General features: G+C 68.9%; 83 protein-coding genes and 1 pseudogene (1 of these 84 running past the window's edge). 8 read left to right on the plus strand and 76 right to left on the minus strand.

Annotation, left to right across the window (positions count from 1 at the left end):
• Window positions 1–93: 93 nt before the first annotated feature.
• From Pph01_RS38735 to Pph01_RS38865, 27 genes and pseudogenes are all read right to left on the minus strand, one after another.
• Window positions 94–369 carry a hypothetical protein gene (locus Pph01_RS38735; RefSeq protein WP_204078238.1) on the minus strand — a complete coding sequence of 92 codons (276 nt, stop codon included), beginning with the start codon at window positions 367–369 and terminating at the stop codon, window positions 94–96.
• Complete coding sequence (locus Pph01_RS38740) at window positions 366–1,001, minus strand: hypothetical protein (protein ID WP_204078239.1); 636 nt, start codon at window positions 999–1,001, stop codon at window positions 366–368. The genes Pph01_RS38735 and Pph01_RS38740 overlap by 4 nt, the downstream gene beginning before the upstream one ends.
• Window positions 1,002–1,279: 278 nt before the next feature.
• A pseudogene (locus Pph01_RS43100) lies at window positions 1,280–1,459 on the minus strand (J domain-containing protein); the annotation flags it as partial.
• A 313-nt stretch (window positions 1,460–1,772) separates the two neighbouring features.
• Window positions 1,773–2,027, minus strand: coding sequence for a hypothetical protein (locus Pph01_RS38750; RefSeq protein WP_204078240.1), 255 nt, complete (start codon window positions 2,025–2,027; stop codon window positions 1,773–1,775).
• Complete coding sequence (locus tag Pph01_RS38755; protein ID WP_204078241.1) at window positions 2,024–3,109, minus strand: hypothetical protein; 1,086 nt, start codon at window positions 3,107–3,109, stop codon at window positions 2,024–2,026. Before Pph01_RS38755 ends, Pph01_RS38750 begins: the two co-directional genes overlap by 4 nt.
• The gene (locus Pph01_RS38760) at window positions 3,106–3,660 is read right to left on the minus strand and encodes a hypothetical protein (protein WP_204078242.1); all 555 of its coding nucleotides are present in this window, start codon (window positions 3,658–3,660) and stop codon (window positions 3,106–3,108) included. Before Pph01_RS38760 ends, Pph01_RS38755 begins: the two co-directional genes overlap by 4 nt.
• Window positions 3,660–3,998, minus strand: coding sequence for a hypothetical protein (locus tag Pph01_RS38765; protein ID WP_204078243.1), 339 nt, complete (start codon window positions 3,996–3,998; stop codon window positions 3,660–3,662). The genes Pph01_RS38760 and Pph01_RS38765 overlap by 1 nt, the downstream gene beginning before the upstream one ends.
• The gene (locus Pph01_RS38770) at window positions 3,991–4,275 is read right to left on the minus strand and encodes a hypothetical protein (RefSeq protein WP_204078244.1); all 285 of its coding nucleotides are present in this window, start codon (window positions 4,273–4,275) and stop codon (window positions 3,991–3,993) included. The genes Pph01_RS38765 and Pph01_RS38770 overlap by 8 nt, the downstream gene beginning before the upstream one ends.
• A complete protein-coding gene (locus tag Pph01_RS38775; protein WP_204078245.1) occupies window positions 4,268–4,999 on the minus strand; it encodes a hypothetical protein in 732 nt (243 codons plus the stop codon). Before Pph01_RS38775 ends, Pph01_RS38770 begins: the two co-directional genes overlap by 8 nt.
• Window positions 4,999–5,295, minus strand: coding sequence for a hypothetical protein (locus Pph01_RS38780; RefSeq protein ID WP_204078246.1), 297 nt, complete (start codon window positions 5,293–5,295; stop codon window positions 4,999–5,001). The genes Pph01_RS38775 and Pph01_RS38780 overlap by 1 nt, the downstream gene beginning before the upstream one ends.
• Window positions 5,292–5,687, minus strand: coding sequence for a hypothetical protein (locus Pph01_RS38785; RefSeq protein ID WP_204078247.1), 396 nt, complete (start codon window positions 5,685–5,687; stop codon window positions 5,292–5,294). Before Pph01_RS38785 ends, Pph01_RS38780 begins: the two co-directional genes overlap by 4 nt.
• Entirely contained in the window at window positions 5,680–6,075 is a 396-nt protein-coding gene (locus Pph01_RS38790) for a hypothetical protein (RefSeq protein WP_204078248.1), read from the minus strand. Before Pph01_RS38790 ends, Pph01_RS38785 begins: the two co-directional genes overlap by 8 nt.
• Entirely contained in the window at window positions 6,068–6,352 is a 285-nt protein-coding gene (locus Pph01_RS38795; protein WP_204078249.1) for a hypothetical protein, read from the minus strand. The genes Pph01_RS38790 and Pph01_RS38795 overlap by 8 nt, the downstream gene beginning before the upstream one ends.
• A complete protein-coding gene (locus tag Pph01_RS38800; RefSeq protein WP_204078250.1) occupies window positions 6,349–6,654 on the minus strand; it encodes a WhiB family transcriptional regulator in 306 nt (101 codons plus the stop codon). Before Pph01_RS38800 ends, Pph01_RS38795 begins: the two co-directional genes overlap by 4 nt.
• Before the next feature lies 1 nt (window position 6,655).
• On the minus strand, window positions 6,656–6,952 hold the full coding sequence (locus Pph01_RS38805; RefSeq protein WP_204078251.1) for a hypothetical protein: 297 nt from the start codon (window positions 6,950–6,952) through the stop codon (window positions 6,656–6,658).
• Window positions 6,945–7,154 carry a hypothetical protein gene (locus Pph01_RS38810; RefSeq protein WP_204078252.1) on the minus strand — a complete coding sequence of 70 codons (210 nt, stop codon included), beginning with the start codon at window positions 7,152–7,154 and terminating at the stop codon, window positions 6,945–6,947. The genes Pph01_RS38805 and Pph01_RS38810 overlap by 8 nt, the downstream gene beginning before the upstream one ends.
• 40 nt (window positions 7,155–7,194) lie before the next feature.
• Window positions 7,195–8,136 carry a hypothetical protein gene (locus tag Pph01_RS38815; RefSeq protein ID WP_204078253.1) on the minus strand — a complete coding sequence of 314 codons (942 nt, stop codon included), beginning with the start codon at window positions 8,134–8,136 and terminating at the stop codon, window positions 7,195–7,197.
• Window positions 8,133–8,693: a crossover junction endodeoxyribonuclease RuvC gene (locus Pph01_RS38820; RefSeq protein ID WP_204078254.1), complete on the minus strand. Its 561-nt coding sequence runs from the start codon at window positions 8,691–8,693 to the stop codon at window positions 8,133–8,135. The genes Pph01_RS38815 and Pph01_RS38820 overlap by 4 nt, the downstream gene beginning before the upstream one ends.
• Window positions 8,690–8,923, minus strand: coding sequence for a hypothetical protein (locus tag Pph01_RS38825; protein ID WP_204078255.1), 234 nt, complete (start codon window positions 8,921–8,923; stop codon window positions 8,690–8,692). Before Pph01_RS38825 ends, Pph01_RS38820 begins: the two co-directional genes overlap by 4 nt.
• The gene (locus tag Pph01_RS38830) at window positions 8,920–9,306 is read right to left on the minus strand and encodes a hypothetical protein (protein WP_204078256.1); all 387 of its coding nucleotides are present in this window, start codon (window positions 9,304–9,306) and stop codon (window positions 8,920–8,922) included. Before Pph01_RS38830 ends, Pph01_RS38825 begins: the two co-directional genes overlap by 4 nt.
• A gap of 82 nt (window positions 9,307–9,388) precedes the next feature.
• Complete coding sequence (locus tag Pph01_RS38835) at window positions 9,389–9,670, minus strand: hypothetical protein (protein WP_204078257.1); 282 nt, start codon at window positions 9,668–9,670, stop codon at window positions 9,389–9,391.
• A gap of 94 nt (window positions 9,671–9,764) precedes the next feature.
• Window positions 9,765–10,019, minus strand: a complete 255-nt coding sequence (locus Pph01_RS38840) for a hypothetical protein (protein WP_204078258.1) — start codon at window positions 10,017–10,019, stop codon at window positions 9,765–9,767.
• A 77-nt stretch (window positions 10,020–10,096) separates the two neighbouring features.
• Window positions 10,097–11,791, minus strand: a complete 1,695-nt coding sequence (locus Pph01_RS38845; protein WP_204078259.1) for a recombination directionality factor — start codon at window positions 11,789–11,791, stop codon at window positions 10,097–10,099.
• The gene (locus Pph01_RS38850; protein WP_204078260.1) at window positions 11,791–12,747 is read right to left on the minus strand and encodes a hypothetical protein; all 957 of its coding nucleotides are present in this window, start codon (window positions 12,745–12,747) and stop codon (window positions 11,791–11,793) included. The genes Pph01_RS38845 and Pph01_RS38850 overlap by 1 nt, the downstream gene beginning before the upstream one ends.
• Window positions 12,744–12,956 carry a hypothetical protein gene (locus Pph01_RS38855; RefSeq protein ID WP_204078261.1) on the minus strand — a complete coding sequence of 71 codons (213 nt, stop codon included), beginning with the start codon at window positions 12,954–12,956 and terminating at the stop codon, window positions 12,744–12,746. Before Pph01_RS38855 ends, Pph01_RS38850 begins: the two co-directional genes overlap by 4 nt.
• Complete coding sequence (locus Pph01_RS38860; RefSeq protein ID WP_204078262.1) at window positions 12,953–13,174, minus strand: hypothetical protein; 222 nt, start codon at window positions 13,172–13,174, stop codon at window positions 12,953–12,955. The genes Pph01_RS38855 and Pph01_RS38860 overlap by 4 nt, the downstream gene beginning before the upstream one ends.
• A 5-nt stretch (window positions 13,175–13,179) precedes the next feature.
• A complete protein-coding gene (locus Pph01_RS38865; protein ID WP_204078263.1) occupies window positions 13,180–13,503 on the minus strand; it encodes a hypothetical protein in 324 nt (107 codons plus the stop codon).
• A 279-nt stretch (window positions 13,504–13,782) separates the two neighbouring features.
• On the opposite strand from Pph01_RS38865, the gene Pph01_RS38870 reads away from it, so the two are divergent.
• Window positions 13,783–14,307 (plus strand): hypothetical protein, encoded by a 525-nt coding sequence (locus Pph01_RS38870; RefSeq protein ID WP_204078264.1) that lies wholly within the window; start codon window positions 13,783–13,785, stop codon window positions 14,305–14,307.
• Between the two features lie 7 nt (window positions 14,308–14,314).
• Here the strand turns inward: Pph01_RS38870 and Pph01_RS38875 are convergent, their stop codons facing one another.
• From Pph01_RS38875 to Pph01_RS38885, 3 genes are read right to left on the minus strand one after another with little or no spacing between them, the layout of a single operon-like run.
• Window positions 14,315–15,289, minus strand: coding sequence for a helix-turn-helix domain-containing protein (locus Pph01_RS38875; RefSeq protein ID WP_204078265.1), 975 nt, complete (start codon window positions 15,287–15,289; stop codon window positions 14,315–14,317).
• 33 nt (window positions 15,290–15,322) lie between these two features.
• On the minus strand, window positions 15,323–15,610 hold the full coding sequence (locus Pph01_RS38880) for a hypothetical protein (RefSeq protein ID WP_204078266.1): 288 nt from the start codon (window positions 15,608–15,610) through the stop codon (window positions 15,323–15,325).
• Window position 15,611: 1 nt separating this feature from the next.
• Window positions 15,612–16,046 (minus strand): hypothetical protein, encoded by a 435-nt coding sequence (locus Pph01_RS38885; protein WP_204078267.1) that lies wholly within the window; start codon window positions 16,044–16,046, stop codon window positions 15,612–15,614.
• Between the two features lie 314 nt (window positions 16,047–16,360).
• Here Pph01_RS38885 and Pph01_RS38890 point away from each other — a divergent pair, with 314 nt between their 5' ends.
• Complete coding sequence (locus Pph01_RS38890; protein ID WP_204078268.1) at window positions 16,361–16,591, plus strand: hypothetical protein; 231 nt, start codon at window positions 16,361–16,363, stop codon at window positions 16,589–16,591.
• Between the two features lie 49 nt (window positions 16,592–16,640).
• On the opposite strand, the gene Pph01_RS38895 is transcribed toward Pph01_RS38890, so the two are convergent.
• The 8 genes from Pph01_RS38895 to Pph01_RS38930 all read right to left on the minus strand — a co-directional run bounded on the left by Pph01_RS38895 (window position 16,641) and on the right by Pph01_RS38930 (window position 20,421).
• Window positions 16,641–17,126, minus strand: coding sequence for a GntR family transcriptional regulator (locus Pph01_RS38895; RefSeq protein WP_204078269.1), 486 nt, complete (start codon window positions 17,124–17,126; stop codon window positions 16,641–16,643).
• 155 nt (window positions 17,127–17,281) lie between these two features.
• Window positions 17,282–17,980 (minus strand): hypothetical protein, encoded by a 699-nt coding sequence (locus Pph01_RS38900; RefSeq protein WP_204078270.1) that lies wholly within the window; start codon window positions 17,978–17,980, stop codon window positions 17,282–17,284.
• The gene (locus Pph01_RS38905; RefSeq protein ID WP_204078271.1) at window positions 17,977–18,351 is read right to left on the minus strand and encodes a hypothetical protein; all 375 of its coding nucleotides are present in this window, start codon (window positions 18,349–18,351) and stop codon (window positions 17,977–17,979) included. Before Pph01_RS38905 ends, Pph01_RS38900 begins: the two co-directional genes overlap by 4 nt.
• Complete coding sequence (locus Pph01_RS38910; protein ID WP_204078272.1) at window positions 18,348–19,058, minus strand: 3'-5' exonuclease family protein; 711 nt, start codon at window positions 19,056–19,058, stop codon at window positions 18,348–18,350. The genes Pph01_RS38905 and Pph01_RS38910 overlap by 4 nt, the downstream gene beginning before the upstream one ends.
• A 74-nt stretch (window positions 19,059–19,132) precedes the next feature.
• Window positions 19,133–19,408 carry a hypothetical protein gene (locus Pph01_RS38915; protein ID WP_204078273.1) on the minus strand — a complete coding sequence of 92 codons (276 nt, stop codon included), beginning with the start codon at window positions 19,406–19,408 and terminating at the stop codon, window positions 19,133–19,135.
• A gap of 2 nt (window positions 19,409–19,410) precedes the next feature.
• The gene (locus tag Pph01_RS38920; RefSeq protein WP_204078274.1) at window positions 19,411–19,785 is read right to left on the minus strand and encodes a hypothetical protein; all 375 of its coding nucleotides are present in this window, start codon (window positions 19,783–19,785) and stop codon (window positions 19,411–19,413) included.
• Window positions 19,786–19,858: 73 nt separating this feature from the next.
• Window positions 19,859–20,218: a hypothetical protein gene (locus Pph01_RS38925; protein ID WP_204078275.1), complete on the minus strand. Its 360-nt coding sequence runs from the start codon at window positions 20,216–20,218 to the stop codon at window positions 19,859–19,861.
• Entirely contained in the window at window positions 20,215–20,421 is a 207-nt protein-coding gene (locus Pph01_RS38930) for a hypothetical protein (RefSeq protein ID WP_204078276.1), read from the minus strand. The genes Pph01_RS38925 and Pph01_RS38930 overlap by 4 nt, the downstream gene beginning before the upstream one ends.
• Window positions 20,422–20,710: 289 nt before the next feature.
• On the opposite strand from Pph01_RS38930, the gene Pph01_RS38935 reads away from it, so the two are divergent.
• From Pph01_RS38935 to Pph01_RS38945, 3 genes are all read left to right on the plus strand, one after another.
• Complete coding sequence (locus tag Pph01_RS38935) at window positions 20,711–21,169, plus strand: hypothetical protein (protein ID WP_204078277.1); 459 nt, start codon at window positions 20,711–20,713, stop codon at window positions 21,167–21,169.
• Window positions 21,170–21,307: 138 nt separating this feature from the next.
• Complete coding sequence (locus tag Pph01_RS38940) at window positions 21,308–22,183, plus strand: ParA family protein (protein ID WP_204078278.1); 876 nt, start codon at window positions 21,308–21,310, stop codon at window positions 22,181–22,183.
• Window positions 22,180–22,989, plus strand: a complete 810-nt coding sequence (locus Pph01_RS38945) for a hypothetical protein (protein ID WP_204078279.1) — start codon at window positions 22,180–22,182, stop codon at window positions 22,987–22,989. Before Pph01_RS38940 ends, Pph01_RS38945 begins: the two co-directional genes overlap by 4 nt.
• A gap of 91 nt (window positions 22,990–23,080) precedes the next feature.
• Here Pph01_RS38945 and Pph01_RS38950 read toward each other — a convergent pair whose 3' ends face one another.
• The 38 genes from Pph01_RS38950 to Pph01_RS39135 all read right to left on the minus strand — a co-directional run bounded on the left by Pph01_RS38950 (window position 23,081) and on the right by Pph01_RS39135 (window position 48,368).
• Window positions 23,081–23,455 (minus strand): hypothetical protein, encoded by a 375-nt coding sequence (locus Pph01_RS38950; protein ID WP_204078280.1) that lies wholly within the window; start codon window positions 23,453–23,455, stop codon window positions 23,081–23,083.
• Window positions 23,456–23,458: 3 nt separating this feature from the next.
• Window positions 23,459–23,671: a hypothetical protein gene (locus Pph01_RS38955; protein WP_204078281.1), complete on the minus strand. Its 213-nt coding sequence runs from the start codon at window positions 23,669–23,671 to the stop codon at window positions 23,459–23,461.
• 11 nt (window positions 23,672–23,682) lie between these two features.
• Window positions 23,683–24,105: a hypothetical protein gene (locus tag Pph01_RS38960; protein ID WP_204078282.1), complete on the minus strand. Its 423-nt coding sequence runs from the start codon at window positions 24,103–24,105 to the stop codon at window positions 23,683–23,685.
• Window positions 24,102–24,362 (minus strand): hypothetical protein, encoded by a 261-nt coding sequence (locus Pph01_RS38965; RefSeq protein WP_204078283.1) that lies wholly within the window; start codon window positions 24,360–24,362, stop codon window positions 24,102–24,104. The genes Pph01_RS38960 and Pph01_RS38965 overlap by 4 nt, the downstream gene beginning before the upstream one ends.
• Window positions 24,363–24,445: 83 nt before the next feature.
• Window positions 24,446–25,039, minus strand: a complete 594-nt coding sequence (locus Pph01_RS38970) for a hypothetical protein (RefSeq protein ID WP_204078284.1) — start codon at window positions 25,037–25,039, stop codon at window positions 24,446–24,448.
• 77 nt (window positions 25,040–25,116) lie between these two features.
• A complete protein-coding gene (locus tag Pph01_RS38975; RefSeq protein ID WP_204078285.1) occupies window positions 25,117–25,701 on the minus strand; it encodes a YkgJ family cysteine cluster protein in 585 nt (194 codons plus the stop codon).
• Window positions 25,702–25,770: 69 nt separating this feature from the next.
• Window positions 25,771–26,049 carry an HU family DNA-binding protein gene (locus Pph01_RS38980; RefSeq protein WP_204078286.1) on the minus strand — a complete coding sequence of 93 codons (279 nt, stop codon included), beginning with the start codon at window positions 26,047–26,049 and terminating at the stop codon, window positions 25,771–25,773.
• An 83-nt stretch (window positions 26,050–26,132) separates the two neighbouring features.
• Window positions 26,133–26,693: a DUF6349 family protein gene (locus tag Pph01_RS38985; RefSeq protein ID WP_204078287.1), complete on the minus strand. Its 561-nt coding sequence runs from the start codon at window positions 26,691–26,693 to the stop codon at window positions 26,133–26,135.
• Window positions 26,690–27,262 carry a hypothetical protein gene (locus Pph01_RS38990; RefSeq protein WP_204078288.1) on the minus strand — a complete coding sequence of 191 codons (573 nt, stop codon included), beginning with the start codon at window positions 27,260–27,262 and terminating at the stop codon, window positions 26,690–26,692. The genes Pph01_RS38985 and Pph01_RS38990 overlap by 4 nt, the downstream gene beginning before the upstream one ends.
• Entirely contained in the window at window positions 27,255–27,527 is a 273-nt protein-coding gene (locus Pph01_RS38995) for a hypothetical protein (RefSeq protein WP_204078289.1), read from the minus strand. The genes Pph01_RS38990 and Pph01_RS38995 overlap by 8 nt, the downstream gene beginning before the upstream one ends.
• 13 nt (window positions 27,528–27,540) lie before the next feature.
• Window positions 27,541–28,299 (minus strand): Rossmann-fold NAD(P)-binding domain-containing protein, encoded by a 759-nt coding sequence (locus Pph01_RS39000; protein ID WP_204078290.1) that lies wholly within the window; start codon window positions 28,297–28,299, stop codon window positions 27,541–27,543.
• Between the two features lie 16 nt (window positions 28,300–28,315).
• Window positions 28,316–30,196 carry a DNA cytosine methyltransferase gene (locus Pph01_RS39005; RefSeq protein ID WP_204078291.1) on the minus strand — a complete coding sequence of 627 codons (1,881 nt, stop codon included), beginning with the start codon at window positions 30,194–30,196 and terminating at the stop codon, window positions 28,316–28,318.
• A gap of 70 nt (window positions 30,197–30,266) precedes the next feature.
• Complete coding sequence (locus Pph01_RS39010) at window positions 30,267–31,895, minus strand: DUF3560 domain-containing protein (RefSeq protein WP_204078292.1); 1,629 nt, start codon at window positions 31,893–31,895, stop codon at window positions 30,267–30,269.
• A gap of 83 nt (window positions 31,896–31,978) precedes the next feature.
• Window positions 31,979–32,296 carry a hypothetical protein gene (locus Pph01_RS39015; RefSeq protein WP_204078293.1) on the minus strand — a complete coding sequence of 106 codons (318 nt, stop codon included), beginning with the start codon at window positions 32,294–32,296 and terminating at the stop codon, window positions 31,979–31,981.
• Entirely contained in the window at window positions 32,293–32,793 is a 501-nt protein-coding gene (locus tag Pph01_RS39020) for a hypothetical protein (RefSeq protein ID WP_204078294.1), read from the minus strand. The genes Pph01_RS39015 and Pph01_RS39020 overlap by 4 nt, the downstream gene beginning before the upstream one ends.
• Window positions 32,793–33,236, minus strand: a complete 444-nt coding sequence (locus Pph01_RS39025) for a hypothetical protein (protein ID WP_204078295.1) — start codon at window positions 33,234–33,236, stop codon at window positions 32,793–32,795. Before Pph01_RS39025 ends, Pph01_RS39020 begins: the two co-directional genes overlap by 1 nt.
• Entirely contained in the window at window positions 33,233–33,652 is a 420-nt protein-coding gene (locus Pph01_RS39030; RefSeq protein ID WP_204078296.1) for a hypothetical protein, read from the minus strand. Before Pph01_RS39030 ends, Pph01_RS39025 begins: the two co-directional genes overlap by 4 nt.
• A complete protein-coding gene (locus Pph01_RS39035; protein WP_204078297.1) occupies window positions 33,639–33,986 on the minus strand; it encodes a hypothetical protein in 348 nt (115 codons plus the stop codon). The genes Pph01_RS39030 and Pph01_RS39035 overlap by 14 nt, the downstream gene beginning before the upstream one ends.
• Window positions 33,983–34,261, minus strand: a complete 279-nt coding sequence (locus tag Pph01_RS39040; protein ID WP_204078298.1) for a hypothetical protein — start codon at window positions 34,259–34,261, stop codon at window positions 33,983–33,985. The genes Pph01_RS39035 and Pph01_RS39040 overlap by 4 nt, the downstream gene beginning before the upstream one ends.
• Window positions 34,262–34,272: 11 nt before the next feature.
• A complete protein-coding gene (locus tag Pph01_RS39045; RefSeq protein WP_204078299.1) occupies window positions 34,273–34,545 on the minus strand; it encodes a hypothetical protein in 273 nt (90 codons plus the stop codon).
• A gap of 61 nt (window positions 34,546–34,606) precedes the next feature.
• Window positions 34,607–35,344 (minus strand): hypothetical protein, encoded by a 738-nt coding sequence (locus Pph01_RS39050; protein ID WP_204078300.1) that lies wholly within the window; start codon window positions 35,342–35,344, stop codon window positions 34,607–34,609.
• 57 nt (window positions 35,345–35,401) lie between these two features.
• Window positions 35,402–35,725 (minus strand): DUF6011 domain-containing protein, encoded by a 324-nt coding sequence (locus tag Pph01_RS39055; RefSeq protein WP_204078301.1) that lies wholly within the window; start codon window positions 35,723–35,725, stop codon window positions 35,402–35,404.
• Between the two features lie 142 nt (window positions 35,726–35,867).
• Window positions 35,868–36,260 carry a hypothetical protein gene (locus Pph01_RS39060; protein ID WP_204078302.1) on the minus strand — a complete coding sequence of 131 codons (393 nt, stop codon included), beginning with the start codon at window positions 36,258–36,260 and terminating at the stop codon, window positions 35,868–35,870.
• 69 nt (window positions 36,261–36,329) lie between these two features.
• Window positions 36,330–36,629 carry a hypothetical protein gene (locus tag Pph01_RS39065; protein ID WP_204078303.1) on the minus strand — a complete coding sequence of 100 codons (300 nt, stop codon included), beginning with the start codon at window positions 36,627–36,629 and terminating at the stop codon, window positions 36,330–36,332.
• A gap of 27 nt (window positions 36,630–36,656) precedes the next feature.
• Complete coding sequence (locus tag Pph01_RS39070) at window positions 36,657–36,911, minus strand: hypothetical protein (protein WP_204078304.1); 255 nt, start codon at window positions 36,909–36,911, stop codon at window positions 36,657–36,659.
• A complete protein-coding gene (locus tag Pph01_RS39075) occupies window positions 36,908–37,477 on the minus strand; it encodes a hypothetical protein (protein WP_204078305.1) in 570 nt (189 codons plus the stop codon). The genes Pph01_RS39070 and Pph01_RS39075 overlap by 4 nt, the downstream gene beginning before the upstream one ends.
• Before the next feature lie 87 nt (window positions 37,478–37,564).
• Window positions 37,565–37,903 carry a hypothetical protein gene (locus tag Pph01_RS39080; protein WP_204078306.1) on the minus strand — a complete coding sequence of 113 codons (339 nt, stop codon included), beginning with the start codon at window positions 37,901–37,903 and terminating at the stop codon, window positions 37,565–37,567.
• 660 nt (window positions 37,904–38,563) lie between these two features.
• Entirely contained in the window at window positions 38,564–39,817 is a 1,254-nt protein-coding gene (locus Pph01_RS39085; protein WP_204078307.1) for a hypothetical protein, read from the minus strand.
• A gap of 594 nt (window positions 39,818–40,411) precedes the next feature.
• On the minus strand, window positions 40,412–40,786 hold the full coding sequence (locus Pph01_RS39090; protein ID WP_204078308.1) for a hypothetical protein: 375 nt from the start codon (window positions 40,784–40,786) through the stop codon (window positions 40,412–40,414).
• Window positions 40,787–40,802: 16 nt separating this feature from the next.
• Window positions 40,803–42,245 (minus strand): hypothetical protein, encoded by a 1,443-nt coding sequence (locus Pph01_RS39095; protein WP_204078309.1) that lies wholly within the window; start codon window positions 42,243–42,245, stop codon window positions 40,803–40,805.
• The gene (locus Pph01_RS39100; protein ID WP_204078310.1) at window positions 42,245–43,108 is read right to left on the minus strand and encodes a hypothetical protein; all 864 of its coding nucleotides are present in this window, start codon (window positions 43,106–43,108) and stop codon (window positions 42,245–42,247) included. The genes Pph01_RS39095 and Pph01_RS39100 overlap by 1 nt, the downstream gene beginning before the upstream one ends.
• Before the next feature lie 21 nt (window positions 43,109–43,129).
• A complete protein-coding gene (locus Pph01_RS39105; protein WP_204078311.1) occupies window positions 43,130–43,564 on the minus strand; it encodes a hypothetical protein in 435 nt (144 codons plus the stop codon).
• A 9-nt stretch (window positions 43,565–43,573) separates the two neighbouring features.
• On the minus strand, window positions 43,574–45,217 hold the full coding sequence (locus Pph01_RS39110; RefSeq protein WP_204078312.1) for a hypothetical protein: 1,644 nt from the start codon (window positions 45,215–45,217) through the stop codon (window positions 43,574–43,576).
• 140 nt (window positions 45,218–45,357) lie between these two features.
• On the minus strand, window positions 45,358–45,594 hold the full coding sequence (locus tag Pph01_RS39115; RefSeq protein ID WP_204078313.1) for a hypothetical protein: 237 nt from the start codon (window positions 45,592–45,594) through the stop codon (window positions 45,358–45,360).
• Window positions 45,591–46,061: a hypothetical protein gene (locus Pph01_RS39120; RefSeq protein ID WP_204078314.1), complete on the minus strand. Its 471-nt coding sequence runs from the start codon at window positions 46,059–46,061 to the stop codon at window positions 45,591–45,593. The genes Pph01_RS39115 and Pph01_RS39120 overlap by 4 nt, the downstream gene beginning before the upstream one ends.
• A gap of 20 nt (window positions 46,062–46,081) precedes the next feature.
• Complete coding sequence (locus Pph01_RS39125) at window positions 46,082–46,510, minus strand: hypothetical protein (RefSeq protein ID WP_204078315.1); 429 nt, start codon at window positions 46,508–46,510, stop codon at window positions 46,082–46,084.
• Window positions 46,511–46,533: 23 nt separating this feature from the next.
• Entirely contained in the window at window positions 46,534–48,033 is a 1,500-nt protein-coding gene (locus Pph01_RS39130; protein ID WP_204078316.1) for a DUF2637 domain-containing protein, read from the minus strand.
• A complete protein-coding gene (locus Pph01_RS39135; RefSeq protein WP_204078317.1) occupies window positions 48,030–48,368 on the minus strand; it encodes a WhiB family transcriptional regulator in 339 nt (112 codons plus the stop codon). The genes Pph01_RS39130 and Pph01_RS39135 overlap by 4 nt, the downstream gene beginning before the upstream one ends.
• 277 nt (window positions 48,369–48,645) lie before the next feature.
• Between Pph01_RS39135 and Pph01_RS39140 the strand changes: the two genes are divergently transcribed.
• From Pph01_RS39140 to Pph01_RS39150, 3 genes are all read left to right on the plus strand, one after another.
• On the plus strand, window positions 48,646–49,386 hold the full coding sequence (locus Pph01_RS39140; RefSeq protein WP_204078318.1) for a GntR family transcriptional regulator: 741 nt from the start codon (window positions 48,646–48,648) through the stop codon (window positions 49,384–49,386).
• A 150-nt stretch (window positions 49,387–49,536) separates the two neighbouring features.
• A complete protein-coding gene (locus tag Pph01_RS39145) occupies window positions 49,537–50,742 on the plus strand; it encodes a helix-turn-helix domain-containing protein (RefSeq protein WP_204078319.1) in 1,206 nt (401 codons plus the stop codon).
• Window positions 50,743–50,832: 90 nt separating this feature from the next.
• On the plus strand, window positions 50,833–50,843 hold the 5' portion of the coding sequence (locus Pph01_RS39150; protein WP_204078320.1) for a hypothetical protein. 430 nt of this gene lie beyond the right edge of the window; only the first 11 of its 441 coding nucleotides appear in the window; its start codon is at window positions 50,833–50,835; its stop codon lies beyond the right edge, outside the window.

The raw sequence follows: 50,843 nt of genomic DNA on the forward strand, positions 1-50,843 counted from the left end.
CGTTTACCCTGGTCAGGGGCTCGCGTGGGTTCGGGTGGTCGGCCAACAGCGAGGCCTTGGCCTGGGCCTGGAGCTCGTCGAAGGTCTCGTCGGTCACCTCCGCCTCCTTCGCGTGCGCTGGCGGTAGGCGGGCCGGAGTGGTCGGGCGCGTGCGCGTCGGGCAGCTCGGCCGAGGATCCCGGAGAGCTTCGCCCAGTCGCTGGCGGTCCAGTGGTGTTCCTCGTCGATGACCTCGCGCCAGACGTGCTCGCGCCACTCGCGTAGGTCGACGGCGACGGTGTACGTGGTTCGGGCGAGGTGGTCGCCGGGGCCGTACGGAGCGGTGGTCGCCACGATGTGGCCGGCGCCGCGGTGGGCCTGGTGGTTCACGTCGGGTCCTTCGTGGCCTTGCGGTCGGCTGCGCATCCTCGGCAGGGGTCGGGCAGCTGGTGGATCGGGCAGAGCGGAGGCGCGGCAGCGGCGCGGGACGTGGACAAGCTTTTAGGAGCTGGAGAAGGACTAGGAGCCGCGCGCGACGCACGCGCGCACGCGAGGGCGAACGTTTCACCGGACGCTGCATACAAGGTTTCGGTGAACCTTCGGTCGAACCCTTCGGGGAACCCTTGGGGGAAGGTTCTCGGAATCATGTCGGTCAGGAAAGGCACCAGGACGTCGTCCCACGTCTTCTCATGACCGATCCTCACCTCCTCGTTGAGCAGGCGAAACACCTCCACAACGATGATCGTCCGGAGCAGCTTCGACCCCACGTTCTCGAAGTCCTTCACCGTCGCGCGGGCCATATTCGGACTGTCGAGGATGCCGTCATGCCTCAGAAACGAGCGGACAAGCATCTCCTCGGTGTCCTCATCGACCACCACATACCGGGCCTTCTGCAACGCGTTGATCGACCGGCGCAGCTTCGGCACGCTCGAATCAGCGGCCAACTGCGACCAACGGCGCAACGTGAACGGCACTACTCCGCAGTAGGACAGGCCCGGCTGGGTCAGAGCGAGCATGAACACACGCTGCTCCTCGCCCTTGAGGGCCCGAAAGTCGTCGTCGGACCACGTCCGGTGGCGGATCCGACCATGTTCGCGAGCCAAAACGCCCCTCTTTCTCGGTTATCCACAAGGTCTTTCTGGTCGTGCGGTGGGCCATGAGGGAAGGCGTCGCACTGGTCACGGTACGCGGCGCCGCCCACGGAACAGGTCCCGCGGGCGGCGCCACATCGGTCAAACCGGTCCGGCTCGACGCCGGACAAGCAGGTCAGGACAGGTCATTTCGGTATCCGCCCAGTCGCGTCGTAGTACGCCCGCTTCTCAGGCATCGACAGCACACCCCACGCCACCGACACCTCCTTGAAGCGCTCGACCGTCGACGGGTCCCCACTCGTGTCCGGGTGGAGCTGCCGGGCGAGCCGCCGGTACGCGCTCTTGATGTCGGCATGGCTCGCGTCGACCGCCACGCCGAGGACCTTGTAGAGCGCGCCAACCGGGGGGGCAGCCCTCGGCGGAGGAGGTGGAGGCGGAGGGGACGAGCGGGGCGACGTGCGCGGCCGCCCCGTGCACATGGCTCCAACGTGCGGCATCATCAGGTGCTCCCAATGCGCCAGCGGTCGGTCCTTGGTGACCTGCCGCGAGCTCAGCACCCCATGGCTGTCCCGCCACACCGCGGTGTTGCCCTTCGGGTCCTCGACCAGGTTGACCGGGAGGAGCCGGCCCTTGAGGGTCCGCGTCCACCACACCTCGGCGCCGCACGGGTGCTTGTCCTTCGACCCCTTGCAGACGCCCCGGTCAGATCTCGGGAACACGCTGCTCTCCGGCCGGGTGCTCGACGACGGCCACGGCCCGCAGCTCGCAGATGTGGCCGAGCCTCCGGCACTCGGAGCACAGCATCTTCCCCTCCTCGAGGAGCACCAGGTGCTCGGCGCACGCCGGTTCATCCTGGAAGTGCTCGTGCACGCACGCCGTTCGCCGCACGGCCACCACATCGGACGGGCAGACGGGCATGAGGACGGGGACGTGCGCAGCGCAGGTCAGCTGGATCACGCCACACCTCCGGGCAGACGAGCGAACACCGCGTTGATCGAGGCGAGCTCGGCGACCGCCTGGTCCCGCTGCGCGGTGACCTCGTCGACCACCTCCAGGAGGTCGTCGCGCTCGCGGCGCCACTTCTCCGCATCCGCGCGGGCCTCGTCCCGTTCCCGCTGGAGGGTCTGCATCTGCCGCTCGACCGCGAGCAGCGCGGTCAACGCCGGACCTCCCGTCGCCGGCGGCGTCGGATCAGGACTCGGCGCTGTCGGCTTCGGGGCAGGCTTCGGGGTCGGCTTGGGCGCGGCCGCCGCGGCGGGCAGCTTCGTGACCGTCAGCCCGCCGTTGTTCCACTCGTTCGCGAGCCACCACACCGGCGGCCGGGCCTTCGACCGGTGGCAGCGGGTGTGCTCGGTCCTGTTGAGGTACTGCCGGACGTCCTTCTCATGCAGCTCGTCCCAGTCGAAGAGCTCCCGGTTGGACGCGATGAAGTCCGACAGCGACCCGACCCAGCGAACGCCCCAGACGCCGCCGTTGCTCAGCTGCACGTCGCCCTGCTCGCGGGCCTGCTCGCGCAGGAGACCATGGAGCGCTTCGGCATCACCAGCGATGTCGCGAGGCTTGGGGCGGACGATCCGCGCGGTGTCGGCGATCGTGGGCACGGTCGTTTCTCCTGAGGGGGTCGAGTCGGGGAGGAGGTAGGCGATGACCTCGGCGTCGCGACGGTGGAGCATGTCGACGTACGACCGGGCGGCGTCCGGGCCGGGCGTGTGGAGGATCCCTCCGGACACGTACGGGCGGACGCCGTTCTCGCGTGCGCGTGCGACGAGGGTTGCGACGTCCCACCTGGTATCGGGCATTTCGGGGGCTTTCTTGGTGGTGGTGGCGGCGACCATCGGCTCGGGGGCCGGTGTGGCGAGGTCGCGGATCATGTTGCGGTAGTTGTGGAGGCCGTCTCCGATGGCCTTGAGCGGGATGTCGACGTGGAGGTCAGTGGCGGGGTTGGTGACCTTCCACTTGTCGCCGTCCTTCTCCACGCGGAGGTTCAGCCGTGCGGCTTCGCTGCGGACCAACTTCTGGACGTCGGTGGTGCGGCTCATATGGCGGGCCTCTTCCACACCTTGAGCCCGAGGTCCTCGGCGTAGGCCGCGGTCCCGGCCGCGCCACGCGACTCCGGATGCAGGTGAGCGAGGACGCCGACGTTGTCCAGGCCGCGCGCGAGGGCGAGGCCGAGCATCAGCCCGTTGCGGTACGGTCCGGCGGACCCGCGCCGCAACACCTCGAGGTGCCACGGCGCGGGGCGCGTCTCGACGATCACGCCGGGCGCTTCCATGCCCCAGTCGTAGGCGTGCATGTCGCCGCCCGCCGGCGTCCGCTTCTTCGGGTCGAACCCGACGATCAGCCGCATCGGGCCGACCATGTTGCGGACCATCAGCAGGTCCTCGCGGACCCGGTCGCGGTCGGCGCCCCTCCACCCGGTGTAGAGCAGCGTGAACCAGTCCGGGCCGGCCCAGTTCTCCAACTCGGCGTCGAAGTTCGCCATGACGTGCGAGACAGCATCGGGGCTGATCGGGTAGCGGCCGAGGATATCGAGGAGGATGCCCTCGACCTCACCCCGCTGGGCCTTCGTCAGAAGCGGGCGGTCGTTCATCAGCTGCCACCTCCGATGCGGCCACCGAAGCCGCCGCGCACGATGACGCGGCCGCCGCGGGAGGTGATGGCGGTGTCCTTCGGCTGGATCGTCGTGCCCCTCCGGACGCGGCCGCCGTACAGGTTGCCGCCGTACACGTAGGTGTAGCCGCGGTGGCTTCCGCCCTCGCAGTACCGATCGTCGACCCGCCGGTAGGAGCCGTCATCGGCGCGGCTGCTGGTGTCGACGCAGTCGGCCGTGACCTCCTGGCCCTCGTCGACGACCGAGCAGGCCGACATGACCATGGCCGACAGCGCGGGGATCGCGCCGAGGACGAGCGCACGGGATCGCTTACGCATCGGTGTCGTTCCTCCGTCCCCACTTCTCGCGGATCGCGTCGGCCTCGCCGGGCTTCCAGGTGCGGTGCCCCGGCTCCTCGTCGAACGGGCTGGCGTAGACCTCCTCGCCCAGGTGCTCCCAGGCAGGGCGGCCGCAGCGGTAGCAGGAGGGGAAGGGCCGGTCGACCCAGCGGAACCACTCGCAGCGCTGCTGCTCGGCGGCTCGCGCAGCGTCGCGCGCCGCCCGGTTGGCTGCGCCGTGGTGCGGGCAGGTGAGCTCGGTGCATCCGTCAGACATCTGCATCTCCGGCGGGGAGCAGCTGGGCGAGCGCCGCCGGCCAGGTCGTGAACGGGGCGGCCCGGTCGTCCAGGTACGCCAGCGCAGGCAGCTTCCGGTTGGTGACGAGGATCTGGCTGCGGTCGGTCCAGAACTTCACGGGGGTGTCACCCTCGATGCAGGTCTCCAGGCCGTAGGAGGCCAACCATTCGGCCACGTCGTGGGCGTCGCGGCTGGTGTGGATGAACACGGAGAACCGCGTCATCAGGTCGCGCAGGCCCTCGATGGCGCCGGGCATCGGCGGGTCGTAGATCGTGCCGTCCTTCCAGCCCTGGCTGTAGCGGTGGATGACGCCGTCAAAGTCCACGGCGATCGTCCCGCCCGACCTCATCTCGTACACCGGGCCGAGGTAGCGGACGCCGTAGTTCGCGCCACGCTTGACGATGTCCCACCGGCCCGTGACGACGCCGCGTGTGATGGTGGCGGCCGACAGCAGGTCCGTCATGTCCTTCATGAACATGGGGAACCGGTGGCCATCTCCGTCGAGCCAGCGGAAGTTGGCCGCCGATCGGCCGCGCACCATGCCGTCGAGGGTCATGAACGTGGCGAACGGCACGTTGCGCCGCCAGTCGCAGTCGAACGGGACCTCCACCACCCGCTTCGCCTCCTCGTCCAGGCGGTAGCGGGTCGGCGCGTAGTCCAGCAGGTTGCCCTGCTCGTCGTAGGGCGCTTCCAAGAGGGGCATTAGTGGTCGTTCCTTTCGGAGGGGTTCCAATCGGTGGCCTCGTCGACGATCACGAGGCTTGGGCGGGCGCCGTCGACGCCGAGGGCCTGCCGTACGGCGGCCTTGGCGTCGGTGACGGCCTCGCGGTACGTCTGCCAGTCGGCCGAGCGGCGGCGGTAGGTGAGGTTGACGCGGCTCTTGATGTCGGCGGGGACGAGGTGCCAGTGGCGGCGGCACATCAGGTGGTCGATCGGGATCTGCGCCCGGCAGCGCGGCTGCATCGCGCAGGGGTGGACGATCGCCCGCGGCCGCTTCACTGCGGCTCTCCCATGACGGCCCGGTCCGCGATGGCGTTGATGATGGCCTGGGCCAGGTCGTCGACCCACTCGGCGTTCTCGTCGTTCGGGTCGACCTCGTCGAGGCCGTAGCCCGCGAAGTCGAACCCCTTGATCCCGGCCCTGATGGCGGCGTGGATGTCGATGCGGGGCCTGACGTCGTCTTCGTTCACGGGTGCGTCCTTGAGGGGTTCGGTGTTCTGGGCCGCGAGGAGTTGGTTGCGGCGGCGGGCCTGCATGCGGCGCATGCGCTGCTCGTCGGTCGGGGCCTCCCAGCGGTGCCAGCCGGCCACCGCCGACCAGCGCCCAAAGTGGGCGCGCTGCTCGACCCCGCACCACTGGCAGCCGCCCGGCGGAAACGCGAGCTCAGACATGGCCGAACCGCGCCATCCGGCGTTCAGCCCTGGTGAGGTTCAGTCGCAGGCCGTACGTGGTGTACGACCCGACGCCGCGGCGGTGCGGGATCCACTCGGCGAGGAGGTAGCCGCCGCGCTCGATGTCGAAGGTCCGCAGCGTCTCGACCAGGTCGGCGAGGTACATCGGGAAGAACTTGTTGTCCTCGTTGAGCCAGGTCACGTAGGGGGCGGTCTTGCCCCGGACGAACTCGGCCAGGTGCATGCGGGCGGTGAACGGCTCGGCCGGCCGCCACACCACTTCGCCCTCGGGCACCCACGGCTTCCGGAGGAGGTTGCCGAACTCGTCGAACGGGACGACCAGGCCGTCCTCATCGTCGTAGTGCGGGTGCGGGGTGATGTCAGGCATCGGCTCCGCCCCCGTCGACCTCGGGCGCAGTGCGGATCGGCAGAGCCTGCCGAACCATCGCCGCACCGCGCGCGTAGACCTCCGGCCCGGTGGCACCGGTCGTACGCGGCGGGGTGATCGGGATGAGCTTCCACCCGAGGTGGGTCATGGCGGTCATGAACTCGAACGCGAAGTCGGTCGGGCTGGGCCTGTCGTCCGGGTCCAGTTGGTCGCGCTTCCAGACCCGGTGCGCGAGCGCCTTCATGGCGTCCTCGAACCCGTCAGGGTGCCTGGTCACGATGCTTTCCCCTTCTTCTTCTTGAGGTCGCTGCGGAGCTTCCGGCGGCGGTAGAGCTTGCGTTCGTCCTCGTCGAGGCCGCCTGCGACGCCGTACTGACCGGCGAATCGGAATTGGTACTCCAGGCACTCCGCCCGGACCTCGCAGCTGCCGCAGAAGCTCTTGGCCTCCTGGATCCGCCGTTCCTTCTGCTTGGCGGTCTCTCTGTCCTCGCCCTCGCCGGGGCCGTAGAACAGGTACAGGGGCTGGCCCTTGCACTCCGCCTCGTCCTGCCAGGCGATGGCGGCCATCGAGATGGCCATGTCAGCTGGTCTGCTTGTCGAGGAGCCCGCACGCGGCGGCCGCCGCGGCGTACCGTTCGGCGTGCCGTACGGACACGTTCATCAGCCGCGCGACGACGGTGATGTCCTTGTGCTCGCGCGCCAGCTGGGCGTACCGCTGGACCTTCGCGAGGCTGCGCGGGGTCGACGGCATCCAGGCCGGCCCGCCCTCGGACCGCATGACGACGAACCCGGCGTTGCCGAGCGCGTCGAGGATGGCGTCTCCGGTGGTCGGGTTGGTGGCCAAGGCCTCCGTGATGACGTCGGACGCGCTAGACATCGGGGGTCACCTCCGGGGTGATGCGGCTGGCCAGGGCGTATGCGGCGTCGAGGTCCTCGGGTGTGAGGTTGCGGGCCTCGAGGACCGCCATGAGGCGGGTGCCGTCCGGGGACCAGACGGCGACGCGCGGGGTGTGGCCCTTCTTGCGGACCTGCTGCTTGCGGTTCCGCTGTCGGCTGGGCTCGGGGGTGAAGTCGCTCACTGGTGGGTGCTCCTGTTGGTCGGTTCGTTGTGCAGCCGCTTCATGCGGATTCCTTGAGGCCCGTCAGGGTGACGTTCGCCCGGTTCAGGGCCCGCTCGAGGGCGTCTTCGGTGACGAGGAGTCGAGCGGCCACGAGGGCCCGGTCGATGACCTCGTTGCGGGTCACGAGCCGGTCCGTCTTGACGATGAACGTGGCCTCCTCGATGAGGGCAGCACCGTTGCGCTTGGGCCGGATGCCGTCGAGGGTGCCCCGCTCCTTGAAGTACCGCTCGTGGTAGGAACAGAGCCGGTTGCTGCTCACGGAGCTGCGGCCGCACTCGTCCAGGTGGCAACGGATGTGCTCCCATGGCTTGGTCCGTGGGTCGTCGATGGTGTCGTCGTCCCACGCCTCGAACGGCTCCCACTCCTCGCGGGCAGCGCGCTGCATGGTCCGCTCCATCACGATCCGTTCCGGCTTCGTGCTGCTTGGCGGCTGCTGGCCGCGAAGCTCGGGGTACAGGTCACGAACGGCGCGGGCGATGCGGGCGGTCATGGTGTCCCGGTACAGCACGGTTTGGAACCACCGAGCTTGGATGCCGAGGCGGTCCGCGATGTAGGTCCGGGAGTATCCGGCGACGGCGAGTGCCTGAACGCGCCGGATGGTGCCTGCCGTGCTGACCTTCGCCGTGGCGTCGAGGTCGTCGAGGTCAGGCCAGAAGTTCAGCAGCTTGTCCGCGAGTTCGGGACTCATCTTCCGTAGCGGAGCGATGCCCCGCGAAGGGGTACCCCAGATCAGGCGTCGGATCGTGGCTCGCCCGACGCCTGCGAGCACTCCGATTCGGTACCAGGCCAACCCCATGTCGTCGTGGATTCGGACGACGTGCTCGCGGACGGGCTGGGCGTTCACGTAGGGCCGCCACTTGCCGAGTCTCTTCATGCGCCGTCGACGTCGAGCGTTCGCGGCGTGCTTGGCGCGCAGGAGTCGCAGCTGGTCGCTGGTCACGAGCCCACCTCCGGCCAGGCCTTGACCCGGGTCAGGACGTCGCGCTGAGCCTTGGGCACGGTGACGATCGGGTGGCCGAGCCAGTCGCAGCCCATTGCGCGCATCCACCAGGCGTCGCATTCGTCCTCGGTGGGGAACACGAGGCCGGCCCGTGCCTGCGCGGACGTGGCCATCTGGCTCTTGGTCGCGGCGCCGTTGCCGGTGGCGTACATCTTCACGTGGGAGAGGTTGACCAGCACGAGCGGGGCATTCGCCTTCCAGCAGGCGAGGCGGACGATGCCGCCGATCTCCGCGAGCCGGTGTGCCGAGCCGCCTTTCGCGTGTGCGGCGTAGTCCTCCATGACGACGAGGTGGGGCTTGTGCTTGTCGAGCAGGGCGTCCATCGACGTCTCGACGTAGTGCATGCGGGCCTGGTCGTCGGCCAGCGTGCGCGCCCGGCCGGTCACCTTCTTGGCCTTGAGCGCGGTAGTGGACTCGTCCGGCAGCGCAACGCCGGACTGTTCTGCTGCGAGGTCGATCCCCATGACGCGGGGTTCGAAGGTCACGCGGGGCGTCACCGGTCCTCCTTCGGGTTGGTCGTGGGTAGTTCGTGGTCCGTCCAGTAGTCGGCCCACATGCGGGAGTCCTGTGCGACTTGGTTCGCTGGGCGGAGCGCGCGGAAGTCCCGGGTGGTGCGGTAGCGGTGCTTCTCGATGCGGCGGAAGCGCCAGGCGATGGCGAGAATCCCGGCGGTGCCGGTGACGGTGAGCGCACCGATCACCGCCAGGATGTCCCGCACGACGGTCACTGCTGCTGGCCCGCCTTCAGCGCGTCGATCTCGGCGTGCAGCTGCGTCTTCTCGCCGACGACGGTCAGCAGGTCACGCTCGGATTCGGTCGCTCGGCCTGTCCAGTAGGCGTTCTCCTCCTGGAGCTTGGCGACCAGGTCCTCGGCCGCTCCGTAGTGCGACCGGAGCGTGGCCATCTCGGCGCGGCTGCTGCGGCGCCCGGCCTCGAAGCCGAGCGTCCCGCCGAGCATCGCGCCGAGGAATCCGACGATCGAGGCGGTGAGGAAGGCCCACAGCCCGCCGAAGACGGAGACCGAGACGAGGAGTACGAGGGCCGCGCAGCCCGTGACCGTTTCGTGGTGGTGGCGGGCCCACACCCGGAGCTGTCGGATGCGGGCCTTCACTGGGCGACCTCGCCTTCGATCTCCAGGATGTTCGGGTAGGAGGACGTGACGGCCGCCGCGCTTGTGTTGTTGTTTCGGCTCATCACGCACCTGCCTCTACAGACGCGGCGATGATGCGGGTGCCGGGCCGGCCCGCGCGGCGGTCGCCCTCGAGGTCCTTGTCCGCGAGGAGCTTCTCGATGAGGTCGGCGGGGAGCTCCACCTGGTGCTCGCGCAGGGCGGTCACCAGGTCGTCGACGGTGGTGATCTCCTGCGGGTCGGCGCCGATCCAGAAGACCTCGACGTCGTACTCCTCGTCGCTGCCGGTGTTCGGCTCGTCGAAGCACATCGCGAAGTAGGTCGCGAGGGGCGCGTCCCAACCCACTGCTGTCCAGCGGTGGGGCGGGGATGCGGGCGGGTTCGGTGCGGGGTAGCGGCTCACTGATCAGCCTTTCGTGGCGTTTGAGGTCGGGGCGGGGTCAGGTGGTGGCGGTCTCGCGGGCGAAGTCCTCGGCGTCGAGCTTCTGGAGAGCGGCGACGAGGCTGGCCCGCCACGCGTGGTTCGCGTGCGCGATGGCGTCGGAGACGTTGAGGGCGTCGAGCAGGGACGCGCGGTCGGTGAGCGTGGCCGGATAGCGGCGGTTGCCGATCGCCAGGACGGTCTCTTCGCGAGTCGGCCGGTGCTCGATCGTGTTGGGGGTGACGTCGTCGAGGTCGACGGTGATGGTCTTCATGTGCGTGGGTCTCCTTGTGGCGGGGGGTGGTGAGGAGCCCGGCGCTCACCGCGGTGGTGAGCGCCGGGCGGGGCCGGTCAGGCGTCGGGCTTGACCTCGGAGTTGTTGAGCTTCTGGAGGAAGGCCGCGAAGTTCGCGTTGCTGGCCTTGTCGAGCTTGACCTCCATGGCCTGCTCGAACTTGGCGGTGAGCGTCTCCCTGGTGCCGCCCATGTCGGCCCAGACGTTCGCGATCCGCTGCGTGAGGTCCTTGCGGCGGTCGGCGGCCTGCTCCATCAGGAGCTTGATTCCTTCGCGGGCCTTGGCGGCGCTGAGGTCCCTGGTCGAGGTGACCGTGACGCCGAGGTGCTCGGTGATCCAGGCGAACCGGGCTTCGTCCTTCTTGGCCGTGGAGCCAGGCCCGGTGAAGTCGGTGACCCCGGCTTCGGTGAACCACACGTTCAGGTCGCGCAGCTGCTTGTCGGTGGCGCCGGGCTCGTCCTCGATGACGTCGGCGTCCACCACCTCATCGACCGGGGCTGCTGCGGCTCGCTGCTGGCGGGCGGCCTGGAGGAGCGCTTCGGCACGCTCGGACGCCTTGCGTGGCTCGTCCGCGATCGGCCCCCCGGCAGGCTCCGCCGGGTTGATCGCCTGTGTGACGAACGCGTTGAGCTGGGCGACGCTCGCCTTCTTCAAGGTGGTGCCGGACGACTCGGCGAACGCCGCGTGGAGCTCGGTCATGGTGCCCTGCCAGGCCGTCATGATCTGCTGCCGCAGGCGGTCAGCTTCGGGGTCGCTCGGCGTCTCGGCCGGCTTGTCGGACCCGGGCCAATGGTCTGCGTATCCGCCCGGCGGCGGCGTCTCAGGAGGCTCCTCCTCGTGAGTGACCTCGCGCTCGGGCTCGCTCGTGGGCTGGGGCTGCCCGAACGACTTGACGCGGGCCTGCGCCGCCTCCTCGACCTCCTTGGCGCGAGGCTTCCAGGCCGGGTCCAGCTTCGCGGTCTGCCAGATGGCCACGACCTGATCGCGGTTCTCGGCCCGCTCGATCATCGCCAGGTAGTCGGTCGCCGGGGCCGCCTCGATGGCCTTGGCGGTGGTGGTCCGGCCGAGCTCGGCGCGGCGCGCGACTTCGCCGGACATCAGCTCGTGGAAGCCGACGCCCTCGATGGTCAGCCCCGGCACCATGTACGTGGTGGGCTTGGGCTGCCGGGTTCGCTCGTCGATGATCGTGCCGTTGCGCTTGGCCAGGTACAGCCAGGCATCGACGTACTGGCCCGCGTGGGCGAGGAACTCAGCGGCGTTGGGCAGTTCCTCGGCTGCGTTCTTGCCCTTGCTGTCGAGCCGCCACAGGCCGAGGCTGGGCACCTCCTTGAGGAACACCCCGAGCCGTGTGTACGGCTTGCACGGGCGGGCCTTGACGGGGGTGTCTGCCCCGCACAGGCAGGGTCCGACGAACGGAGGCTGCATCTCGACGCCGGTGCAGCGGCGCATGCAGACCTTGGACTCCCACAGCTCCATGTTCTGCGATAGCCCGTTCGGGGGGACGACGACGGGGATGCGGACCGCGTCGGTGATGACCTCGAACTGCGGGCCCTCCGGGGACCTCCACGGCTTGGCCTGTCCGCCGTACAGGTCGGCGACTCCCCGGATCATCTCCTCCGAGGGGGAGGTGAAGCGGAACGTCTCGATCTTGCTGGGGTACTCCTTGCCGCTCTGGTTCTGCTTCTTGATGCCGAGGCGGATGCGGCCGTCCTGCCAGTGACGGCGCTGGAGTACGGAGGGGTCGATGGGCATCAGGCGGCCTTCCTCTTCTTCGTCTTGGTGGGCGGCTCGATGGGCGGCTGGATCGGCTTGCAGCCGCGCAGCTCCAGGCCGTGGACGTAGTGGGCCAGGGGCAGCAGCCCGCAGAAGGCCTCGAATGCGGCCTTGTCGGCGGGGACCGGGACGAAGCCGTACGTCGTCTCGCGGAGGTTGAGGATCGCCGTGCCGACGAACTCCGGGACGGCGAACTCGTGGCTGTCGTCGTGGAACTCGGTCTCGCCGAACCGGCACTCCGGAGGGCAGATCAGCGCGACCTCGGCGTGGCGGAGCGCGGCCAGCTGCATCACGTGGTCGTCGTAGATCGCCGACGCGGGCTTCGTGAGCGACGTCTTGATGTCGATGAGCCACAGCCCGGACGGTGTGGGCAGCGGGTCGGCTGCGACCTTGCGCGGCCGGTACTTCGGGATCAGCGGCGACGTCTCGCTCGGGAAGCGCAGGTTGGCCCAGATGTCGCTGGTGCCGCCGTAGGGGATCGTGCGGTTCAGCACGGTGCACTCGGCGGCTTTCAGGTCGCGCTTGATGTCGAGGCCGAAGTCGCGCAGGAACTCCCGGTACGACTCGACGAACGGTTCGGCTTCGGGGTCGGGCACGTACGGGGCGCCGAGGTTGATCGCCTCAGCGATGTTGTGGACTCGGGAGCCGAGGTCGGCCTTCTTCTCCCACGCCTGCCGGTACTGGCCCTTGGCCTCGCTGAGGAACTCGTCCAGGTCGTCGGGGTCAGAGGCGGCGCGGATCGCGGCTGGAAGGTTGTCCATCAGCCACTCGGCGGTCACCTTCGCCGCGGCGGGGGCGAGTGCCTCGATGGCGTGCTGGTCGAGCGTGTTGGTGACGCTGATCAGCATTTCGCCGGTCTTCGGGTCGCAGTAGTAGCGGCCCTTGCCGGTGTGGACGGCGTGCTGCGGGTCGTACTGGTCGTCGCGCTCGCTCACTGCTCGCGCTCCCGGTCGTAGACCCACTCGTCGTAGCGGGAGAGGGCCGGCCCGCCGCGCCATGGCACCCGGCGGGTGACGGGCGCGCCGGTCAGGGGCTGCTCGGCGAACGCGTTGTAGGGGTGCCGCGCGGTGGGCCGGTCCTTGAGCTCGCCGAGGTAGTCGGTGAGCTCGTCGTCCGTGGGGATGGCGACGGTTGGTGGTGTCACTGGGCGATGTCCTCTCCGTACTCGGGGGCCTGGCGCATCCGCTCTGCGTGTGCGATCAGGCGTTCGGCTTCGTCGTGGTCGCCGTCCAGGGCCTCGACGAGGACCCTCTTGACTGCGTCACCGGCGTAGCTGCCGAGGTGCTGGTTGGCGTGTGTGGCGATGAGGCGGAGCAGCCCGTCGACTTCGGGGCTGCGAGGCGTTGCTGTGGCGTTGGTCACGGCGGTTACCTGCTAGCGGTACCGCTATCAGCGGCGTAGTAGACGGCGTGGAGCCGAAGCTTCGCGGTGCCGTCCTCGGCCTGCACCGTCCGCCTCGCGGCGTCGTAGCTGCCGCCCGTGTTGGTGCGGGTGAAGCCCTTCCAGCCATGCTTGATGGCGTTGAACAGGCGAGAGACCTCCTGCTTGCCCGCCTTGGAGTCGGCGGGGTGCTCGAGGATGAGCGCCCATCGGCCGGGGTTCTCGCGGAGCTGGGCGGCGAGTGCGGCGAGGTCGTCGCCCTGCTTGCGTCGGGGGCTGGGGGCTTCCCAGCTGATGATGCCGAGCGGCATGTCGTTCCGTTCCGTGCGGGGGTTTTGGTGGTGTGGCGGTTGCTCCGTAAATCCGGGCGTTTCACCCGTTGACGTGCGAACCGACATAACCGACACTATCGCGTCATGACGCACAAAGCAACGTCAAACGCGTCAAGTGCGTCAGCGTGTCACCTCGGAAAACTACAGAGAGTGACGACGCAAGCGATCATTTAAACGCACGCTGACGCACTTGTTGATACCGTGTGCGCCACACCCCCATATGGCACGTCAATCGCCACGAAAGGACACCGACGCGTCGTGGCCAACGTCAACGACACCACATCCGCCATCGTTCGCCTCATACGCGAACGCAGAGAGAACCCCGGCTTACTGCAAGCCCGCGTCTCCGTCCGCGCAGCAGCACGCCGCGCGAACGCGCTCGGCGGGGAGTTCTCCGAACCGACCTGGCGCCGCATCGAAAGCGGCACCAGGGACATCGACGACCGCGAAATCGTCTTCATGGTCGCCGCCATCAACGACCTCGCCGACTCGCCCGTCATCAGCCCCGAGGAGATCGAGCAGGCCGGCCGCCCCAGCGCGGCCGAGCTCTACCGCGCCTTGATCCGGGAGCGCGCTAAGACGGACCCCGCGTTGGCGCACCTTGATGCGGACGTCACGCCATCGGTGCTGCTGCAAAAGCTCCAGGGGATGCTCGCCGAGATCCGTGGACTGCGAGGGGTCTCAGCCGAGCAGAAGGCGCAGATGGAACAGAGCCTCATGCTCCAGGTCGACGCGCTCCTCGACGCCGTCAGCGCCCAGCTGCACATCCTCCGACCTCGCTAGGCCGTACTCAGTTCAGCCAGTGACGCGCTGCGTAGATGCCCAGCTGATACAGCGTGCTCGCACCGGCCCGCCGCTTGAGCTCGTCGATCCTGCGGTCAGCCGTTCTCTTGTGCACCCCCAACGTCGCCGCGATGCGCTCCATCTGAGCGCCAGCCGACAGCATCTCCACGATCAGCCGCTCGTCGTCATCGAGCCCGAGGCCGTCGTCGCTGAACAGCGCCGGATGGCTCTGGAGGGGAATGGCACGTTCCCATTCCGCTTCGAAGATCATGACAAGGAAGTCCATCAGGGTGCCCTGGTGGACCAGCAGCATGCCGCCGCTGTCGATGTGGTTGCGCGGGTTCCTCGGCGTTAGCGCCAACATCCTGTCGCCGATCAGCAGCTTGTGCGGCAGCTCGTCCGCCAGCCTGATCTCACACCCGCGGTCGGCCGAGTGCGCCAGGCCGGCCCGAGCCTTCGGGTTGTCGAACACCCTCTTCTCGTAGACGACACGGCACTTCGCGGGGTGGTCGTCGTCCGGCGGGGCCGACATCGCTGGGCTGTCCAGGTCGGAGAGCGGGAGGAACGGGTGCGTGACCAGCTGCATGATCTCGTCCGACGCCATGTCGTGGATCTTTTCGAAGTACCGGCTGATGTCCTCAAGGGTGCTCAGCAGCTCTACGGGCATGCCGCCGACCACCTGGTGGCCGACGGCGTACACCTCGTCGAGCTCCTCGATGAAGCTCTGGAGGCCCCGGAGGTTCATCTCCGCGTCGAGCAGAGAGTCCCGGAGCGCTGCGGAGGGGCGCCGTGTGACCGGTGGGTCGCCGTAGATCAGGCCCATTGACCTCAGGGCGGCCAGGCTGTCGACGGCGTGCGGGCCGAACAGCCTCGCCAGGTCGTCCATGCTCTTGAAGCCTACGAAGAGCAGGTGCCGGTAAAGCCGCTGCTGCTCGTCGGTTAGGCCAGGGACCTGGTAGCGCCCATCCGCCCGCATACCCACTTGGTCACTCCCCGGGTGATGATCTTTCTCTGATCAGCTCAGGATTACAGATCCCGCTGACACATCGTGCACCAGGGCGGACAACATTCGCCCGTGCTCGACACCCAGCTCATAGGCGCGCTTGGCCGCGACCGCCTGACGGTGCTGATTGACCAGGTAGAACGTCGCTGGGAGTGGCACAGACGCGCCCCACATGAGCAGCAGCGCATCGGCGTAGGCGTTGCCCCAGCCACCGCCGAAGGCCAGGAGCAGGGCGATGGCCACTGCTCCGGCCCATCCGGCGATGCTGATCAGCCTGATCAGTGAATCGCCACGGGACATGTCACATGCCGCCGGTGTGGCTCATCTGCTCCTGGGCCGGGATCCCGCTCGGGCTCGCGGTCGGGGTCAGGGTCTCCTCGGGGGCCGGCTGGTCGCCGCTGGTGGTGACGACCGGTTCCGGGGTGGTGGACGGCTGCGTGTCCTCCGTGGGAGTGCCCTCGATGGTCACGGTCGTCGTGGTCCGGCTGGTCGTGACCGTCTTGGTGACCGTGTACGTGCCGTCCGCGTTCTTCGTCCGGGTGGTGCTCGTTGTCCTGTTCGTGCTGACGACCGGCCCGGCGGGCGGGGCGATGGTGACCGTGGGCGTCGGCGCGGTGGGCGTGGGCGTCGGCTCGACGTCGGCCATGGATGCGCCAGCCGTGCCCACGATGAGCAGAGCGGCGAAAGCGAGAGACGCGGCAGCCGCGCGGAAGCGCGGACGTGCGTGGATGTGCATTGCGTGACCCCTAATGTGCATGGGTGAATCGGCGGTACGACTGACCGAAAACCGGTTCTGGTCAGTGCCCCTGTCAGCCCGCCGTTGAGTTGACCATGAAAGTCGGGATCAATAGGACATCGCAACAACTTTCAGCGCCATATTGTCGCCATGACACAAATTCGCCACATTCCGGGCGAGATGGTCACTCTGTGTCAAACGTTACGAGATCATGACGTCTCGATAACCCTTGGGCTTTCCAGTCACCCTCCGGACCGGACGGCGAGTCCAACCCTGGAAAGATCGGACATTTATCTAATGCCGCTGGAGAGACCATGAAACGCCTCGCGATGGCCACCCCCGCAGCAGCCGCCATCGTCGGCTCAGTCGCCTACTTGACTGATGTCGTCATGACGGGCTCGTCGACGACCCGAACGCTCGCGTTCGCAGGCGGGGTACTGGTGTGCCTCGTCACCATGTCCGTCACCCTGTTCCTCGTCCGGAAGGCGCCCAGCGTCACGACGCCGGCGGCGGCCTACGCCGAAGGGATCAAGGCCGGGCGCTGAACCTCGGCCAGCGGGCCGTACGCAGCGGCGGCCCGCTGGCCGTGAACGCTCACGTCTCGGTCGGCCACTGGTCCGGCTGGGACACGAACGTCCCCATCGCCGGCACCGTGTAGGCCCACCCCTCGTTCCGTAGCAGCGAGTACGCGGCCCGGCCGGTCTTCTTGGCCACGCCGAATAGGTCGTGCATCTCCGACTCGGCCGGGAGCGGCTCGTCAGGTCGGTACTTGCCGCCGATGATGTCCGCGCGGATCTTCGCGGCCATCGACTCGAAGGGGTACGGCTCGCGGATCTGCGGAGCGTCCTCGGGCCCGACGAATGATCCGACAGCCGCCACGGTGTAGATCAGCCCCTCCTCGCGGAGGATCTTCAAGGCGTTGCGGACGGTCAGCCTGGACGCGTCGTACTGCTCGCAGATCTCGAGCTCTTTGGGGAGCGCCTGGCCGGGCTTGAGTTCGCCCTTCTCGATGCTCTCCCTGAGATCGCCGGAGATCTTCTTGTACAGCGGCACTGGGCCGCGGGGCCCGCGTCTGGTCATGACAGCAGAGTAATACATATGGGGAACCTTTCAAGACGTATAGGAGATCAGACAGACGGGGCGGCGGCGATTGTTTGGCCCCAGAAACGGAGAAGCCCCGGCGCCATCAGCGCCGGGGCTCCTTCAACGTGGTGTGCAATCACGTACCGGCGATGCTACCGCGCCGGAGATCGCCTACGGCGGGCCTTGGCCAGGATGACCGGCTCCACCACAGTGACGTAGGCCCAGAAGCCTCCGTCGCCGTCGTCAGCGAGACGTACGGCGAACTTGAGCCCGTCCTGCGGGCACACCACCTCGTCCTCGCCCCGCACCTCAGCAGGCAGGATCACCCGGCGCTCGCAGCACGGCAGGTCGACGGCGACGCGACGGCCGCGCACCTTGTCCGTCCACCGCTGGACCACCTGGCCCGGCACGAGTTCGCGGGGGACGGGAAACCCAGCGTGGATCATCGGCGGAGCAGGGGCCTCGGGCGCCTTGTCGTTCTCGTCTTTCCTCCGGTCGACCACGGCCAGGCCCGCCATGTCGAGCGCGGTCACCAGGCGGTCGGCCAGCGCGAGAGCGAGGTCCTCGTCCGGCGCCGCGTACGCGCGGACCAGCTCGTCGGCCAGGACACGCACCGGGCCGGACCGCTTCTCGTCCTTGAACATGCCCGCGGCCGCGCGGCCGGCGCGGCGCACCCAGGTGTCGAGCTCAGTCGCCGTACCGAACACGGCGACCTCGATCTGCTCCACCCGGTCCAGCAGGAGCAGGACGTGGGTCGCTCTCGTCTCGCCGAGGTCGCCGCGCTGCTCGTCGGTGAGCGGCAGGATCGTCGGCACCAGCTGCGGGGCCTTGCCCGCGACGGTCGTCCTCACAGCGATGCCCTTTCGTTCGGGGTGAGGGGGAAGCGGGCGGTGAGGGCCCGGATGATTTCGAGCGCGACGCGGCGGTCTTCGTCCGGGTCGAAGTCCTCGATCGCCGAGACCACAAGGGAGTCGTCGTCGTCGCCGTACTCGGTGTCGAACAGCTCCGGCCAGGTGTCCGGGTCGAACTCGTCGTCAGCTCTCGCGTCGACGGCCGAGCGAAAGGCACGCTGGACGCTGACGGGGTTCTCGTAGTGCCCGTTCACGGTGGTCGATGGGATCTCCACCGATGTGTGCGCGGGGTCGTCGAGCGTCATTCCGAGCAGGTCGACGACGAGGTCCCTGATCCCGTCGCGCGTGATGTAGGCGGTGACGTCGCTCATGCTCGCTTCCCGTACACCGCGTCGTACACGTCGCGGACGAGGCGAGCATCGCCGAGTGCGGTGTGCCGATCGTCGATCGACTGATGCACGCCGAGCGCTCGCCAGTCCAGATGATCGGTTGTGCCGTCGAGCCAGTCGTTGACGTACGGGGCCGTTTCCGGCTCGAACTCGTCGGCGAGCGCGCGGCCGCGCAGGCGGCCGATCACGTACCCGATCGCGAGCGCCCGCACGTCGATCATCCGGTGGTGCGCGGTCAGGATCTGCCCGTGCGAGCGGAGGAACGCGTCGAGGTGCTTCCGATCGAACGCCGGGTTGTTCGCGACGATCGTCGCCCCGTTCAGCGTGCGGGCGAGCGCCGCGGCGACCGCGAAGGCGTCCATGTGTAGGAGCAGGTCGCCGAAGCGAGCGGGCTTGCCGCTCGTGTTCGTGTGCGCCAGTGGTGCCTGCGGGTCGTCGGCGTCCACGCAGGACAGCTCCACGGCCGCTCCGACAGGCTTGCCCGTGAGCCGGGACCGCTCGTAGTAGTTGCCGACCTGGACGGAGGCGGGGTCGGCTGTCACCAGGTCCGGCCGCACCTGCCACCAGGATTCGACGTCGCGCATGTCCGGGAGCGCCGGGTTGCGGACGATCAGCGCGGCCTCCCAGAGGTTGCCGAACCGCTCGTCGAGGTGGGTTGTCTCCGTGTCGAGAAACACGATCCTTCGCATGGGTCCTTCTCTGCTTGAAGGGGGGGAAGGCCTGCCCGGCCGTACATGCTCGGGCAGGCCGATGAGCGGTTTGGTCAGCGCTCGGTTCGCTCGGTGTGCTCGGTTCGCTCGGCGCGGAGCTTGAGCAGGGCTTCGGCGACTCCGCCGATGTGCGCGTCGATCTGACCGCCGCGCTCGCGGTACACGTGGTTGGCGCGCGTCATGAACGCGAAGAGCGGCGTCCTGGTGCCGACGTGCATCAGGTCGTAATCGGGCACGCCCTCGAGATCGGCGAGCATGCCCTGGACGATCGGATCGGCCGCCAGCTCGTCGACCTTCGCGGCGTAGTAGTGGTGTCGGATGTACGCCACGCTCAGACCTCCTTGGCCGGGCTGGACAGGCGGTTGATGGTGCGGGCGAGCATGAACACCTGCGCGTAGCAGTCGCAGATGTCGCCGGGGTCGGTGAACTCGCCGCAGCTGTCGCAGAGCAGGCCCGGCTCGTGGCCGCAGTCCTGGCACTGGTCGACGTCCTCGTGGACGTAGTCGGCGACCTTGTCGGCGGCGGCCTCGAGGAGCGTCACCGCGCGGTCTCGCAGGCCGGGGGTCAGCGGTGCCCGGCCGGCGCGGGCGTGCTCGGCCGCCGTCCGCAGCTCCTCGACCAGGGCGTCCACGTAGGGCGTTTCGGTGTCTGTGTCGTGGGGTTCGACGGCGAGAGCCGAGTGGTTCGCGGCTTCGGTGGTCGGCATCGGCAGTTCGTCTCTCCTTAGGAGTGGGGCTGCCCCGCCGCGGTGGGCGGGGCAGCAGATCGCGGTTCCGCTATCAGCGGTAATAGCCGTCGCCCTTGTCTCCGCCGTAGAGGCGGACCTGGTGCTCTTCCTCGCTGGTGAGCAGCCGCGCGGGAAGCGTCGCGAGGCCCTTCTCATGGGCCTTCCAGAAGCGGTGCCATCCGTCGATGGGGATGTGTCCGGCGTCCTTGACGGGGACGATGAGGGTTGGCTTTGTCAGGTCCACGGTGGCGGCGTGGGCCTTGTCGATGCGGATCAGATGGAACCACATGGCCGCCTGCTCGACGGAGATGTCGATGGTGGGTCGGCCCGCGGTGATGCGCTCGGCTTCGGTGACGTCCCAGCCGTACGCGAGGAAGTGGAAGGTCTCGCGCGTGGCTGTCGTGGCGGTCAAAAGTCCTCCTCGTCGAGTGCGGCGGCGAGGCTGTTCATGAGGGCCAGGACCTCTTCGGTGCCCATCTCCGCGAGGCTCTCGTCGAGCGTCCGGCCGGGCAGCGGGTGGATCTCGAAGACGTCGGTGCCGTCCTCGTGGAGCACGGCGACGGGTGATCCGGCGCGCGTGTACTCGAACGGCTCGGGGTCGGGGGTTGTGGTCATGGTGCCCTTCTTCGGTTGCTGGTAGCGGGGCCGCTATCAGCGTGGCGGAACCGTTTCGGTCAAGATCACTGCTTGACCTCTGGTCATTATAACCGCTTGTAGAGGTCTGTAGACCTTTGAGAGACGTCTGAATGCGTCGTATGTCCGGATCACTCCAAACCGTTACCGACAAGACGACAAGCGCTCTCAGAACCGCGTACCGTTGGTCTCACGCCACCCCGCCACAGGAAGCCCAGCCGACATGCCACGACCGCCACAGCGCCGTCCTGCGGCCGCGCAGCCCATATTCATGGAACCCGGAGCAGAGGCCGAACAGCCGCCGACAGCGGAAGCGCAACCAGCGCGCGGAGCCTCGCCCCGCCGGACGCGCAAGCCGACCTGGACCACGCTCATTCCGACGACGATCCGTCTGGACGAGGACGTCGACGACCGGGTGACCGTCGCCCTGCAAACCACCGGGATGGGCCTCCAGGAGTTCATCGAGCAGGCCATCAACGTCGCCTGCGATGCGCTGTCCATCCCGAAGACCATGCCGGAAGGCAGCTCCACGAAGCTGCCGCGCGATCCGAACGCCGAACCGCCGGGCACGCCCACGGAGCAGGTGTGGAAGACCGGCAACGTACGGCTCAAGCCGAACACGCGCATGAGGCTCGCTGCGGCCTGCGACAAACAGCAGGTCGGCGGCAAGGAGCTCATCAACGACGCCGTGGCGGACTACCTCGACGACCTCGGCATCGAGGGCGGGTAGGGGCGGGCTGGGAGCGAAAAGGCCGCCACACACGCGACAGTGGCGGCCTTTCTCCGTGTTCGGCGTGTCGTTCGCTTCTAGGATGTCCAACGCGCCCGTGTCGTTTTGTCGGGCGCGAACGCCACAGGAGGTCCCGAATTGAACGCCACACCAACCGCGGCACCCCCGCCAACGGGCGACGAACTGCCCCCGTGGCTGCGGCCGCGTGTCCCCGCCGGCTTCAAGCCACTCGCCACGCCCGCCCGGTTCTGTTGCATCATGCAGAAGGGCGGCAGCGGCAAGAGCACGACCGCCGTCTGCCTCGCCTGCGAACTCGCCCTCATGGGGCTCCGTGTCCGCGTCTGGGACGTCGACGCCCAGCTCGGCGGGACCACGCACTGGCTGGCGCCGAAGATCGGCGAGGGCGCCGGCGAGCCCGCGAACTTGCTCCACCTGTTCAACGGCGAGGCTTCGCCCGACGAGGTGACGTATCCGACGCAGGTGCCGAACCTGTACGTCGTGCCGTCGTACACGAGCCTCAAGCAGGTCGAGATCCAGCCGCCGCCCGGTGCCGAGCAGGTCATCGACTGGGCCATCGAGCATACGGCCGAGCCGTTCGACGTCGAGATCACCGACTGCGGGCCCGCCCTCGGGCAGCTGTCCGTGGCGGCGCTCGTCGGCACGCCGAACGTCATCATTCCGCTCAAGGTCTCGGGCTTCGACCTGAACGCCCTGACCGAGCTGAACCGGACGCTCAGGCTGACCAAGCAGCGGCTCGCCCCGGACCTCAAGATCTCCGCCGTCCTCCTGTCGGAGGTGCTGCGGTCGAACCTGACGCGGGACGTGTTCGACGCGATGTGCGCGGACTTCCCGGATTCCCTCGTCATGGGCATCCGGCAGAGCGTGAAGGCCCGCGAAGCATCCCTCGACGGCATCCGGTTGCCGCTCCACGAGTATGCGCCCGACGCGACCGTACGCCACGACTTCCGGTACCTCGCGGCCGCGCTCGTCGACGCCGAGAGGAAAGCCGCATGACGGCGGGCAAGGGTCCTCGGTTCAAAATCGCCTCCACGCACGCTGCGGGCCCGTCCGTCGTTGACGAGCTGGTCGGCCGCGTGCCGGTACAGCGGCCAGAGCCGACACCAGCTGACGGCGAGGTGGTCGGCACCATCGTGCAGCCGGCCGCCGCGCCGGTCGTTGCCAAATTTGGCAACGCCGATGAGCCGCCCACGCTTGAGGAGTGCGAGCAGCACATCCGAACGATCACGACCCAATGGCTGCTCGGTGTCGGCCTGGCCCTCAGGGCGATCCGCGACCACGAGCTGTTCAAGACGGCCGGGTACGACTCGTTCACCTCGTACGTGCGTCACCGACAGCCGCTCGGCATGAAGCCGCCGCAGGTGACCCGGGTCATCCAGTCGATCCCGGTTGTCGAAGCACTGGAGAACCGCACCGACCGTGAGATCAACGAGGGTCAGGCCCGCGTCCTCGTTCCCGTTCTTGAGCACGGCGCGCAAGCCGTGCAAGAGGTCTGGGACGCCGCGGCGAACTCCGGGCACCCGTCAGCGCGAGCGCTCGCGGAGATCGCCCGGAAGAAGGGCTACCTCAAGGGTGAGGATCCGAACGGCGGTAGTGACGATCCGCCGCCGCCCCCGCCCTCGGGGACATCGGCCGTCCTCGTGCGCTACCAGCGGGCGCTGTCGGCGTTCGACGACCTCCGTGGGCTGAGGAATTTGGCCAAGGAGGAGCCGGACGCGGCGCGGCACATCGCGGCGAAGCTGCGCGAGGCCCTGAACGAGCTGGAGACGGATCTCACCGAGGATGACGCGCCAGCCGAGTAGCCGTACTTGAAAGGATTCCTTTCAAGTACGGCTTCAAGTAGAAGGGGCGGGAGCCGTACGGCTCCCGCCCCTCTTCGCGTCCCGGCCGGCCTCAGCCCTCGGGGAACCGCTTCTCCAGCTGGTCGATCGCATCCTGGACGTTCTGCATCGAGCCACGGAGCATCAATACGGCGCCGAGGAGCGCGAGCTCGTTCTCCCCTGCGCCGCCCGCGATGAGGTTCTTCATGCCCGTCGTGAGGTCGAACGTGGCGGAGAAGCGCTTGGTGGCGTCGTCGACCAGGTGGAGGATCCCGGTCTGTGCGGCGTGGTCGAGTTCGGCCAGCGCGCCCGCGTAGTCGTCGGTGACGGGCAGCTTGGCAGGGTCTGCACTGCTGGCAAGGTCGGCGCAGTTGGCGGCGTGGTCGCACAGGTCGTGCCACGCAGCCGCTGCACCCTTGATCGTGGGGTCCTTGCTCGGGTCGCGCATGCCTTACGCCCGGTCCTGCTCGGTCAGGACTACGCCACCCGAGGCAAGCCGCTCAACGTGCTCCGCCTCCCAAGAGCCAGGCCGACCAGCGGTCAGCCCATCCTCATGGTCGGCCTGCACGGTGGCCAGTACGTTAGCCAGCCACCCGCCGAAGTCGCGTTCCCGCTCGGCCGCTTGCGCCACAGCGTCGATCGCTTCCTGTGTGTAGCTCTTCATGCGCTCTCCTACTACGGTTCGGCGATCTCAATGGTGAACAGCCGCTCTTCCAGCGCTGCTGACGGCTCCTCCCACCGGGCCGCGTTGAGCGTCAAGATCGGGCAGACCGAGACGTCGGCGATCGCCGCGGTGTGCGCCTCGACGACGTCCAAGCCGGTGACGACAGCCACCAGAGCGAGGTTCTCGGCCTGCTCAGCGTCCTTCAGCGGGGCGACGGTGACGTTCTCCATCGCGGCCAGGCCGTGCATGGCGTCGGCGGCCTCTTCGTTCCTCGCGTCCATGAGCGCGGCCGTGATGGCTAACGCGGACACGACCATCGGCTGCCCGTCGGCGTCGAAGCCCTGGATGAGGCTGATCACGCCCACTTCCCCGCGAACGATCTCGTGGAGGACGGTGGTGTCGATGATCACGGGGGTCGGGGTGTAGTCGCTCACGCGGTGTGGCGCTCCTCGAAGGCGCGCAGCTGCTCGTCGACGTGAGCACGTATCCGTGAGACGCGGTTCGGGTCGGCCTCTGCGGCCTTGGTGTTCCACCAGCGGCGGGCGCGACGCTCGCGCATTCTGCGTTCGGCGAGAGCATCGTTGACCACAGCGGAAACCGATGGCGCCTTGCCGGTCTCGAAGAGCTTATTGGCGTAGGCGGCGTTCTGCGGGTCCACCGTGACGGTGAGGCGGGCCTTGTTGTCGCTCATACTCGGATCATACTCCGCGACCTGCCGTCTGCCCTGGGGAAACGCCAGCGCGGGCCGGCCCCTGCTCGGCCCGCGCTGGGTGCTCAGGTGTCGTCGCGCAGGAGATCCCGCACGGCCTCGTCCCACAGCCGTGTCGGTGCCGCGGCCGGGCTGGTTCGGTAGATCTCGCTGGCCTTCGAGCTTCCCGTCTTCCAATCCAGGCTGTACGGCTCACCCCGCACGATGACCTCGTACTCGGCGCCCATCTCGTGGCAGACCGCCTTGAAGGTCGCCCCTGGCACGATGAAGGCGTCCATGTGGCGGTCGTGCCACTGCCTGCACAGGCCGCACAGCACCCACAGGTGATCGACGTCGTGCCACCTGTTCCACGGGCCGATGTAGCCGGGGAAGAAGTGCCTCACCCGCTTTACGGGCCCGTCCTGGACAGCGCGGATGATGACCTGGCTGTCGCCCCCGAGTCGGTCGATGACGGCCTGCAAATACTCGCGCGGGATGACGATGTACTCGGCCGACCACCAGACGCGCTGCCCGCGCGGTACGACGTCGTGGATGGCTTCCGACACCCATCCGTCCTGCTTGCCGCGCTGCTTGATGGCCACGTAGTCGGCGTACTGGCTGACGAGTGCCCGGTACCTTGGCTGCTTCCAGTCCTTGAGTGGCGGCTGGATCTCGATCATGTCCTCTCCCTGTGGCGATGTGGTGCTGGTCGTGACGGGGCGCGAGCCGTCCCCCGTTCGGCTCGCGCCCCGGCGTCTCATCCGCGCCGGCGGCGCGTCTTCTTCTTCGGCCTGGCGGGCGTCTGCATGCCGTGCTCGGCGGCCTTGCCCTGCCAGTGCTCGACGGCCTGGTCAGGCGTCGCCACGCGTCTGTTGTTCTGCACGTAGTCCTTGACGGTCCGCTGGAACTTCGGGTCGCCCATCCGCCGTTCGAGCCGGTCCATCTGCTCGGCGGTGAACCCCTGCGGGTTGCCGACGTCGAGCGACTGGGCGAGCAGGACAGACCCCTTCGTGTCCGACAGCAGACCCTCGTCGGGCTGGCACCCGTGCGGGCAGGGCATCGCCTCGGCCGCGCCCCACAGACGGCAGAGCATCGGTCGAACCTCATACACGCTGCACTGGCCGTCCTTGAGCGCCGGGCAGCTGTAGTCCTCGCCCTGGGCCATCTGCAACAGCGCGTCCTCGTGGTGCGGGATCGTCACGCCGCGCTCGCGGATGCGCTGGCGCTCGCGCGGGTTCATTCCGATCGGGCCGCACGAGTCGGAGCAAAGGCCCTTGCATCCGGGCTGCGGCACCTGGTCGTACAGGGCCTGGAGCTGGGCGTCCATCTCGGATCGCTTCAAAGCTGGTCCTTAGTTCGAGGGGAAACGAAAGGGTGGCCCTCCCCCCCGGAGGGCCACCCTGGCTCACTGCTACTTGCTGACGGCGTCCTTGAACGCCTTGGACGCGCGGAACCTCGGGACCCGGCGACCCGGGATCACCATCCGCTCCTGCGTGTTCGGGTTCCGGGCCTCGCGGGCGGCACGCTGCACGGGCTCGAAGACGCCGAGGTCGCCGAGCCGGACCGTGCCGCCGGCGGCGACCTCCGCCGTGATGACGTTGATCAGGCGGTCGACGATCCGGCCTGCGGCCGCGTTCGACTTCAGGTCGTCGGTGGCGGCCAGCGCGGCCTCCAGCTCCTTCTTGTTCATGGCACTCCCCCTGCGTAGGTGATCGCAAAAGACGTTAGGGCCGTATTTCAGCACAAGTGACGCATCTGGCGCACCTCGGTGCGTCAGATCTCCAGTTCGAGCATCGGCTGGGGAGGTCCCGGGATCCGCTTCTTGCGCTTCTTGTAGGTCGCGGCGATGTCGTAGCCGCCGCCGGGCGCACCTCCAGGGATAGGCCGAGGCCCGGACGTCTCCTTCCGGACGGTCACGATCGGGCCGCCGCAGTCCAGCCAGCCGGCCGGGTAGGCCTTGGTGACGGCCGCGAACCATCTGTCGTACGGCTTCGGGTCGTGCCTGAACCGCTCCGGAGGCGGCTCCACGCCGGGCAGTGACCGCCACTCGGGGTGTGTGTGGTCGTGTGCGTCCTCTACGGCTTCGAGTTCCTTCCGCCGCTCGTCGCCTTCGTAGTCGCAGTCGATGCAGGCCCCGCGATACAGCAGGTGCCACTTCGGTTCGTCGACGACGCGGGCAAGGATTGTCGGCCGGTGTCTGCTGCTCTTGGCCGGGATGAGGCCCTGGTATCCGGGGTGAGTGATGTGGATGTCCCACATGCCGCGCCGCTGGTCTCTCGGAGCGGACTCCTTCGCGAGGCGGCGGCCAGCCGCACCGCGAGGCTCGGACGTCATGCGCCACCGCCGAGAGGGGTGTCGTGCTCTTCCTTGCGCCGCTTGGCCTCCTTGGAGGACTCGGCGATGCCGTGGAAGTCGCACGGGCAGCTGAGCCACCAGAAATGCCGGTCAATCTCGCGGATGAACGCGCCGTTCGACGAGACGTTCTTGTCCCGCTGGGTGGTCCTGCGGATGGTCACCCGGTGGACGGGCTCTACGCCGGGGAGGCGCTGCGGCAGCATCTGCGGGTACCGCTCGGTGAGCTTGCGGTTGACCTCCAGCCATTCACGCTGGAGACGGGCGAGCTTGGCGTCCGACAGCAGCGCGATGTACTGGGCGCCGAGGTCGTCGGCCATCCACTGCCGGTACTCCTCGAGCAGCGGCCGCGGCGGGTCGACGACGTCGGAGCCGAGGAACTCCCGCTGGTGGTCTCCGAAGTCGATGAGGTAGCCGAAGAACGCGGGCTTGCTGCGGCGGATGACCTCGACGACGTGGCCGATGACGCCGTACGCGCGGCGAATCTGGACGCGGTCACCGGGCTGGTAGGTCTTCGGCCTGGGCGGCCGGGCCGGCTTGCGGCTAGGCACCGGCCACTGCCGCGACCATCGCCATGGCCTGCTGGTGCGCGAACTCCGCATCGGTGCCCGGGTTGTCGTCCATCACCAGGTCGACGAGCGCGTTCACCGCGACGGCGGCCTTCCAGTCGGCCTCCAGGTGGTCAGCGGGATCGTCGCTGCTGGCACGGACGAGGTCGACGAATCCGAGGTCGTCCACGGCGTACTGCAAGCGGAAGCTCGCGGTGACGGCCCTGCATTCGGCGAGCGGCTTGCGGCAGTGGATGCAGACAGTCATGTGTTTCTCCTGGTCAGAGTAGGGCGAGTTGTTCGTGTAGAGGTGCGGGCCTGGGCTGTGGTGGTGATGGCGGCGGGCCTAGCCGGGCGCGGAGGTCGTAGCGGCCGTCGTAGGGGTCGGACGTCAGGTCCTCGACGTCGGCGAGGGCGTTCTCGTCGTCGAGCAGCAGATGCCACGTCCACCCGAGTGCGCTGGGGAGGTGCTTGTCAGGGCCGTTGGTGAGGAGGGTTCCGTCAGCTGAGTCGGCGCCCATGGCCGCCGCGGCGTACCGGTCGCGCTTGAGAGAGTTGACCCGCCCGACGTGGACCCACCGTCCAGCCATGTATGCGGCCCGCGAGAGGACGGCGGCCGCGGGGCTGAGTTTCCAGGAGGTCGAGCCGCCGACGAAGAACACGTCGAAGTCGGGCCAGTCCCAGTACGGGCAGAACTCCATGAAGTCCTGGGCGACCAGCGCGACCGGATAACCCATCTCCCGGATGCGTTCCAGGAACGGGTACGACCGGTTGATTGAGGCGTACGCGTTGAACGGGACGTCCGGCGCGGTCGCGAACAGGCACCGGTCAGCGAACGGGGCGCGCTCCTCTAGCCAGTCCATGTACGGGCCGTCGCCGACATACTCCGTGCCGAAGATGCCGGAGTCGGCGGCCCACAGCCCCTCCTCCGGGATGCGGTTCCCGGAGGAGGGAGTGACGATGGCGCCGAGCCGGCCCGCGTGGATGTGCTCCCGGATCCGGTCCGTGGACGGTGGAGCCAGGTACAGCGGCGGGTGCATGGTAGCGGAACCGCTATCAGGCGGCCATGCCGAATGCGAAGCGGTCCAGCTCGATGCCCAGGATGGCCTCGACGACCGCGCAGGTGAGGACCTCGGCCATGGGCGGCGGCACGGCGTTGCCGATCAGTCGGACGATGTCCCGCTGCGTCTTGGCGACGAACTGGTAGTCGTCCGGGAAGGACTGCATGCGCTGCAACTCCCGCTTATTGAGCATCCGGAACTTGATCGACGAGACGTCGACCTTGCCGTCCGGGGTGAGCAGCGCCCACCGGTCGCGGGTGGGCAGCGTCCCGACCGGCTCCGACACGGGGTTCACGCTGCCGTTGCCGTAGTACGACATGAGCAGCGATTCGTGCAGTCCGGGCACGGTGACGAGCGACTGGTGCCCGGTCTGGGTGATGGTCCGCACGGGCTCGTCGAACGTCGTGCAGTGCTCGCGCCCGTCGCCCTTGCTGCCGTTGTTACGCATGACGAACCCGGCGGGCGGCTCGAACCCGGGGGGAACGCCGAGTCCGTGGTGGAACCCGCCGGCCGTGACCGCGTGGGCGGGGTCCTCGTAGGCGGGCCTGGACTTGAGCAGGTCACCGCCGCCGCGCATGGGGAACATCAGCGGCTGCGGCCCGTCCGGCGGGCTGACGAGCGCGTGGTTGGAGCCGTCCGCCATGACGGTCGCGGTGGGGTCGGTGTGCGGGTTGGTGTTCCGGGCGCGGCCGGACCTCAGCAACGTCAGGAACGCATCGGGCGCGAACGCCAGCCCCGACTCCAGCCGCGTCGTCTGCGTCCGGAGCGGCTCGCTGCTCGACTTGGCCTGCTTGCCGTCGCGTCCTTCGCAGGGCACGACCAGGGCGTTGGCCTCGCGGGTCGTGAGCGTCCGTACCGGCTCGTCGACCCCGGTGGTGTCGTTGTTCCACGTGCCGCCCGCGGGGGTGAGGAACGGCTTGATCCAGTGCTCCTCGACCCCGGCCCTGACCCGGTTGATCGTCGTGGGCGCCAGGCCCTCGGGCTTGTCCTTGGTCTTCTTCCGCGACCCGATCGGCGTGCCGAGGTCGGTCCAGTCGATACCGGCCGCGGCGGGCAGCACGGGCGGCTCGACCATCTGGCCCTTGCAACCCAGCTCCGGGCAGACGTAGTAGTACTGGCCGTTCTTCGGGCCGTAGACGCCCATGTCCTGGCCGGGCTGCTTCCACGCCTTTACGGCCTGGATCCAGCCGCCGTGGCGGTGGCAGTAGGCGTAGGGGTCGAACCACTTGCGGTAGTTCGGCACTCGGCCGACCGACTCGTGGATGCCGACGATGAGCATCCGGTTGCGAGACTGCGGGGTCGGCGCCAAGGTCCGTCCCTGGACGTGCATCGCGTTGATGGGGATGACTTTGACGATGTAGCCGAGCTTCCGCAGCTCCCGGATCCACCGGTCCCAGTGGGCCCAGAGCCGGGCTTCCTTGACGTTCTCGACTCCGAAGCCGAGGACGGGCCGGCCGTACTTGTCCTGGCAGTGCCGCAGGTAGGTGACGACCTCCTCCATCAGGGCCCGGCTGCGCATGCCCGCCTTCTGGTCCTCGGTGAGGTCCTCCAACTCAGCCCACAAGGCGAGCTGGTTCTCCTTGTCGAACCACCGCTTGTCGCCGCGCGCCCCGGAGAAGCGGGGGCAGGCCGGCGATGCCCAGAAGAACGGGGCGTACGGAAACCGCTCGATGGCGTCCTGCTTCTGGACGTCACCGAGCCAGAAGTCGACATCGGGGTGGTTCGCTCGGTACGTCCACTCGCAGGGTTCGGCGTGGTTGGCCGCGAACGCGACCCTCATGCCGGGGACGGCGTTGATGCCGGTTCCGGAGCCGCCACCTCCGGCGAACATCTCGGCCGCAGTGAGGTCGTCAACGCCGACGAATCGGTTCAGCATGTGGTGCTTTCCTTCGTGAGAGGGGGCGGCCCCGCCCGTGATCGGGCGGGGCCGGGGTGTTGGTGAGCGGTTACGCCTCGGGCGCGGGGATGATCGCGATGACCGTGTTGGCGTTGGTGGCAGGGGCGAACGACCCCGCGGGCAGCGGCTCGAACCATCCGCCGCGCTCGTCGACCATGGCCCGGAACCTCTCGGCGTCCTTGGTCTGGCGGTAGATGACCGAGGCGCCCATGACCGCGACGAGCAGGCCGCCGGGCTTCACGAACTTCGTTGCGTGGGCCACGTGGTAGAGGTCCTTGCCGTCCGAGAACGGCGGGTTCATCACGACCCGGTCGTAGACGCGCTCCTCCCCTCGCGCCAAGAAGAGGAAGTCGCGGATGTCGACGCGGTTCAGGTCGGGCACACGCTCGACGAGGATGTTCGCCAGGTCATGGCTGATCTCGACGCAGTCCACGACCGCGCCCCGCTCGACGGCGGCCGCGGCGATGTTGCCGGTGCCCGCCGAGGGCTCGAGGACGGCCATGCCGGGATGGATGTCGGCCAGTTCCATGAGCCGGTCGACGACCATGGGCGGCGATACGAACGCCTCCAGGGAGCGCGACACCTGGACGTTGGCCATCTCCGTCTTCGCCTTGAGCTGGTCGGTGTCGACCTGCGGGACTTCGACCTTCGGCGCCGCCGGCCGCTTGGCCGCCGCACGTCTGGGTGCGAGGACGGTCGGCCCGTCTTCGCCGTGCGGGCACTCGATGCCCCTGATCTCGGTGAACTTCACCTTGTCGGGCCAGGAGTAACCGGAGTCGGCGGACACCGTGACCCGGTTGACCTTGAGGATGGTGCTCCGTCGCCGCCAGTAGTGCACCGTGTCCCCGACATGGACGTTGTGCGGGCCGTACGTGATGTGCGTCCCCTCGGCTTCGGCGGCCTCGATCTGCTTGCGGTCGTACTCCAGCTGGTTGTCCAGCTGGGCCTTGCGGGAAAGCAGCCGCTCGCGGTGGTCGCCGGTCGCGGGCTCGTGCACCTCGATGTAGTACGGGTTGCCCCTGTGGTCGAGGTGCCGCCGCTCGTAGCCGTCCAGTTCCTTCTGGATCTTCCGAAGCTCGGCCTCGGCCGTCTGGATGCGGCGCGCGGTCACGTCCGGTCTCGCCGAGCGCGCGGCCGCGCTGCCGACAGCGTTCGCCCGGCGGGCGGCGTCCTGCGCCTCCGCGTCCTCGGCGATGCTCGTCCGCATGGCCGAGTCCATCCGCTTCCTGTCGCGCTGCGCCCCGCGCTCGGAGTGGTGCCCGACGAGGATGGGCTGCCCGCCGGCGAACCGCTCGGACAGCTGGTCCGCTCGGTCGGCGGCTGCGGCCGCGTTGCCTGCGTGGCGTTCGGCCTTCGTGGTGAGTGCGTCGCGCCGGTCGTCGAGCCGGTCGGCCTGGTCGGCGAGGACCTGGGCGCGGTCGCGGTGCTCGTCGTCGATCTCGACGTCGACCTCGAACCCGGCCTGGCGCAGGGCCTCGGCGGCCTTGTTGATCGCGTATCGGTCGGCGACGCGGTCGCGGGAGTTGCGCAGGCCGATCATCCGCATCGACGGGAAGTACTTGAACCCGCCGTTCTCCCACTTGCGGACGATGTCGTAGACGCCGTCGCCCTTGTCGGTGCCGTAGATGAGCGTGCCGTCTTCGTGGTTGTGGCGGATCGTGATGGTGCCGGTTGGCATTGTGGCTGGTCCTTCTGTTGATAGCGGTTCCGCTGTCTGCCTGCTGGCCCCGTGTGGCGTCCGGGGCCAGCAGGTGGGGGTGTTCAGTCGTAGCTGACGATCTCGAAGCCGTCCGGGAGCTCCACCGGCTGATTGCAGGTGTTGCACTCGAAGCCGTCGCCCTCGAAGTTGCCATCGCCCATAGAGGCGGCGATCTCGCCCGGACCGACGATGTCCAGCTCGTTCTGCCGTGTCGCGATGTCGAGCTCGACGATGTCGTCAGCCACCCCGCAGTCCGGGTACGGGCAGACCAGGACGCCGTCACGGACCAGCGCCCGCGGGTTGGCTCCCAGGACCACGCCTTCGAGCACTGTCGGGGCCAGCTCGGCGCTGCTGGACGGTGCGGGCAGTTCGGTGCTCACTGCTCCGCCTCCGGCCCGCGCGGGAGGCCGTACTTGGCGTTCGGCGGGCCGAGGACCACCGTGATGCCGAGCTCGACGGCGCGGGCGGCTGCGGACGCTGCATCAGGCGCCCATTCGCGGACCCGCCACTTGCCCCGGCTCTGGTCGCACAGCGCGTAGTTGGCGTACTCCACGTCGCGGTCGCCATGGCGACCGTACGCGACCGGTCCCTGAGGCCGGTACCGGCTGGTGCCGTCCGGCAGGATCACCCTCGTGTGCCCGTGCGGCTGGCAGTACCTGCACGGCCACACCTTCGCCGGGATGTCGAAGACGCGGTCGTAGGTGCCGGTCACCTTGCTGGTGTCCTTGACGCCCTTCACCTTCGGGCAGGCGGGGACGTGGAACTCCTTGCCCAGGTCGGCGTGCGGGGCCAGCACGTAGGTGTGCTCGGCGTCCGGCTCCTGGTAAATGGGGTGGTTGAGCAGGACAATCGGTCGCGGGATCCGACGCATCGCCATCACGCGGCCACCTCGGCCTCGGCGTGAACGAGCGTGGTGTACGGCTCGCCCGTGCTGCCGTCGTCGTAGCTGACGACGAGCCGGACGATCTTGTCGTCGACGGGCACGATATCCGTCACGATCCCGGCCTTGTCGCCGCACACGACCCGCTGGCCGAGGCGGAACGCCGACATCTGCTCGCGGTTGCCACGCAGGTAGATCGACAGCAGCCCCAGCGGCAGCACGCCGGCGGGGCTGGCCTGTCCGGGGTACTGGACGGCGGCCGCGAACGCGTCGTGCCCGTTGAAGCCGACGACGATGCGCCAGTCGTCGCGGGTCAGCGCCAGGTCGTAGGTGTTGGAGTCGTCGGACCGGTCGGCCGTGGCCGTCCAGCCGGTCAGCTTCGCGTTCGTGCTGATGATGGCGTGGGTGTGCCTGCTGGTGGTGGTGGCGGGCTTTCTCATCGGTTTCTCCCTCGGGGGATGTGGTGGCTGACGACCTCGGCGAGGTCGTAGACCTGGGTGGGTAGGTCGGCCGGGTGGCCGCATAGGCAGCACCTCCCGGCGAGGACGACGCCGCCGCGCACGTCGAGCCACCACCGGTTGGCGGCGGTCGGCATGATCCGGTCGAGCAGCGCGGCCGCGATGGCGTTGTGCGGGCGGTCGCCGGGGTGCCCGAGCTTGGCGACGATCAGGTGCTGGGCGTCGAACTCCTCGACGTCGACGACCTCTCGCTCGGTGTTGCCCTCGCCGAGGGTGATCGTCCCGGACAGGTAGGTCGTGTCGAGCCGGTCGGGCTCGGCCAGCGGCAGGAGCACACGCTCCCCCGCGTTGAGGTCCGTGGTGAGCAGCAGCCCAGCCACAGGGTCAGGCATGGTCATGGTGGTGCCTCCCTGATGGGGGTGTGAGCAGGTGGTTGAACGCGGCCTCGACCCAGCTGTCCGCCATCTCGGCGGCCGCGGGGTTCCGGTCGAGTGCGATGCGGTAGTGCCGGTGGGCGACGTCCCACGCGGCGTGCATGTCGACTTCGGTCTGCTCCACCAGGTCGACGGCGTCGCCGTACTCGCCGAGGTAGAGCATCGCCCGGCCCGGGTCGCCGTCCTCGACAACCCGGGTGGCGCGGTCCTTGACCGCCTGCGCGATGAGGATGGTCTTGCAGATACGCAGGTAGGCGTCCGCCTCGCCGTCGCCGGTAGAGACGAGCTCGTCGATCACTGCGCCCATCCGAAGTCGGGCAGGCAGTTGAGGAGGCCGATGATGTGGCTGGTGCCCTCGGCCTTGCGGTTGCTCTCGTTCGGCTGCCAGGTAATGGACATGCGCAGTGCGCGGCCCTTGCTGGCGCTGACGTCGAACGTCCCGAAGTACGGCCCCTTGCTGAGCCGCAGCTGGTAGACGCTCCGGTAAGGCTGGTCAGGGATGTTGACGGTCCACCCCTCGTCGCGGAGGCGCCGGACGATCTGGGCGGCGTAGCGGTTCGGCGTGTACGGCATGGCAGGTCCTTTCACGGCCGCAGCTGCTGCGGCAGGTCGGTGATGGGGATGCGCTGGACGTGGCCGCCCCAGTTGGCGGCGGTGATGGCCGCGTGGCCGCGGGCCCAGATGCACGGCACTCCGGTCCGGTAGTACGGGTCGTAGGTGCCGTCGCAGTCGATGCAGTTCGCGCCGATGACGTAGACGTTGCGTCCGCCGTCTGGGCTGATGGCCGCGAACGCGTAGCCGAGGTCCTGGGCGAGGTCGGGGTTGGGGGTCTTGTAGAGCGGGGCGCGGTCGAGCATCGGTCGTCCTTTCGGGGCGGCCCGGCCCGCGCCGGTGGGCGCGGGCCGGCGGGGGAAGATGTCAGCCGATCTCGTCGTCGTTCGGCCGCTCCGCGAGGGCGCGGATGTGGGCGAGGGCCTGGTCCGTCGACCACTTGGTGGTGCCTCGCACCTGGGAGATCCCGGTGAGGTGGTACATCAGCGCGCGGCGGTCGTCCTCGGTCGCGTCGGGGTCGGCGAGGAACTCCGTCATGCAGATGCTCATGACGGTGCGGGCCTTGGCGTCGCTGGTGACCGTGATGCCGGGGATGTGCACGACCTCGAGGCAGCCCAGGTGCTTGTAGGCGGTGTAGCCGAACGGCGCGACGAGCTGGTCAAGGGTGCCCTCGCCGCATTCGCGCCAGACGGGGCTGTCGCCAAGGTGCGTGTACATCTCGTGGAACGCGGCGTCCAACTTGAGGAACACCATGGGCTTACGCGGTCTCGGCCGGTTGTCGACGATCACGTTGCAGGCAGCCCCGCCGCACAGCCAGAGGCCGTTCCACTGCTCCCACTGGGCGTCGTTCTCGGACGGCTGGAGGATTGTGCCGTCCTCCGTGCACTCGTAGAAGCCGCCGTAGGCCGCGATGTTGCCGCACCGGCAGGTCATCTCGTCGTGCTCGTCGATCATCACGATTCCGCGCGGCTCGACCCCAGCGCCGGGCACCCGGAGGGGCACGACGAACTCGTAGGTCTTGGGGCTCTCGACGGCCTCGGCGGTCTCGGTCATGGCTGCGTGGTCCTCTCGGTCGGTGGGCAGGTCTCGGTCGACGTCGACCATTGGTTCTCTCTTTCGGGGAGGCCCGCCCCGCGCCGGCGGGGCGGGCTCGAGGTGGCGCTACAGGCCGGGGAAGTACTTGGCCTTGCAGACGGGGCCGATCCCGTCCTTCACCGACACGGGATCGGTGAGGAGGCGGAAGCAGCAGCAGCAGATGCCGTACTCCTGACCGAAGCCGCTGGCGTCGTCGAGCGTGATCTTGTCGCTCGGGGTGAACTCGGCGGGCTTGATGAACGAGGCGTAGCGCCGCACCTTCTTGCCGACGACGCGGATCTTCTTGGCGCGCAGGTGTCCGCTGCGCGCCTTCTTGAGCTCGTAGATCTCGCCGTTCTTCTTGTAGACACCGGGCTCGACGGTGGTGGCGGTGGGGCTGGTGGTGCTCATGACGTTCTCTCCTAAATGACCGGTTGGGGTGCGTTACGCTGTCCCCACTGGGTCTCCGTTGTGGCGACGAGAGATCCCGGGGCTTGTGGTGTTGGGATGGCCGGACCTGTGGCGGGTCCGGCCATCGGCCTTTGAAGAGGTGTTAGAAGCAGGCGTCGCCGTGCGGGCCGACGAGCTGCCGCGTGCGGGTGAGGCCGGGGTACTTGCGGCTGTGCTGCTCGACGTCGACGGAGTTGTCCATCCAGTACGTCTTCTCGCCGTCCTCCCACTCCGGGTCGTCCTCCTCCATGTGGCGGACGTACTGCCGGTAGCGCTTCTGGAGCCGGTAGACCCGGGCGTAGTCCTCCTTGGAGAGCCGCAGGTGGGTGCGCTGGTGGAGCCAGTAGTCGCCGTGGTCCTCGGGACTCGTCAGCCAGTAGTCCTTGACCGAGCGGCGCGAGCCGTGCACCTGCGTGTTCGCGGCGAGCCAGCGGAGCACGTCGGCGGCGCTGCGGAACTCCATGTCCTGGTCGCGGAAGTACTTGGCGATGATCACGAAAGGTCTCCTCAGTGGGTCAGCAGGGGGAAGCGGCCGGGCCCGCGGTGGACCCGGCCGTCAGCGCTTTCAGCGGGGCAGGGCCAGGACGCGGATGGCCTGCGGGTTCACGGGCTCGACCCACACGCCCTCGGGCAGGGGAACCGGCTTGTAGACGGTGCTGTAGCCGTAACCGGACATCCCGCCGTGGCGCACCAGGAACGCCCAGTCGAGCAGGTGGTGCGGCCAGAGGATGACGCGGCCGCCGTCGCCGTCCCAGTCCTCGTCCATGACCTGCGGCGGGTAGTCGGGGTGGCCGCCGAAGTGCTCGGCGATGCGGTCGGCGAGGTCCTGCGCGACCTGGTCGGTGATCTCGATCGTGGCGTTCATCGTGTCTCCCTGCTGATTGCGGTTCCGCTATCGGGTGGCGATCATCGCGTCGTACATGGAGCACCCTTCGAGCATGGCGTGGAGGATCGCCTCCTCGGCCATGGCCCTCCCCCAGTCCTGGGTGCGGAGGACCTCGACCAGGGCCTCGCGGACGTGTCCGTAGGCGCCCGGGTCGCGGGCGAGCGTCTGGTCCCTGGCCCGGTCGAGCATCCGCAGCGTCTCCAGCAGGTGCTCCGCGATCGACCGGGTGTCGGCGGCCGGTGCCGCGAGCGTCGCGGTCACAGCTGACCGTCCGCGTGCGCGACGGCCTCGGCGATGAACTTGCCGGTGACGAGCGCGTGGTCGATGGCGGCGACCGCCAGGTCCCGATCGACGGACTGGGTGCCGAGCAGGGTCACCAGGACCTCGTGCAGCTGGGCGCGCACCGGACCGTAGTGGTCGCCGTACTCGACCTTGAGCGCGGCCGCCTTGCGGAGTCCGTTGAGCAGGCTGTCCGCGAGCACGATCGGCGGCGCGGGCGGCTCGGCCTCCTCCGCGTGGTAGATGACGACCCAGTTGAGGACGTCGTCCAGCATGTCGCCGGTGAGCTCGTCGAACGTGGCGTCGGGCGAGTAGGGGCGAGTCCCGGTCTTGTCCTCCACCTGGTGGCACAGGTCGTCCCAGAAGAAGCTCGCTGTCTGGCCGATGTCGTCCAGGTGGGTGGTGAACTCCTCGTCGGTCCCGGCCGGCCCGGCGAGGATTCGTGCGATGGTCGCGAAGATCTGGGTCGGTGTGCCGCCCGCCTCGCGGACGTCCCTGGCGGCGTCGGACAGCTTCTCGCGGCTGGCGGTGGTGACGGTCGAAAGCATCGGTTTCTCCTCAGGAATGCGAAGGCCCCGCGAACCGTGGGGGTTCGCGGGGCCGTGCCGGTTGTTGTGAAGCTGGTAGCGGTTCCGCTACCAGGCTGCGATGGGGTCGCGGTTCGCGAAGAGCGTCGCGGCGACCAGTGCGTGCACCTGGACCTGTCCGGCGATGAGGGGCGGCAGGTCGTCGTAGGTGACGCCGTTGTCGAGGTCGAGGCCGCTTCCCTCCGCGTTCATCGCGGCGGTGTCGGCCGCGTCGCGGTAGATGTAGTCGGTGGCCTGCTGGAGCAGTTCGTCCCACGTTGCGGTGAGGTGGGGGGCGGCGGTGTCGGTGGCCGAGAAGGCGAGTGCGTCGAGCACGTGGGTCGTGGTCGCTCGTGCCTGTCGGGCGGCTTCCCACATTTCATAGGGGGGCGGGACTGTGGCGGTCACGCTGTCCTCCGGGGCGTTTGTGCTGGTCAATTGCGGTGCTTGGACTTCGACAGTAACACGTGTAAGAGCGTGCTTAGTAACTGTGGTGCTGCGACGATCGTTTTTGTTGATCACAATATGGTTACCGTCTCAGACGCGTTCTAAGCGGTTCGACGCGTCAGACGCACCTGATGCACTGTCGCGCGTCGTTCGCGTCTCTCTGTTGATCTCGTGCACGCGTGGAGGTCATTTCGACGCTCGACGCGACGCCACGACCGGCGGAGATGCGACAGAACGACAAAACGAATCTACGCCGTAAAGGGGCGCGCTCCCGTACGGCGCAGCCGGCCCCGCCGCCACTCCCCCGCCGCACGTGGCGCGGCTCTTGGGCACCGATGCGGTGATCCATGTCCGTGTGTCCGGGTACAGGGGGAGCCGAAGCGGCACCGTAGGTGCCGTACCGGCGACCTGTACGGCGGCCCCGCCTTTACAGCGTAGATTCGGATCTGTCGTTTTGTCGCTTCGCCGGACCGGCACCCGAGCCCCGAGGTAACCTCGACACACGACGCGGCACCGCCAGGTGCCGCCCTTCATCGAGGTCTCTCCTCGCCACGGCGAACGAACGACCGGCAACGAACGCGGCACGCCAGGTGCCGCCCTTCATCGCCACGGCCCGCCCCATCACAGGGCGGGCCGTTCGCGTTCCGACCGCGCGCGCATCCGCGCCCGGGCCAGCACCACCTGGCGTCGGCGCAGCTCCTCGTCCTCCACCACAGGCTTCGGAGCCGGGGCCTCGACGAGCACGCGCTGAGCCTCGATCGTGTCCTGCGCGGCCGCGTCGACCAGCGCCCAGCGCTCCACCTCGCGCGGCCGCCGGGCCAGGACGGCACGAGCCGCACGGTACGCCGCGCTCGGGCCGGCGGCCGCGACTCCAGCGACGACAGGTTGGGGCGCCAAGGCCTCCGCCCGGGTCAGCCGCGGGGCGAGCTCGAGCGGCCCGCCGACACGAGCTGCGTTCAGCGACTCGCGCTGCGCACGCCAAGCCTCCTGCTCCGAGCGCACCTTGGCCGCCGCGGCGTCGAGCCGCTGCGACTTGCTGGCCACGGGCCGGCCGTCGACGTCGAGCCACGCGGCAAGCCTGTGCTTCACCCATCCGGGGATGTGTCGGAGGTCGTCGACGTGCTGCCAGGTGTAGGTCCAGGCCGTGCCGTCCGGCTTGTGGTCCAGGGCGTGGAGCACGTCGTCGGCGGTCCAGCCAGCGACGAGGAACACCCTGGTCAGGTGCCTGATGTACCACGGCGACAGCCGCCGGAGCGTGGTGCTGGTGTCGCGGATCTGCTCGGCGGTCTGGAGTGCGTGGCGCTTCGTCCCTGGCGATGCGGGCCGCGCGCTCGTCGGCGAAATGCGGGTCTTACGGCGAGATGATCTTGTCTCTCGCGCGTGCGTAGGACCTTCTGTAACTCTCTCAGGGAGAGTTACAGAAGGGGGTTCAGTTGTCGTTCTGTCGGTACGCGATGACGTTTTGTCGGTGACCGGAGCGACGTCATCCACCTGCGGCGACGGCACACACAGCACCCACACCGCCGCACGGTTGCCCAGGCCGTCATCGTCGAGGCCCATACGGGTGCCCTTGCGGTAGCGGACCGTCGTGCCCTCCTCGACCGTGCCGAGGAAGCCGCGCTCACGCAGCCAGCGCACCCAGCGCTTCACCGTCGACAGCGCGAGGTCGGCCTCCTCGGCGATGCGCTGCTCGGTGGGCCTGGTCGTGAGTGTCGTCCAGTCGGCCCAGTTCGACAGGGCGGTGGCCACCTGCATCAGGTTGCGGTAGCCGTGGCAGCGGAGTGCCAGCGCGTCAGGGTGCTCCTTGACGGCGCGGACGAACTCCTGCTGCGAGCCCGCAGGCCGCATTCCCTCGGGGACGGCGCCGAGCACCACCCGCCGAGTGAGCGGGGCGAGGAGGTCGGGGAGGTCGCAGACCGTGGCGAATGCCGTACGAGGATCGCCGGAACGGCTCTGCGGCGGGGATTTGGGAACGTTCGGGCGACACGCGGACCCACCGATTTGCGGGCGCGAAGGACCGAACGCTTGGCGGGATGCTATCTTTTCCTCCAAGCGAAAGACGCGTGGACCCAAGCGATCGGCTCTCCCTGGCGGCCAAACCTAGGAGCCAATCACTACGGCCAAGCGAAAGAGATCTGGTTCAGATCTGCGGATGAAGTTGTCTTCCTGCGCTCCCCTTCGGGGGGGCTTATTTTTTTGCCCTGTGGCGACTCCGTGAGGGGTCGAAGTTACGTGGATGTAGTTCGGGGCAAGCATTCCACAAGGGCCACATGGGTTGCGGTCGCTTCTGGCGGGCGTGTCGCAGTTGCCGGGGCGGCGATTGCTCGCGACACACCTGACGCACCTGACGCGCTAGAGCACACCATAGCGCGACGAGTGCGGACATAGGAGACACGCACGCAGTGATGCACCAAAACGATCACTTGTGATTCCGACCACACGTCGTCACCTGCCGCAACGCCGGACATTTCAGCGGTTCCGGCCGCTCAGCGGCGCGTCGCAGGCCCGCAGCCGTCCTGACGCGCGGCGGCCGGCCACCACCGCGGCGGCCGACACCAGCAGCACCGTCCCGCCGACCAGACCCCATGTCGCGGCCACCAGCATCCACAGCGTCGCAACCGTCGCAGACCCGCCCACCGGGGACGCCCCCCGCCGGAGCAGCGGAACCACCACCGACACCACGGCGAGAGACACGACCGGCAAGACCAGCTGCGCCTCCTCGCTCACCACATCGCACGCCAGCGCGAGCAGCTGTGTCCCCGCGAACCAACCCGCGCACGCCAGCCCGCGCAGCACCGCACGGCCGGCCAGGTTCTCGACCCGGGCATTCTCGAACGTCGTCACGGCAACCTCCTCCAGATCAGCGGTTCAGGGCGTACAGGCCGCGACCGACCCGGGCGACGTCGCCCTCGTCAGCGAGCAGGCCAAGGCTGTTGCGCACCGAACCGACCTTGACGGCCTTTCCGCCGTCCGCGTTGACGGCGTCGAGGACGTCGGCCGCCGTCATCGGGGCATCAGCGGAGGCCAGGACAGCCTGGACTCGGTCCTCCAGGAGGCCGCCGCTATGACCGGCGCTGATGCTCACGACCGCGCCGGACTTCGACTTCTCTTCATGCTCGGCCTGCAATGCCTGGCACAGCGCAGCCATCGCGACAGGGTCGTGACGGGAGGCGTAGGCCGCGGCGGCGGCCGCGTGCGACGCGACCTCCAGGCGGGCGGGCTCGTCGTCCCCGTACAGAGCGAGGATCTCGGGGTCCAAACCGGGAAGGGGCGCAATGGAGCCGACGCGCAGGTGACGCATCATCGCGGTCGGGCGCGGCCCGGACAGCACGTAACCGGTGCCCTGTGTGCCAGGGGCGTCGTCATCGTCGTCCTCGTCCAGGTCGAACTGGGAGCGCAGCACGCGCTCCGCGAGAGTCTTCGGAATGGTCTGGAGCTGTTCCCCGGCGGGCAGCAGGCCGTCCCCGACCAGCTGGCGCATCATGCTCGACGACCAGCGGAGCAGGGTCACCTCGCCTTCCTTGAGCATGGCGCGAAGCGTGTCCGACCCGCCCAGCTCCTCCAGGTGGGAAGCCTGGGCGGCAAGGCCGATGCCGACACCGACAGAGCGGCCCGTCCTGCCCAACTCCTTGATCAAGCCGGTGGCCTCATCCCGGTAGGGGGCTCCCTTCTCCAGCAGCCGGTTCGCTTCGTCGATGCGGACGTGCAGAAGCGGGTCACCGCCAAGCGCGAACGAGTTCCGCCCGGCGGCGCTGTAGCGGCGCATCCGCGCATGTGCGACGGCGACACCCGAGCGCAGGATGAGGATCGCTTCCTCCTGGCTGCTGCCGTAGAAGTCGACGTTGCCCTTGGCCTCAGGCACTGACTGGCCTTCCTTGAGGTCGGCCAGCCAGGACACGATGCCGTTGATCTTCTCGGCGATCAGCTCCAGTTGCAGCGCACGGGACTTTCCGGCGCCGGTGGTGCCGAACAGCAGGAACCTCTGCGCAGACCCCGTCGACGGGTCGAACAGTCGCTTACGGACGGGCCTGCCGTTGTGGTAGACGCCAGCGACGATGCGGCCGTGCCGGTCCATCACCAGGTCTTCGCGGGTCACGGCCCGGACGTTGGCGAGCGGGTTGCTCGGGTAGACCGTGACCATCGCCTGGCGTGACCCGTCCGTCTCGACCACGATGCGGGTCGGGTCGGTGATGCCCAGCGCCGAGCGCAGCGCGGCCAGGTCATAGCGGATGACCTGGCCGGCCGGGACTTCCAGCATCAGCTCAACGACCTCGTCGGCGGCCGCCAGCGTGGGCATGCTCATTAGTTCCTCTCCTCAGGGGCGGCACCGGGGCGGCCGACACGAACGCCGGTCAGGACGGCACCGGGCATCGCGACCGGGGCGATCCGCTGAGCCCAGACCGTCGCCGGGTCCTCCTCGGCGGGCTTGCCGATCGTCAGGCGACGCACCGCAGCGCCGCGACGGGGCACCGGACCGATCGTGATCAGCTCCTCGGGGACGTCCATGAGCGCCGACAGGTGCCGGATGGAGATGTCCGGGACGGGCTGACCTGGGTCGACAGACCGGATGATGGCCCGCATCGAGGCCTCCCCCGTCCGCTCGATGTCCTCCAGGACCGTGCCGGAAGCCGTCCCGCCGGCGACAGCGACACGGCTCGCCCACCACTGCGCGACCGGGTGCCCGTCGACCACCTGCTGCACCGGGGCCAGGGCGACGGCCGCCGCGGCGGGCGGGGGCGGCGGCGCCACCATGAGGCGAGCGACGCGGGCCGGCCGCAGCATCCACGTCGCGGTCGACCACACAGTCAGCCCCAGCGCCTCGCCCCAGTGGATGCCCGGCACGACCTGCTCCGCGATCAACAGCGCGGCGAGGCTGGCGCCGGGCACCAGGTACAGCGCAGTCGCGGCCGCCTTCTGGTGGCCGGACGGCTTCCACAACCGCAATCCCGCCAGGCCCGCGCTGGACAGGACCGCAGTCGCCAGCAGCGACCCGCCAGCGACCGCAGGCGTGAACAACCCGATGGCCGCCGCGGCGATACCCGCGACGGTCGCCACGCGACCCACCGCGCTACGCACGGCGTCCAAGCGGCGGCGCGCCCGCTCCACCTCGGGCCAGGCCGGGATAGTCAGGTCAACCTTCATCAGCGGCGGCATGGTCGGGGGCATGGTCGTCTCCTTCAATCCAGGTCAGCGGTTGCTGTAGAACGATGCGTCGGCCATAGGGACGGGCATTGCCCTGATGGACTCGGCGACCGGCCCGTAATCGGCCTGGTGGGCGGCGGACGTCTCGTCGAACAGCGTCGCCAGGTCCTCCGTCTCGGCGGCCATCGCCTCGGCATCGGCAAGCACCGACTGCATGACGGTCGCGGCGTTGCGGTGCTCGCTGATGGTGTCGCGGTCGACCCTCAGGCCCGCCATCTGATCCGCCAGCCGGTTAACCCCGGCCGAACAGCCCTCCACGTAGTGGTAAGTACGGCGGACCCGCTCGCTCAGGCCGCGCAGCTTGATCCCGGCCACGGCGAGCTGGGCGATGAGGATGCCGTAACGCACGGCCTCCATCAGCACGCTGGCAGTTGCCGCGACCACACCGCCGGTCGTCTCTGCGCTCTCCAGCTCTCCCATCACGGCCTCCTATTCGTTGTGGTAGTCGCGCTCGGCGGGGCGGGTGTGGCCCATGTCGCGGGTCACGTCGGCCGGGTTCTTGTGGCGGGCCTCGGCGTTGCTCCCCGCGATCGAGATGGCCTCAGAGGCGCGCGGAAGGTTCTCGGCGATGGCTTCGGCCTTCGCTTTGACCGTGGCCGTCTTCTCCATGAGCCGCGCCACCATGCCCAGCAGCACTCCGGGCACCTTGAGCTCGCCGATCTCGGCGTGCAGGGCCTCCAGCCTGTTCCGCAGCAGGTCGCAGCCCTCGGCGGTCGCCTCGGCCTCGGCCACCCCGTCAAGGATCTGCTCGGCCATGTCGGCGTCGGCCTCGATCACGTCGTAAACCGTCAACTCCGCGTCGCGGTACTGCGTGTTCGTCTTGGGCGCCGCGCTCAAGGCCCGGACTCCTTCCTGCGTGAGGGCAAGGGCCTCGTGCTTCCGCTGGCGAGGCTGGTCGACCCGCTCGGACGACTCCACCCGCACCGTTCGGTCAGCGGCCGGCGGCGGCCGCATCCCGGCGAAACCCGGAGGCGGCGGAGGCGTGGCCTGCTCCTGCGCCCGCTCCTTGTCCTGGTCCGCTCGGGAGCCGGTCGCGTTCTTGCTGCTGGTCCAGCGCTTCGGGCCTGCGCTGTCCGTGGAGGCCTTCCACGTCGACTTGCGCCGCCGCGGGCCGTTCGGAGGGGTGGGGTTCGGAGCAGCCTTGTCGCTGGTCCCGGGGCGGCCGGTCGTCCAACGCTTCGGGCCTGCGGTGGCGCCTTTGCCGGAACCCTCCTTGGGTGCCTTCCAGGTCACCTTGCGGGCCGTGGCGGGCTTCGCCCCCTTGTCGGGGGTGCCATTCGGGTTCTTCGTCTTCGACGGCTTACCGCTGGTCACGGCGGGGTCAGCCGTCCGACGCGGACGCAACTCGACCTGGCCGGAGCTGCCCTTGCGGCGCTTCGGCCTGGTCTTCGTGTCCTCGTCCCAGACCGTCTTGCCGCTCCGAGCAGACTTGTGGCCCTTGGCGTCCTTGCCGCTGGCCAGCCCCAGCCCCTTGGGCGATCCGCTGTGCGGGCCGCCCTTGCCCTTCCCGAGCCCGCCCAGGCTGCTCTTGCCTCCGCTGTCGCTTGTGCGGCGCGCGAACGCGCGTGAGCCCTTCGTCCCACCGCCGAGCGAGCGCAGCAGGGACGACCCCGAGGAGCCTCCCGATCCACGCCCACCGCGGGGGCCGGCCACGGCCGCCTTCGCGGCCGACCTATCGGCGGCCGCGCGGGTCTGGTCAGCGAGCGCCTGGCGGTGACGGGCGCGGTGCCACATGCCCTTAGCAGCTGCGACACCGAGCGCCGTCATCAAAGCCACCGCGACCGCCAACGCGCTCCGCGCGGTCGGGTTGTCGGGGTCGTCCGGCGACGGCAGCGCGAACGCGCCCTCCTCGTCGCTGTCCGGCCGGGGGAAACCTGGCATGGTCAGCGCCAACGGAGGCCGCATCTCCTCGACTCCCGGCATCCGGGGCCAGGAGCCGGCCGGGGCCGGGGCCGACTCCTCGACGTCGTCGGCAGCGGAACCGCTATCGGCGTTGGGCTCGGGGGCGTCGAGGGAACCTCGCATGAAGATGCGGGGCAGCCGCACGACCTTGTCGTCGTCGTTGGCGCTCACGTTCGCCTCCCTTCCTGGGGTTGACAGTCGGTAACCGAATGGGGGATCCTCGCGCGCCGCGCGTACGCGCGCCGCGCCTTACGCGCGTGCGAGGCCGTCTCGGCGCATGAACATGAGGACGGGCATCACGCTGTGTCACCTCAGAGTCGGCGGGCTTCGGCGGTCTCGTGCCCCTCGGCCCACGTCGCGAGCAGCACGGCAAGCTCGTGCATCGCCCGGGGGTTGCCGCCGCGCTGGGCACTGCGCGCGGCGGCCTTCGCCCGGTCAAAACACACCTTGGCCAGCGAAGCATCGTCAGTGGCGGCCTCCATCCGTGGATTCCAGGTGTTGGCCAGGTTCTCCAGCCGACGCCGCCCCAACCGAGTCAGTCCGCTCATGCCGACCGCTTCCGGCCGTCGTCCCTGATCAGGTCAATGAAGTCCCTGCTAGGCGGGTCAGCAGCACGCGGCGCCGACTTCGGCTGTGCCGTGCGCTGCGGACCGGGGATAGCGGGAACCTGCCTGGCCTGCGCGGCCGCCTCACGGGCGGCCGGGATCTCGTGGCGGCCGCGCCGGTAACGGGCCTCCAGCTCGAAGGTCAGTGTCGCGGCCTTCTCGATGTGGGCCTGGATCTCGCCGAAAGGGCTGGTCACCCAGCGGTGGCGCCACCACGCCTCGAAGGTGCTGTAACCCTCGGGTCGGTTGGCCTTCCACATGGCCTCGGCGTCTCGGCGGATGCGTGCCACATAGTCGGCCTGAGCCGACAGAACCTGCCGGAGCTGGGCGGTGAAAGCCTCCACCAGCTCCGGCCGGTCCAGCATGTCCCCGGACCAGTGATCCTGCCCGGACGACGAGGTTGTGCTCACAAGAGTTCCTTTCTGAGGGGTTACGCCAGCAGTGCGGCGATGACGGCGTCCCAGCTGATCAGCGGCATCTCCTTGCCAGCCGGGACGAGCTCGTACAGGCCGGTCATGACGTCGGCGAGCTGCTGCCGGTCCACCCGGAACAGCGCGAGGTCGAGGTCTCCCTGACGGACCTGCCACAACGTCCACTGGGGCTCGGCCGCGGGGCAGGCCCGCAGCGACTGCTTGTCCGGCGCGGCCAGGAACTCAGCCCGGCCGGCCACGCACTCCAGGAGGACGGACCGGGGCGCGATGATCACGTCGTGCCAGTCCTCGATCTCGATGCGGACGAAGAACGGGTCCGCCGTCCGGTAGATCAGCTTGGCGTTGTGGTACTCGTCCGTCACCATGTCCCACGCGTTGATCGCGACTGTGCGCTCGGCGACTCGCTCCTGGCCCTGCTCGATGCTCATTGCTGTCTCCTTCCGTGCCGTTGTTAGTTCGCGGACGAAGCGGTTTCGTCCGCGTGCTCTGTGCCGGACGGTCCGCCGTCCGCCGTGTCGTTCTCCTGCGCGGACGAGGCGGTCTCGTCCGCGCTGTCGGTGGCGGACGAAGCGTCCGCGCGCACCAGGGCGAGCAGCCGTCCGGCCCGGTCGTTGCTGATCGTCAGTCCGCGCCCTTTCAGCGCGGCGGAGAGCCGGTCGCGGGTCAGGTTCACGCCGTTCCGCTCGTGCTCGGCACGGATGTTCCGTCCGAGTCCCAGCAGCCGCGAAACGTCGTCCGTCCCTGCGGACCGTCCGCCCGTCCGCGTCGTCCGTCCGCTGACGCTGGCGCGGACCGTCCGCCCGTTCGTCCGCCCGCCGTCCGCCGCAGTCACAGCAGCCCGTCCGCGCGTACGAGACTGGCCGCCCGCACTCTTCGTCCGCGCGGACGAAGGCCTCCGGGCCGACTTCCGTTCGCCGTCCGTCTGCGTTCCGTCCGCGACGTTCGTCCGCGCTTCGTCTGGCGCGTTCGTCCGCGTCTCGTCCGCCGACTCCAGCACGCCGGCGACCGCCGGACGGTACTCCGGGACCAGCCCGGCGCCGACCCGGTTCACGAACCGCGCGATGCCGTCCATCGCGGCCGCCGCGTCCGGGTCCATCCCGTGCAGCTCCTGTGAGACGGCCGCCAGTTGCGTCAGCGACAGCTCCAGCTGGGCGCGCTGCGCGGCGATGACCGCCGTCTGCGCGTCCTCCACCGACTGCCACGCCATGCGGGTGTTGCGGCGCGTGCGGATCACGTCCACCGCGATCTGCGGCGACTGCACGCCCTCGCCGACGGCCCACTTGAACGCGGCGAACGTCTCCTTCCGGTGCAGCGCCCAGCGCAGGACGCTGAACTTGGGTGCGCGCGGGTCGATCAGGCTCTGCTCACGGAGGTCCTTGCGGTGCAGGTGCCGCGAGTGCATCGACCACAGCCACGGCGACGCCAGCGAGCACGCCGCGAACAGTTCCGGCGTCTGCGGCACGTGCGAGTAGTTCAGGTACGCCGCCGCGGCGCCGATCAGGTACGAGGTCATCCGCAGGCGGAAGGCCGAGTCACCCTCGCGGAGCGCGACGTGCGCGTGCCAGGAGACGTACACGGCGACGGACTCGACGATCGCGGCCGCCATGACGGCGGTCGGTGTCGGCCAGCCCAGCGCCTGGAAGACCAGGAACTGTCCGGCGACGGCGACGATGTTGACGCCGAGGTTCGTGGTGGACATGACGGCCAGCCGGCCGACGGCCCGCGTCCGGTCGGTCCACTGCGAACGCCGCTCCGTCCACCGTGCGCGGCTGCGCTCACGTTCGTCCGCCGCGAGCTCGCGAGTCCGGCGCTCGACCTCGGCGCGGTGCTCGGCGTCGTCGACCTCACGAGCGCGGCGGGCCTCGGCGCGGAGCCGGTCCTGCTCGATGCGGAGGCGCTCCGCTTCGAGTCGGGCCTGCTCGCGCTCAGGCGAGCGAGTGAGGAGGCTCATGCCGCCACCTCGATGCCGGCGACGCCGGTGCGGATCTCGTACCGTTCGAGCGGGGTCGTGGCGGCGGTGATGCCGTCCGTCTCGTACAGCGGCATACCCTCCTCGATGAGCAGCTGCCGCTCGAGGCACGACGCCTGGATGGGGCAGTCGCCGCAGAGCTTGCGGGCGATGTCGCGGAGGACCGTCTCGTCCTCGGTGAGGGGGAACCAGTCGTCGGGGTCGGAGGCGCGGCAGGTGGCGGCGCTCGACAGGACGATCTCGTCGAGCGTGCGGAGGCGGTGCTCACGCTGGGCGGGAGTGGCAGTGCCCGCGTGTGTCACGATGTGGCTGGGCATCGGGTCTCGGTCCTTTCAGCGAGGGGTGAGAGACCTGGTGTTCAGGGCCTCCTCGGAGTTGGCGCTCCGGGTGAGGCCCGCTGCGTTTCTGGTGGCGGTTGGCGGGGCTGAGGGGAAAATTCGCGATCTGCTACGCTGTGTTTTACGTAAAACAGCGTCGCAGTAGCTATGCTGCATCACCTGTCGATCACTGTCAAGCCCACAGGTAACGCGCCCGCCCGCTGTCCGTAATACGATCAGCGCCAGCCGTACCGATGATCAGGAGAGGACCCGCCCCGTGCCCGTCAAGAGGTCCGTCGAGGTCACAGCAGACCTCCGGGCCAAGATCCTCGACGGCACCTACCCCGCGGGCGAACCACTCCCCCGCTCCGACATCCTCCAGGCCATGTACGGCGTCGGCCCCTACGCCATCACCACGGCGATGCGAGAGCTCAAGTCCGAGGGCCTGGTCTGGCGGGTCGCGAACAAAGGGATGATCGTCCGGCGGCCACCCGAGCCCATCACGGTGTCCATCGTCATCCCGCCGCTCGAGGACCACGCCCACTGGGCGGACGCATGCCGCCGCGCAGGCCTCGACGGCCAACTCGACGACAAGACGACCCGCTTCGAATTCGCTGACCACTACATCGCCCAGGCCCTGCACCTCGACGACCGCGCCACCGTTATGCAGGTCCTTCGACTGGGCACCGTCGACGACCAGGCGGCGTGCATTGACCGCGTCAGCTACCCGGCCGACCTCGTGCCAGGCCGGCCCAGCCGCGACGCCGTACGCAACATCCTGTCCCGTGTTGACCCCGCCACCGCGTACGTCGACCTCCGCATCTTCTGGCGCCAAGCCGAGGGGCCCGAGTCGACAACGCTCAAGGTCAGCGGAGGTGTGGGCGTCATCGACATCACCCGGGTCATTTACGACAGCACCGGTCAGCCTGTCGAGCTGCTGCACCGCGTGGCCAACGCCCAGCGCGTCCAGCTGGACGAGCAGCGTCGCCGCCTATCCCCCGGCCAACCGAACGACTGAACTCCCAGCGCTGGGAGAACAGAACGGAATTAATAGGCGCATTAGTGCCCGAAAGGGATGAAGTAACACGGCGGCGACAAAGATTTGTCGCATGAAATAAGCCCCGCGTCTTAGCCTGAGAGTGCGACGTCACAGGAAAGAGCAGGGCCTATGAACGAGATTAGCACCGGCGACCCGACAAGGGACCTCGCGCAGAACCTTCGAGGTTGGCGGAAGCGGCGCGGCCTCACCCAGGCTGAGCTGGCTATAGCCGCCAAGGTGTCGAAGAGCCTCGTGCAGAAAATCGAGCAGGGCATCGCCGGCCAGACAACGCTGGAGACCGTGCACCGGCTGGCCATCGCGTTGAAAGTCCCCACGACAGAGCTGGTCGGCGCGCACGGCGACGCCCGCGAACCGCACACGTCCACGGTGCTCCCGCCGGAGGTATGGGAACAGACAGGCAGGGCTCTCGCTGGGAAGTTCGGTTACCCCGACGAGGAACCCACCGTCGCCGGTGTGTCCTCCGCACTCGACTCACTGAAACCACTCCTGGCGGGAAACCAGTACCGGGAGGTGGCGCACCTTCTGCCGTCGCTGATCCGCGACGCGGACGCGCTCAATGGCGCGGGACGGGGCATCCGGTCGCGGGTGCTGAATACCGCCGGTTGGGTCCTCACCCAGGTCAGACAGTTCGAGCTCGCCGGGGCGACACTCCACCACGCCAGGGACGCCGCAGAGGACCATCTCGACGAGGCGGCCGCCGTCAACACCCTCGTCTGGCTGCGACTCCGGGAAGGACGCCTCGACGACGCCCGCCGGCTGGCCACCGAGTGGGCCGACCGGATCGAGCCGCGCATGTCCCGAGCGACCGAGCGGGAGCTCACCCTGTGGGGGCGGCTCGTGCTCGGCATCAGCAACGCCGCGGTGCGGGACAACCGACCGGGCGAGGCGGCAGACACGATCCGACTCGCGCAGACCGCCGCCACGGCGGTCGGCAGGGAGGTCCTGTCGGATACCTCCACCACCCGGACGTTTGGCCCCGTCACGGTCGCGATGATCCGGGCCGAGAACGCGGCGGTGCAGGATCGGCCCGACGAGGTGTTGCGGATCGCTGAGCGGATCCCCGCCGGTGGCGGGCTCCTGGTGGCCACCTCGGCGTCGCGGAACCGGCACCGGCTCGACGTCGCGTCCGCCCTGGTGTCCACGCGCCGCTCGGACGAGGCCGTCGCGGTGCTGACCGATCTGGCGTCGCATTCCCCGCAATGGCTATCTCAGCAGCGGTACGCCAAGGACGTGGTCGGCCGCATCGTCGGCAGGCGCCGCACACTGAGCACGGGCATGCGGACCCTGGCAGATCTGACCGGTGTAGTGCTCTGACCTGGGCATGTAACGCTCATTGATACTTTCGTCCGCCGCCGGGCGAAAGTATCAATGACAGCGGGTGATCGCGTTCGTACGGTCGGAACTGTGATCTCCGC

Source organism: Planotetraspora phitsanulokensis, assembly GCF_016863295.1.
Taxonomy (GTDB): Bacteria; Actinomycetota; Actinomycetes; order Streptosporangiales; family Streptosporangiaceae; genus Planotetraspora; species Planotetraspora phitsanulokensis.

Bases quoted from the DNA above. Each gene is read 5' to 3' on its own strand.
- Pph01_RS38755 (WP_204078241.1), bottom strand. From the start codon at position 3,109: ATGAGCCGCACCACCGACGTCCAGAAGTTGGTCCGCAGCGAAGCCGCA.
- Pph01_RS38760 (WP_204078242.1), bottom strand. From the start codon at position 3,660: ATGAACGACCGCCCGCTTCTGACGAAGGCCCAGCGGGGTGAGGTCGAG.
- Pph01_RS38765 (WP_204078243.1), bottom strand. From the start codon at position 3,998: ATGCGTAAGCGATCCCGTGCGCTCGTCCTCGGCGCGATCCCCGCGCTG.
- Pph01_RS38770 (WP_204078244.1), bottom strand. From the start codon at position 4,275: ATGTCTGACGGATGCACCGAGCTCACCTGCCCGCACCACGGCGCAGCC.
- Pph01_RS38775 (WP_204078245.1), bottom strand. From the start codon at position 4,999: ATGCCCCTCTTGGAAGCGCCCTACGACGAGCAGGGCAACCTGCTGGAC.
- Pph01_RS38785 (WP_204078247.1), bottom strand. From the start codon at position 5,687: ATGTCTGAGCTCGCGTTTCCGCCGGGCGGCTGCCAGTGGTGCGGGGTC.
- Pph01_RS38790 (WP_204078248.1), bottom strand. From the start codon at position 6,075: ATGCCTGACATCACCCCGCACCCGCACTACGACGATGAGGACGGCCTG.
- Pph01_RS38800 (WP_204078250.1), bottom strand. From the start codon at position 6,654: ATGGCCATCTCGATGGCCGCCATCGCCTGGCAGGACGAGGCGGAGTGC.
- Pph01_RS38805 (WP_204078251.1), bottom strand. From the start codon at position 6,952: ATGTCTAGCGCGTCCGACGTCATCACGGAGGCCTTGGCCACCAACCCG.
- Pph01_RS38840 (WP_204078258.1), bottom strand. From the start codon at position 10,019: ATGAAGACCATCACCGTCGACCTCGACGACGTCACCCCCAACACGATC.
- Pph01_RS38845 (WP_204078259.1), bottom strand. From the start codon at position 11,791: ATGCCCATCGACCCCTCCGTACTCCAGCGCCGTCACTGGCAGGACGGC.
- Pph01_RS38865 (WP_204078263.1), bottom strand. From the start codon at position 13,503: ATGCCGCTCGGCATCATCAGCTGGGAAGCCCCCAGCCCCCGACGCAAG.
- Pph01_RS38880 (WP_204078266.1), bottom strand. From the start codon at position 15,610: ATGTCCCGTGGCGATTCACTGATCAGGCTGATCAGCATCGCCGGATGG.
- Pph01_RS38885 (WP_204078267.1), bottom strand. From the start codon at position 16,046: ATGCACATCCACGCACGTCCGCGCTTCCGCGCGGCTGCCGCGTCTCTC.
- Pph01_RS38890 (WP_204078268.1), top strand. From the start codon at position 16,361: ATGAAACGCCTCGCGATGGCCACCCCCGCAGCAGCCGCCATCGTCGGC.
- Pph01_RS38895 (WP_204078269.1), bottom strand. From the start codon at position 17,126: ATGACCAGACGCGGGCCCCGCGGCCCAGTGCCGCTGTACAAGAAGATC.
- Pph01_RS38905 (WP_204078271.1), bottom strand. From the start codon at position 18,351: ATGAGCGACGTCACCGCCTACATCACGCGCGACGGGATCAGGGACCTC.
- Pph01_RS38910 (WP_204078272.1), bottom strand. From the start codon at position 19,058: ATGCGAAGGATCGTGTTTCTCGACACGGAGACAACCCACCTCGACGAG.
- Pph01_RS38920 (WP_204078274.1), bottom strand. From the start codon at position 19,785: ATGCCGACCACCGAAGCCGCGAACCACTCGGCTCTCGCCGTCGAACCC.
- Pph01_RS38930 (WP_204078276.1), bottom strand. From the start codon at position 20,421: ATGACCACAACCCCCGACCCCGAGCCGTTCGAGTACACGCGCGCCGGA.
- Pph01_RS38935 (WP_204078277.1), top strand. From the start codon at position 20,711: ATGGAACCCGGAGCAGAGGCCGAACAGCCGCCGACAGCGGAAGCGCAA.
- Pph01_RS38945 (WP_204078279.1), top strand. From the start codon at position 22,180: ATGACGGCGGGCAAGGGTCCTCGGTTCAAAATCGCCTCCACGCACGCT.
- Pph01_RS38950 (WP_204078280.1), bottom strand. From the start codon at position 23,455: ATGCGCGACCCGAGCAAGGACCCCACGATCAAGGGTGCAGCGGCTGCG.
- Pph01_RS38955 (WP_204078281.1), bottom strand. From the start codon at position 23,671: ATGAAGAGCTACACACAGGAAGCGATCGACGCTGTGGCGCAAGCGGCC.
- Pph01_RS38965 (WP_204078283.1), bottom strand. From the start codon at position 24,362: ATGAGCGACAACAAGGCCCGCCTCACCGTCACGGTGGACCCGCAGAAC.
- Pph01_RS38970 (WP_204078284.1), bottom strand. From the start codon at position 25,039: ATGATCGAGATCCAGCCGCCACTCAAGGACTGGAAGCAGCCAAGGTAC.
- Pph01_RS38980 (WP_204078286.1), bottom strand. From the start codon at position 26,049: ATGAACAAGAAGGAGCTGGAGGCCGCGCTGGCCGCCACCGACGACCTG.
- Pph01_RS38985 (WP_204078287.1), bottom strand. From the start codon at position 26,693: ATGACGTCCGAGCCTCGCGGTGCGGCTGGCCGCCGCCTCGCGAAGGAG.
- Pph01_RS38995 (WP_204078289.1), bottom strand. From the start codon at position 27,527: ATGACTGTCTGCATCCACTGCCGCAAGCCGCTCGCCGAATGCAGGGCC.
- Pph01_RS39000 (WP_204078290.1), bottom strand. From the start codon at position 28,299: ATGCACCCGCCGCTGTACCTGGCTCCACCGTCCACGGACCGGATCCGG.
- Pph01_RS39005 (WP_204078291.1), bottom strand. From the start codon at position 30,196: ATGCTGAACCGATTCGTCGGCGTTGACGACCTCACTGCGGCCGAGATG.
- Pph01_RS39010 (WP_204078292.1), bottom strand. From the start codon at position 31,895: ATGCCAACCGGCACCATCACGATCCGCCACAACCACGAAGACGGCACG.
- Pph01_RS39020 (WP_204078294.1), bottom strand. From the start codon at position 32,793: ATGGCGATGCGTCGGATCCCGCGACCGATTGTCCTGCTCAACCACCCC.
- Pph01_RS39025 (WP_204078295.1), bottom strand. From the start codon at position 33,236: ATGAGAAAGCCCGCCACCACCACCAGCAGGCACACCCACGCCATCATC.
- Pph01_RS39030 (WP_204078296.1), bottom strand. From the start codon at position 33,652: ATGACCATGCCTGACCCTGTGGCTGGGCTGCTGCTCACCACGGACCTC.
- Pph01_RS39040 (WP_204078298.1), bottom strand. From the start codon at position 34,261: ATGCCGTACACGCCGAACCGCTACGCCGCCCAGATCGTCCGGCGCCTC.
- Pph01_RS39045 (WP_204078299.1), bottom strand. From the start codon at position 34,545: ATGCTCGACCGCGCCCCGCTCTACAAGACCCCCAACCCCGACCTCGCC.
- Pph01_RS39050 (WP_204078300.1), bottom strand. From the start codon at position 35,344: ATGGTCGACGTCGACCGAGACCTGCCCACCGACCGAGAGGACCACGCA.
- Pph01_RS39055 (WP_204078301.1), bottom strand. From the start codon at position 35,725: ATGAGCACCACCAGCCCCACCGCCACCACCGTCGAGCCCGGTGTCTAC.
- Pph01_RS39065 (WP_204078303.1), bottom strand. From the start codon at position 36,629: ATGAACGCCACGATCGAGATCACCGACCAGGTCGCGCAGGACCTCGCC.
- Pph01_RS39075 (WP_204078305.1), bottom strand. From the start codon at position 37,477: ATGCTTTCGACCGTCACCACCGCCAGCCGCGAGAAGCTGTCCGACGCC.
- Pph01_RS39095 (WP_204078309.1), bottom strand. From the start codon at position 42,245: ATGAGCATGCCCACGCTGGCGGCCGCCGACGAGGTCGTTGAGCTGATG.
- Pph01_RS39100 (WP_204078310.1), bottom strand. From the start codon at position 43,108: ATGCCCCCGACCATGCCGCCGCTGATGAAGGTTGACCTGACTATCCCG.
- Pph01_RS39105 (WP_204078311.1), bottom strand. From the start codon at position 43,564: ATGGGAGAGCTGGAGAGCGCAGAGACGACCGGCGGTGTGGTCGCGGCA.
- Pph01_RS39115 (WP_204078313.1), bottom strand. From the start codon at position 45,594: ATGAGCGGACTGACTCGGTTGGGGCGGCGTCGGCTGGAGAACCTGGCC.
- Pph01_RS39125 (WP_204078315.1), bottom strand. From the start codon at position 46,510: ATGAGCATCGAGCAGGGCCAGGAGCGAGTCGCCGAGCGCACAGTCGCG.
- Pph01_RS39130 (WP_204078316.1), bottom strand. From the start codon at position 48,033: ATGAGCCTCCTCACTCGCTCGCCTGAGCGCGAGCAGGCCCGACTCGAA.
- Pph01_RS39135 (WP_204078317.1), bottom strand. From the start codon at position 48,368: ATGCCCAGCCACATCGTGACACACGCGGGCACTGCCACTCCCGCCCAG.
- Pph01_RS39145 (WP_204078319.1), top strand. From the start codon at position 49,537: ATGAACGAGATTAGCACCGGCGACCCGACAAGGGACCTCGCGCAGAAC.